The following is a 57,112-nucleotide window of genomic DNA, read 5'->3' as shown; positions in this document are numbered from 1 at the left end:
GCGAGGTGCCGTAGGCGATGCCGTCGTCGGTCACGGAGGCGAAGGTGAGCGGCTTGCTGTCGTCGGTCTCCTCGAAGCAGTACCCCTTGTGCTCCTGGAGGTCGAAGGCGAGGTGCTCCGAGACGAGGTAGCGGCCGTTCGGGGAGAGCGCGTACTCAGGAGCCTTCCCCGACCCGATGAACGGCTTGGCGCACAGCACCGACGCCTCGACCTTGGCGGTGCTGCTGTCGAGCGCGGCCCACACGTTGTGGCCGCCGTCGTTCTTCTCGTCCCAACGGGCGATGAGGTGCCCGTCACCGCCCGGCCATACCGCACCGGTCTCGCTCTCGGCCTGGGACGGCACGCTGTTCTTGCTGCTCCAGGCGCCGGGAACGCCGAACATGCCCGCGCCCTCGTTGGCCACCACCGGGCCCCGCTCCGTCACGGCGGCGATCTCGTTGCCGTAGTTGCACGAGGAGCAGCCGTTCACCTTGAGGGAACCGGTGTCGTACTCGGTGGTCCGGCCCGTGGCCACGTCGACGACCACCTTGTGGTCGTTCTCCTTGGGCACGAGGAGCTTCGCCCCCGCATCGATGATGGTGCCCGTGCCGTAGTCACTCACCGGGATATCGACGTGGTGCGTGGGCGCGACGGCGTCGCCCGAGCCGTCCGCGGCGAAGATGTCCACGGAGTACACCTTCTTCGCCTTGGCCACCGCGTCCCCGCCCTTCTCACCCCGGGACCAGGCCACCAGGTATTCCCTGCCTCCGGCGGGCACGACGAACATGTGGGGCGTCTGCCCCTCGAACAAGTTCTCGAACGACTTGCCCGTCCAGCGCACCTTGCCGGACACCGCGTCCCGCACGGTCATCCGGTAGGCGGACCCCGTCACGGTCATCGTGGCTATCGCGGCGGACTTCGGCAGCATGCCGTACGTACCGACCTCCTGCCCCGAGAGCTGCCAGCCCCGTGACGTGTCGTACCCGGCCGGAACCTCGACCTTGAGCAAGGGGTCCGCTGTCGACGCCTGCGCGGAGGGCTCCTTGTCGCGGCCGAAGATGTTCTTCTTCCCCGATTCGCCCGATTTCCCCGAATCCCCCGATCCGCCACCGCACGCCGTGAGCGATCCGATGGCGACGACGGCGACGCACGCCTTGACGAGTACCGACCTCACGCGCTGCTCCTTCCGTTCCCGGAGGACAGGGCAGCCGTGCACCGAACCGCCTCCCCCGATGGCATGATCACGATGGAAGACTACCGGTGGAGCCACCACGACGGCCTTGCGGCAAGGGCCTTCCAGCGCACGGACTGAGGCACGGACGCGCCGCCGGGTCGTTCGTGACCCAATGGACACCGCACACCCCGGCCCGAATCAACTCTCCCTTTTTTACACTGAGTTGGGTACACATCACAGCAGCACATCCGACCGGACCGTCCCAGGGGGAGACGCGGTGGACAGACGGCTGCACGGCCGGGGGCCGCTGTTCGACACGGACCCGCCCGGCCTTGCCTCGCGGCTGGTCGGGCTGCGCCCGTATCAGCTTCGCTCCAGCCCGTACGAGCATGCCGTGGACGTCCCGTTCGTGGTGTTCACCGGTGGGCGCGGGCGCGGCAAGAGCGCGCTGCTCGCCCAGGTGCGCGCCGCCTATCAGGGGCATACGCCGGTCGCGCTGGTCGACGGCGAGGAGCCGCAGTTCGCTGTCGCTCCGCCGGAGCGGCCCGTCGCGGCCTGGTCGCCGGTCGCCCAGGCGCTCACCACGATCGCCGAGCAGCTCGCCGGGCCGGTGAAGGGCGCCCGGCGGATCGGGTTCCCGCGGCTCGCCTCCGGGCTGCTCGCCGTCGCCGCGGGCGGCTGGAGCGACCGGGACATGCCCCGGATGCGGCAGGAGGCCGAGCGGATCCTGCTGCTCAACGACTCGCGGTCCTTCCTCGACGGCTTCGCGGGCCGCTGGGCGGCCAAGGTCGTCGCCCAGCTCGTCTCGACCATGTCCCACACCGGGCCCGTCGTGGAGCCGATCATCGAGGCGACCCTGGAGTCCTTCAGCGAGGGCGTCTCGCCGACCCATCGGCGGCTGCGCCGGGCCGTCGGCTGGTACCGGGACTATCCGAACGCGGGCGGCAACCCCAAGCTCGGCCTGATCCTGCTGTCGGGGCACTTCCGGGCCGACGGCGACTCCCGCGCCCACGCCGAGCGCCACCTCGTCCGCGCCCTGCTGGCCGACCTGGACGACGCCTACACGGGCGTCATGCAGCGCTCGCACCGCCTGGGCCGCCCGGTCGTACTGCTCGACAACGTGCAGGCGCCCGCCGGGCGCGCCTTCATGGAGTACGTGCTGCGCGACCGCGCGGACGGCATCCGCGACCAGGTCGTCTTCTTCGCCGCCCTGCGCGGGCAGACGCTCCCGGGCGGCGGCACCTTCCGGGCGCTGCCCCACGCCGCCCGGCGCTCCCTGACCGAGGTCACCCGCGCCAGCCACTGGGAGCCCGGCGCCTCCCCGTCCTCCCGGGCCCTGCTCGTCTCACTGCCGCCGCTGACCCCGGACGACACCCTGCACCTCATGGGCGCCGCCTGCCGGGGCCTCACCATGCCGCCCCAACTCCCGCACGCCACGCACCGGTTGACCGGCGGCAGCCCGCTCGGCAGCACCCTGCTCGCCGCCTCCGCCCGGCAGAACCTGCCGCGCGGCGCCGACTCCCTCGGCGCGCTGCTCACCGGCGATGTCGCCGTCCACGAGGACCACACCGGCCGCCCCGCCTACCGGGAGCTGCTCGACCGGCTCGTACCGGGCGGCCGGCTGGACGAGCTGACCGTGCTCGCCGCCGCCCACGACCGCGCCTCCGCGCTGGCGCTCGCCGAGGCCCGGCTGCCGGACGACTTCGGCGCGGCCGGGGTGCTCGGCCTGGAGGAGCGGCTCGCCGAGGAGGGGTGGCCCACCACCGCCGGGCAGTTCGTCGGCGACCCGTTCCTGCGGGCACTGCTCCTGCTGCGGCTGCACCATCTCGGCACGGACCACGCCGAGTGGCAGGCGACCCACCGCGCGCTCATCGACCACTACGGCGGGGACGGCGCGGACGCGGCCCGCTACCGGCTGCACCACGAACTGGCCCTCGGCAGTGCCGACTTCGCGGTGGCCCATCTGCGGGACTGGTTCCCCGGCGCCGACGTCGGGGCCTGGCTGTCCGCGCTGCTGTTCATCGCCTCCGCGCCCTACTTCCACGCCCATGACTCCGAGGGCCGCGACTTCGCCGACCGCGACCATCGCGCGGCGATCGCGCTCGGCCGCATGGACGCGGCGCATCCGGTGCCGGAGGGCGTGGACGCCGTACTGCACTTGCGCGTACGGCGTCTGCTGCACGCGGTCTGGCAGCTCACCGATCCGCTGGTGCTGCCCGACCCGCAGGTGGCCGAGCGACTGCGCTTCGAGCTGGAGCAGTTGTCGAACCTGCGGCCCGGGGGCACCGCCCTGCTGTGGCGGGCCTCGCGGGACTGGCCCGCGCACGCGACGGCCGGACGGCCACTGCACGTCCCACGAGACGACCAGGACGGGGGCCGGTGATGGCGGCACGGCTGTGGAGATGGCTGCGCGAGGACGTCTGGGAGATCCGGTTCCGCCGGTATGTGGCGCTGGTGCTCGCCGCCGTGCTGGTGGCCGCCGGGGTATGGGGCGGGCTCCGGCTCACCCGGGAGGACCGGTCCTGCGCCACGGGCGTGGCCCGGCCGCAGGGCAGCGGCGACTGCGTGGGCGTGTCCACGACGGCGTACGACTTCGGGCAGCCCCGGTTCACCGACGCCGCGAAGGCGATCGACCGGGAGAACCGCCGCCTCAAGCCCGGCAGTTATGTGACGGTCGCGGTGCTCCTGCCGTTCACCACCTCCGCCCCGGCGAGCCTGAACGACACCCTGCATGAACTCCAGGGCGCCTATCTGGCCCAGTACCAGGTCAATCACGAACCGACCGGCGAGTACCCGCAGGTCCGGCTCGCCCTGGCCAACACCGGGGCGGACGGGTCCCAATGGGGGCAGGTGGTCGACCGGCTGGAGGAGATGGCCAAGGGCCCGGAGCGGCTGCGCGCGGTGACCGGGATAGGGCAGAGCACCGACAACAACAAGAAGGCCGTCCGGGAGCTGACCCACCGCGGTATCCCCGTGGTCGGCTCCTCGATCACCGCCGACGACCTCGCCAACGGGCAGGGCGGCAAGGACCCGTTCCCGGGGCTCGCCCGCGTCGCCCCCACCAACACCGACGAGGCCCGCGCCCTGGCCGCGTTCGCCCAGGTGACGGCCCGCAAGGCCCTGCTGGTGTACGACAAGCCGGGCGACCCCTACACCCGTACGCTAGAGACCTCCCTGAAGAAGCTGCTGCCCGGCACGCTGCACCAGCCGCAGCCCTTCACCCCGCCCGCGGACCGCACCCAGGACGGCACGACCGCGAACCAGTTCCGGCAGATCACCCAGCTCCTGTGCGACACCCCGAAGTCCACGGACACGATCCTGTTCGCCGGACGCCACACCCAACTGCGCCAGTTCATCAACGCGTTGGGGCAACGCGGCTGCACGGACCACAAGTTCACCGTGCTCACCGGGGACGAGGGCTCGTATCTCGCCGGGGACACGAAGCTCGACCGCGCGGCCCTGACCGACACACTCTCCGTGCGGTACACCGCGCTGGCCCATCCGGACGCCTGGAAGGGGAAGACGGCGGCGACCGGCGGCAGCGCGGCCGACGCCGCCGCCCTCGACGAGCTGGTCCGCCGCGCCGGGAAGGCGCCGGTCGGCCCGATCGGACCGACCGCCCTCGACGACGGGCAGCTCATCATCGCGCACGACGCCCTGCAGCTCGCGGTGAAGGGACTGCGCGAGGCCACGCTGAACGGCAGGACCGCGCCGTCGCTCGCGGACGTGGTCAACGAGTGGGCGCTCATCAAGGGCAAGCAGCGGGTGAACGGCGCGAGCGGATGGATCTGCCTCGATGTGCATGGCAATCCGTACGACAAGGCGGTGCCGATCGTGGAACTGAAGCCGTCGGGCGGCACCCGCTTCGTGCGGACCGCCTGGCCGGAACGCGAGCCCCCGGCCGGCAACTGCCTGCCGTCCGCGTGAGGAGGCGGTGAGGGGGCTGGGAGGGGGCTCACCCGCCGCCGCGCGCCGCACGGGCGAGCAGTCGCTCGAACCGCTCCCGCCAGCCCGGGTCCCGCTCCTGCTCGCTCTCGTGGGTGAAACGCACCGTCGTCCCCGTCGGGCGCCCCGGCTCCAGATGGAAGCGGATCCGGCCCCGCCCCTCCACCGTGTACTCCGCGACCCGCTCCACGTCCCACGCGGTGATATGGCCCTCGGCGGTCCCGTCGGGCAGGTGGAGCGCCACCGCGCCGCCGAGCCGTGGTTCGAACGGCTCGGCCGCGGCCAGCCACTCCCCCAGGCCCTCGGGGGTGGCGAGGACGGGCCAGGTCTCCTCCACGGTGCCGGGCAGCCGCAGCAGGTAGTGCCGTACCCACAGCTCGCCCCGGCACTCGGGAGTGCCTTCCTCGATCGGTTCGACGGGCTCGAGGGGACTGCTGGAACTGCTCATACCACCAGCCTCGCGCGCGGGCGAGGGATCCGCACACGGTCCGGGCGGCACCCCGGCGATCACGGCGGGGTACCCGCGTACGACGAAGGCCGGCCCGGTGCCGTGCAGCACCGAACCGGCCTTCGTCCTACGGGAGTTACTTCGCGTACGAGTGCATACCGCCGACGAAGAGGTTCACGCCGTAGTAGTTGAACAGGTAGCAGGCGAAGGCGACGAGCGCGATGTACGCCGCCTTGCGGCCCTTCCAGCCCGCGGTGGAGCGGGCGTGCAGATAGCAGGCGTAGGCGACCCAGGTGATGAAGGCCCAGGTCTCCTTCGGGTCCCAGCCCCAGTAGCGGCCCCAGGCGTCACCGGCCCAGATGGCGCCCGCGATGATCGTGAACGTCCACAGCGGGAAGACGGCGGCGTTGACGCGGTAGGCGAACTTGTCGAGCGAGGCCGAGGAGGGCAGCCGCTCCATGACCGAGGTGGCGAAGCGGCCGGGCGTGCCCCCGCCGGCCAGCTTGTTCTCGTAGGAGTCCTTGAAGAGATAGGCGAGCGTGGCGACCGCGCCGACGTAGAGGACCGCGCCGCAGAAGATCGCGGTGGAGACGTGGATGATCAGCCAGTACGAGTGCAGGGCCGGGACGAGCTGGTCGCTGGCCGTGTACAGGACCGTGACGGCGAGGCCCAGGTCGAGCAGGACCGTGGTGATGAGGAACAGGCCGATCCAGCGCACGTTCTTCTTCAGCGCCAGCAGCGTGAGGTACACACCGACCGCGACCGTGGAGAAGGTGATGCTGAACTCGTACATGTTGCCCCACGGCGCCCGCTGCACCGAGGCCGCGCGGGCGATGACACCGGCCAGCTCGACGAGGAAGGACAGCACGGTGAGCGACACGGCGATCCGGCCGTAGAGGTCACCCTGCTCGTCGCCGCCGTGGGCGCCCGGACCGTCCGGCACGTCCCGGGCACCGGCCGCGGCGCGGGTGACGACCTTCGGCCGCTCCAGCACCGCGGTGCCCCCGGCCTGCTTGACGGCGACGGCGGGCGCCTCGGCCGTGCGCGGCGCCTCGGCGGTGAGGGCGCTGGCCGTACGGGCGACCTTGCTGCGGCTGCCGAAGATCCATTCGGCGATGTACGCGAAGAAGGCCAGGGTGTAGACGGCCATCGAGGAGTAGATCAGCGTGTTGCTGAGATTCGCGAGATGTTCGTTGGTGGCGAGGGCGAGGGTCACTTCGTCTGAACCCCTTCAGCGGCAGGTACGTGAGATGCGGCGTCCGGCTCCCGATCGGGGTCGGCGTCTGGGTCGGCGGTCTTCGTGGGGGCCTGGTCGTGCACGAGCGCGGCCAGGTCGCCGAGTTCCTCGGGCAGCTTCGCCGACTCGCTGCGGCCGAGGCCCGCCATCTCCACCACGGTGGCACCGTCGGCGCCGGTCGTGGCGCGCACCCAGACCCGGCGGCGCGGGATGAACAGGGAACCGGCCAGACCGAGGATCGCGGCGAGCGCACCGCCGAGCGCCCAGCCAGTGCCGGGCTGCTGCACGATCTGGAAGCCGGCCCATTCCTTGACCTGCTTCTCGAAGGTGATCGAGCCGTTGCCGCCCGGCAGCTTCATGGTCTGGCCGGGCGCCAGCCGTTCCTTGAGGATCTGGCCGTCGGCGTCCTTGAACGTCTTCAGGTTCTTGGTGTTGAGCTGGTAGACGTTCTGCGGCACGCCCGCGTTGACGCCGAGGTCGCCGTGGTACGCGTTCACCGCGAGCACCGGGTTGTCGGCCGCGGGGAACTGGGAGAACATCGACCCCTTGCCGGCACCGGCGAAGGTCGGTACGAAGATCGCGCCGAAGCCGAGCTGCTCCTGCTCGCCCTTGGCGTTGCGATAGCCGTCGCGCACCTGGATCGCGCCCTGCGAGGTGATGTTGGCGTCAAGGTTCAGCATCGGCACGGCGTCATGGAAGACGACCTTGCCCTTGCCGTCGCGGACGGTGATCACGGGTGCGTACCCGTGGCTGACGAGATAGACCTTGGAGTCACCGATGTGCAGCGGCTGGTTGACCTTGACGGTGGTCTTCTTCGCCTTGCCGTAGGCGCCCTCGCTGTAGCTGAGGTCCGCCTCGAACGTGCGCGGGGTGCCCTTGTTCGGGCCGGTGCGCTCGTAGGTGGCGGTGAAGTCGCGCAGGGTGAAGCTGTACGGCACCAGGTCGTCGGCGGTGAAGAGGTTGCCGGACTTGAAGTCGTCGTACTGGGTGAGGGTGTTGGCGAAGCCGTCGCCCTCGATGATCAGCTTGTTGCCCTCGGACTTGTACAACTGGCCCCAGCCGAAGGCGATCAGCATCACCACCAGGGCGACATGGAAAAGCAGGTTGCCCGCCTCGCGCAGATAGCCCTTCTCGGCGGCGATGGCGTCCCCCGCGACATGCGCCCGGAAGCGCCGCTTCCGGAGCGCCTTCAGCGCGGCCTCGCGGACCTCCTCCGGTGCGGCGTCGGTCCGCCAGGTCGCGTACGCGGGCAGTCGCTCCAGGCGCTTGGGCGCGCCCGGCGGGCGGCTCCTGAGCTGGCCGACGAACTGCCAGGCGCGCGGCACGATACAGCCGATGAGCGAGACGAACAGCAGGATGTAGATCGCGGAGAACCACACCGAGCTGTACACATGGAACAGCCCGAGCCGGTCGTAGAGCGGGCCGAGGACGTCATGCGCGTCCTTGAACGCCTGGACGTCCATCGCGCTGGTGCCGGACTGCGGGATCAGCGAGCCGGGGATCGCGCCGAGCGAGAGCAGGAAGAGCAGGAGCAGCGCGACCCGCATGGAGGTGAGCTGCCGCCAGAACCAGCGGGTCCAGCCGATGACCTCGCGCGCGGTCCAGGTGATCCAGCCCAGCGCGCCGGGCGCCCGGGAGCCGCCGAAGGAGCCGGGCATGGCGGTCTCGACGGGGGCGGTGGAGAGCTGTGATCCGGCCTCGGTGAGGTCCTTGTCGGCGGGGGTGTCCGTATCGGCGGGGGTGTCCGTCGTCTCGCTGTGCACGTCGGTGCTCCGTGTGTCGCTCATGGATCAGATCCCCACCGTGAAGCCGTCGGACCAGCTCTGCATCTGCTGCACGATGCCGTCCCAGGCGCCGGTCAGCAGCAGCAGGCCCGTACCGATCATCATGACCCCCCCGATCCGCATCACCCAGGCGTAGTGCCGTTTGACCCAGCCGAACGCGCCGAGCGCCTTGCGGAAGGCGATCGCGGCGAGCACGAAGGGGATACCGAGGCCGAGGCAGTAGGCGACGGTCAGGAGGGCGCCGCGGCCGGCGCTGCCCTGGTCGGAGGAGAGCATCAGGACGGAGGAGAGGGTCGGGCCGATGCAGGGCGTCCAGCCGATACCGAAGAGCGCGCCGAGCAGGGGCGCGCCCACGAGGCCGGTGGTGGGCCGCTGGTGGAACCGGAACTCGCGCTGGGTCAGCCAGGGCATCAGGCCCATGAAGAAGACGCCCAGCAGGATCATGAGGACGCCGAGCACCTTGGACAGGGTGTCCCGGTATTCCTGGAGCGTCGCCCCGAAGTACCCGAACAGCGCCCCGCCGGAGACGAACACGGCGGTGAAGCCGACGACGAACAGCGAGGCGCCCATGGCCATCCGGCCCCGCCGGGCCTCGGCCAGATCGGTACCGGCGACCCCCGTGACATACGAGAGATAGCCCGGGACGAGCGGCAGGACGCACGGCGAGAAGAAGGAGACGAGTCCGCCGAGGAGGGCGACGGGCAGGGCGACCAGCAGCGCCCCGTCGCGGACCGTCTCGTTGCCTTCGGCGACCGCCGCGAGCGTGACCATTGCGCTCACGTCACTTCTCCGCGACGACGGGGTCGATCATCGCGCGCAGCTTCTCCTCGGTCAGAGGCTGGAGCGTGCGCGCGGCGATCTTGCCGTCCCGGTCGATGACGAGCGTGGAGGGGATGGCCTGCGGGTTGAGCGTGCCCTTCTTGAAGCGCAGCATCAGCTTGCCGGTCGGGTCGTACAGGCTCGGGTAGGTGACCCCGTACTCCTTCTCGAAGGCGCGGGCCGGGCCGGTGCTGGTGTCGCGGGTGTTGATGCCCACGAACTGGACGCCGTTGCGCTCGTTGTCCTTGGCGACCTTGACGAAGTTCGACGCCTCGGCGCGGCACGGCGGGCACCAGGAGCCCCAGACGTTGAGGACGACGATCTTGCCCTTGTAGGAGGCGACGTCGAGCTTCTTGCCGTCGATCGTGGTGCCGGACAGGTCGGGGGCGGTGTCCCGCTCGCCCTTCTTGACGGTCGCGATGCCGTCCTTGCCGGTGATGAAGTTGGTGTTGCCCGAGCCCCCGGAGACGCCGCCGGAACCGCACGCGGTCAGCACGAGCGCCGCGACGGCGGCCCCGGCAGAGGCGAGGACGGCATGGCGGCGACTGCGGCCAGGGCCTGTGTTGAGTTGCCCGTCGTTCGCCCGGAGGGCGGGCGTCGCGGCGTCTGGTGCGGTGCCTCGCGAGGCGGAGGGTCGCCCGCGTACTGGGCGTACGCGGGCGATCCCGACAACGCGGCGAGGCTCTGTGCCAGGCGTCGCGACGCAGGCGGGCAACTCAACACAGGCCCTGAGGGTGCGGTTCAGGCGCTGCGGGGCGCGGCAGGCGGCACTCATGTGAAAAGTTTCGCATGTCCGTTCCGAGGATCTTGCGCACCCCCCTCGCGGGTGGAAACCCGCATTTCAGGCGGCCTTCGACGGGTCCCCCGAGGCCCCCGTGCCGGTGGCGGCGAGGAACTCCTTCCAGCCCCCCGTCGGCTGCTGCCCGACGTCCAGCGACTGGAGCCTTTGGACCACCTCGGGCCGCTGGGCGTCGAGCCAGTCCGCGAATTGCCGGAAGGAGACGAGCCGTATGTCGGCGCCCTTCTCCTTCTCGCGCGCGATGTGCTTGAACGCTTCTTCCACGGCGTCCATATAGATGCCGCCGTTCCACTGCTCGAAGTGGTTGCCTATGAAGAACGGCGCCCTGTTCGTCTTATATGCCCGGTCAAATCCCGCTATGTAGGAGTCCGTTGCCTGCTTGCGCCAGCCCGGGTAGTTGTGCGCGGGTGCCTTGGTCGAGTTGATCGACTGGTTGGCGAGGATGTTGTAGTCCATCGACAGCACCTCGAACCGGTGCCCGGGGAACGGGATGAGCTGGAGCGGGAGGTCCCACAGCCCCTGCTTCTTCTCCGGCCAGCGCTGCCGCCCGCCCGGCGAGGAGGCGTCGTAGCGCCAGCCCAGCTCGCGGGCCGTGGGCAGCAGGTTGTCCTGGCCGAGGAGGCAGGGCGTACGGCCGCCGACCAGCTCCTTGTCGTAGTCGAACGGGAGCGGCTCCAGGTCCTTGAACCCGGTGTTGGTGCGCCATTCCTTGACGAAGGACTTGGCCTGGTCTATCTCGTTGCGCCACTGCTTCGGCGTCCAGTTCCCGACCGTGCCGAAACCGGAACAGAAATGGCCGTTGAAATGGGTGCCTATCTCATGGCCTTCGAGCCAGGCGCGGCGGACGTTCTTCAGCGTGGCGCGAATGTGGTCGTCGGTGAGATATCCGATGTCCGAGGCGCCCGGCTGGTTGTTCGGCGGCAGATACATACGCTTCTTCGCCTCCGGGAGGACATACAGCCCGGAGAGGAAGAACGTCATGTGCGCGCCGTGATTCTTGGCGAGGTCGAGAAAGCGCGGGAAGAGGCCGTTGCCGACTTCTCCGGCGCCGTCCCAGGAGAACACCACGAACTGGGGCGGGGTCTGGCCGGGCTCCAGCGGTGCGGGCTTGTCCGGCTGGTTCGGCTGCGCGCCGGTGTCGGCGGTGGAGCCGTCACCGAGCGGACGTACGGGAGCGCTGGGGCCGGAACTTCCGGCAGCGCCCTTGCCGGGGCCGCCCGGCTTCGTACCCCCCTGCTGGGACCCGCACGCGGCCAGTCCCATCGCCGCTGCCGCGCCCGCTCCGAGCCCGATCAGTCCCCGTCGGCCGATGCCCCGCATTACGTTCCCCATTTCATCGCGCCCTCTTGGTGGTCACCCCGGCAGTCGACGTGCCGCGGCACTAGGCAAGAGGGCGCGATGAAGAGGGCGGTTCCCGAACGCGCCCCCGTCGCACCGGGCTTTACGCGGATACGCGTCCGCGGGAGCCCGGCGGCACGGCGGTGCGCTCAGGCGCCGAACGCCTTTTGCTTTCCCTTCACCGGCTTGGCGCCCGCGAGGAGATGAGCGGGCACGAGGTCCCGGGCCGGCTCGGAGTACCCCACCGACACGATCTTGTCGCCCTGGTACGTGAACGTGGTCAGGGAGGCGAGCGTGCACTGCCGCCTGCGCGGGTCGTGCCACAGCCGCCGCTTCTCCACGAAGCTGCGCACGATCCAGATCGGCAGTTGATGGCTGACGCACACGGCCTCATGGCCGCGCGCGGCGTCCTTGGCGGCGTCCAGCGCGGCCATCATCCGGACGACCTGCTCCAGATACGGCTCGCCCCAGGACGGCTTGAACGGGTTGACGAGGTGCTTCCAGTTCTCCGGCCGCCGCAGCGCGCCGTCACCCACGCCGAAGGTCTTGCCCTGGAAGACGTTGTCGGCCTCGATGAGCCGCTCGTCGGCGGCCAGGTCGAGCCCGTGCGCCTTGGCGATCGGGGTGGCCGTCTCCTGCGCCCGCTCCAGCGGGGAGGCGACGACGTGGGTGATGTCCCGGGAGGCGAGGTGGTCGGCGACCCGCTCGGCCATCTGCCGACCGAGGTCGGACAGGTGGTACCCGGGCAGCCGCCCGTAGAGGATCCCCTCGGGGTTGGCGACCTCGCCGTGCCGCATCAGATGGACGACGGTGATGTCACTCATGCCGCTGTGGCCTCCGCTGCCGCACGGGCCGCCGCCGGGAGGGCGTCGGCGATCTTCTGGACCACTCGCTCGTCATGGGCCGTGGAGACGAACCAGGACTCGAACGCCGACGGCGGCAGGTACACGCCCTGCGAGAGGAGGGAGTGGAAGAACGCCGTGAACCGGAAGGTCTCCTGGCTCTTGGCGTCCTCGTAGTTGTGCACCGGCCGGTCGGTGAAGAACACGGTGAACATGTTGGAGGCGTTCTGCACCTGGTGGGCGACGCCCTCCTTGGCGAGCGCGTCCGTGACGAGCGTACGGATCTCGGCGGAGACCGCGTTCACCTTGTCGTACGCGGCGTCGTCGAGGAGGCGGAGCTGGGCGAGGCCCGCGGCGGTCGCGATCGGGTTCCCGGAGAGGGTGCCGGCCTGGTAGACGGGCCCGGCCGGGGCGAGGTACGCCATGACGTCCGCGCGCCCGCCGAAGGCCGCGGCGGGGAAGCCGCCGCCCATGACCTTGCCGAAGGTCACCAGGTCGGGCGCGACGCCGTCGACGCCGTACCAGCCGGCCTTGCTGGTCCGGAAGCCGGTCATGACCTCGTCGGAGATGTACAGCGCGCCGTTCTCCTGGCAGAGGTCCTTCAGCCCCTGGTTGAACCCGGGCAGCGGCGGCACGACGCCCATGTTGCCGGGCGAGGCCTCCGTGATCACACAGGCGATCTCGCCGGGGTGGGCGGCGAAGGCGGCGCGGACGGCGTCGAGGTCGTTGTAGGGCAGGACGATGGTGTCCCCGGCCTGGGCACCGGTGACACCCGGGGTGTCGGGCAGCGCGAAGGTGGCCACACCACTGCCGGCCGCGGCGAGCAGCGCATCGACATGGCCGTGGTAACAACCGGCGAACTTGATCACCTTGGACCGCTGGGTGAACCCGCGGGCCAGCCGGATCGCCGACATCGTGGCCTCGGTCCCGCTGGAGACGAGACGCACCTGCTCGACCGGCTCGATCCGGGCGACGATCTCCTCGGCCAGCGCGACCTCGCCCTCACCGGGCGCACCGAAGGAGGTGCCGCGGGAGACGGCCTCCTGAACCGCCGCGATCACCTCCGGGTGGGCGTGCCCGAGGATCAGGGGTCCCCACGAACACACGAGGTCGACGTATTCACGTCCATCTGCATCGGTCAGATAGGGGCCGCTGCCGGACACCATGAACCGGGGCGTACCGCCCACGGCTCCGAAGGCGCGCACCGGAGAGTTCACGCCTCCTGGCGTGACGACCGCCGCGCGCTCGAAAAGAGTCTGCGAAACTGGGGCTTCGTACGGATAGCTCACACAAGCCATGGTGTCAGAGGCCGCGACGAACCTGCGGACAGGTGTTTCCACGCACGTTTCGGCGAGCGGCCGCGGGGGAGGTCACTGACACGATGATCAGGTTGCGCGGCGGGGGCCACGCGTCCTAGAACAGCAGTCGGGTGGAGATATGCATCGCGGTGGCGGACTGGGCGAGGGGACCGATGACCTGGGTCCTCGGCGTGCCCGGCGGGGAAGGCACCGGCGCGACGCGGAGGAGAGCGAGACACGTCGGGCACAGGGGTCGCACGAGGCGCATGAACCCTCCGGTTCCCGCGGTTCACAGCTCCCACAGAGTTCGCAGAACACTCAGGGCACGCAAAACCCTCCGGGATCCCAGGGCGGGCCTGACAGAATCGACCGGGCGGCCCGCAGGGACCGCAGGAACCACACGGCCGACCGACTGGGGGCAGGGAGCGGGAATGGTGGCCGGGTGGGGGTGACGTACAAGTACTTCGGCGCGCCGGACGGCGCCACGGCGGCGCGCGTCCCGATCTCGATGCGCCCCGAGGAACTGGGCGGTGACGAGCTCGGCATGGGCGGGATGTTCACCAAGATCAAGCCGGAGACGATGGCGGCGATGGTCCTCACCGGCATCGAGGGCGTCCCGCTGCACAAGGTCCCCCCGCTTGAACTGGTGGTCCTGCACCCCGACTACGCGGTGGTCAAACTCCCCATGACGGTCGTGGACCCGCTCCGCGGCATCGGCGAGGAGGCGGTGGGCGCGGCAGCCTTCATCTGGTCCACGGTCCCGGACCGCGGCGGCCCACGCGACGCGTTCAACGTGTACCAACTCCTGCACGAATGGCAGGACTTCAGCCACCGGCTGCATGAGGCGGGACATCAGGCTTACTGCTTGGTGTGGCCCTGAGCCGCGGTCATGGGTAGCGGACAGGCCTGCCGTTGAGGGTCTGCGTAGCAGCGAGGGCCGGCCCTGAGCCAGGGCCGGCCCTCTGATGGTGGTGCGGTTACCGCGTCAGGGCGGTTACTTGACCGTCACCGTCACCGGCTGCGAGACCACGTCACCGGCGCGGACCCTGAGCTGTTCCTGGCCCTTGTAGTCGAGCCGGGTGTCCAGGCGGTAGTTGTAGTTCTTGTCGATCGTGTAGTGGAGCTCGGTCTTGATCGGCGCCCACTTGCCGCTGTAGTAGCGCTCGATCACGACGGGGCTGCCTGTCTTCAGGCCGTCGGTGCGCCCGGTGAGGGTCACCTTCTCGCCCGCCATGACCTCGGTCCTGTCGGCCTTGGTGGTGATCGAGGCCGAGCGCTCGTTGATGTTCGGGTCCTGCTTGAGGGTCGCCTTGGGCTCCGCCATACGCGTCGCCTTGGGGTTGGGGTTCGGCTCGGCGGCGAACGCGCCGGCCGTACCGGCCGTCAGCAGTGCCGCGGACAGGGCGCCGACGGCGAGGACACGGGTGGAGCGGGTGCGAAGTGAGGATTTCACGTTGGACTCCTGTACTGAGACAGTTCCCCCGCTACGGACTCCCCCAGCGCGCGCACCATTGAGATTGGCACGTAACCAATCCGTCGGCGACCGGGATTTCACCGCTTTGCCACGAAGTCATCGGACATATCAGTGACCCCCTGTCATCGAAGCAGGTGAGAACAGCGGCCATATGACCTAGTTATTACCTTTGCCCCACCTACGCTGGTAGCCGCGAACCGTTCGCAGAGCCTCGGGCCAGGGGAGCAACGCCGATGACCGCCATGGAGCGCACCCGCGGGAACCGGCTGCGGGCCTGGATGCTGGAAGGCCTGTCCGACATGGGCAAGGGTGCCAAGCGCGCTCCCCAGGAGCCGCACGCCCCGCCCGCGCCCCCGCACGAAGGCCGGCGCTGGTGGCGGGTGATGTGCCTGACCGGTGTCGACTACTTCTCCACCCTCGGCTACCAGCCCGGCATCGCCGCCCTCGCCGCCGGACTGCTCTCCCCGCTCGCCACCATCGTCCTCGTCCTCGTCACGCTCGCCGGTGCCCTGCCCGTCTACCGCCGCGTCGCCCGCGAGAGCCCGCACGGCCAGGGCTCCATCGCCATGCTCGAACGCCTGCTCTCCTTCTGGAAGGGCAAGCTCTTCGTCCTGACCCTCCTCGGCTTCGCCGCCACCGACTTCCTGATCACCATCACCCTCTCCGCCGCCGACGCCGCCACCCACCTCATCGAGAACCCTCATCTCAGCAGCGTCCTGCGCGGCCACCAGATGCTCATCACGCTGCTGCTCATCGCCCTGCTCGGCGCGGTCTTCCTCAAGGGCTTCCTCGAAGCCATCGGCGTGGCCGTCGCCCTGGTCGGGATCTATCTCGCCCTCAACGCCGTCGTCGTGGTCGCGGGCCTGTGGCATGTGCTCACCGCGGAGCATGTGATCACCGACTGGACCGGCTCCCTGATGAGCGCCCACCACGGCAACGTCCTCGCCATGGTCGGCGTCGCCCTGATCGTCTTCCCCAAGCTCGCCCTCGGCCTGTCCGGCTTCGAGACCGGCGTGGCCGTCATGCCGCATGTGCGGGGCGACCCCGGTGACACCGAGGAGCGGCCCACGGGCCGGATCCGGGACACCCGGAAGCTGCTGACCACCGCCGCCGTCATCATGAGCGGCTTCCTGATCACCACCAGCTTCATCACCACCCTGCTCATCCCGGCACCGGCGTTCAGGGCGGGCGGCCCGGCGAACGGCCGGGCGCTGGCGTATCTGGCGCACGTCTACCTCGGCAACACCTTCGGCACGGTCTACGACGTCTCGACGATCACGATCCTCTGGTTCGCGGGCGCCTCCGCCATGGCCGGGCTGCTCAACCTGATGCCCCGCTATCTGCCCCGCTACGGCATGGCCCCGCACTGGGCCGGTGCCGTACGCCCCATGGTCATCGTCTTCATCCTGATCGCCTTCCTGGTGACCTGGATCTTCAACGCCAGCGTCGACGCCCAGGGCAGCGCCTACGCCACCGGCGTCCTCGTACTGATCAGCTCCGCCGCCATCGCGGTGACCGTCGCCGCGCGCCGGGCCCGCCAGAAGCGGTGGACGGCCGTCTTCGCCGCCATCTCCGCCGTGTTCCTCTACACCACCGTCGCCAACGTCTTCGAACGACCGGACGGGGTGAAGATCGGCGCCTGCTTCATCGCCGGGATCATCCTCGTCTCACTGCTGTCCCGGCTCGCCCGCTCCTTCGAGCTGCGGGTGACCGAGGTGATCCTGGACGACATGGCGCAGCGGTTCGTCCGTGACATCGCCAGCCGGAAGATGCGGTTCATCGCGAACGAGCCCGGCGCCCGCGACCTCGCCGAGTACCGCGGCAAGATCGAGCAGATCCGCGCCGACAACGACGTCCCGTCGCTGGAGGACTTCGTCTTCGTGGAGGTGACGGTCCGCGACCCCTCGGAGTTCGAGGCGGGGCTGACCGTACGGGGCGAGGTCCTGCACGACCGCTATCGCGTCCTCAGCCTGGAGTCGTCCTCCGTCCCCAACGCGCTCGCCGCCCTGCTGCTGCACGTCCGCGACACCACCGGCCGCACCCCGCACATCTACTTCGAGTGGACCGAGGGCAACCCGTTCGCGAACTTCCTGCGCTTCTTCCTCTTCGGGCAGGGCGAGGTGGCCCCGGTGACCAGGGAGGTCCTGCGCGAGGCGGAGCCCGACCGCACCCGGCGGCCCCGCGTCCACGTCGGCTGAGGGCACCGGCACGGGGCGACGGCTTCCGGGTGCGGTCCGCCGCGGTCCGCTGCGGTCACTCGCCGCCCGGCTGCCGTCCCCCGCCCGCCGTGAACCCGATGACCGAGCCGCCGCCCGCCCGCCGGTACGCGAACGACGCGCCCCCGTGCGAGGTCGCCACCTCGCGCACGATCGACAGGCCGAGGCCCGAGCCCGGCAGGCTCCTGGCGTCCGCGGCCCGGTAGAAGCGGTCGAAGATCCGCAGAAGGTCGCCCTCCTCGATGCCCGGCCCCCGGTCGAGGACCTCCACGCGCACACTGCCCGGCAGCGAGCCCGTTCCCGGCTCCTCGTCACCGTCCTTCAGCGCCGTGGCGGGCAGCGCCCCCCGGCCGTTCACGGCCCCGTCCACCGCCCCGTCGTCCATGACCCCTGCGATGTCTCCAGCCACGTACCGGCCGGAAGCCCGCGCGCCGAACGCCGCCTGCCGGGGCACGGACCGGGGCTCGGGCCAGGACTCCGGCCACGGCGGCTGCTCCGGCCCCGTGACGACCACCTCGATCGGCGCGGTGCCCTCGCGGTCGAACTTCGCCGCGTTCTCCAGCAGGTTGGACACCGCCCGCTGCAGAGCCGAGGCGCGCCCGTCGACCGTCGTGTCGCCGGTGACCCGGACGGCGATCTCGCGCCCCAGGCGACGGCGCGCGATCGCCGCCGCGTCCTCGGCGACATCGGCGAGCGTCAGCCGCTGCACCGGTTCCGTGTCGCACTGCCCGGCCGCCAGATCGACCAGTTCATTGACCAGGTCGGTCAACTCCCGTGATTCCTGGGCGAGATCGGCCACCAGCTCCTCACGGGCCGCGGGCGGCAGTTCGTCGATGCGGCGCAGCAGCGAGATGTTCGTCCGCAGGGACGTCAGCGGCGTACGGAGTTCGTGCCCGGCGTCCTGCACCAGTCGGCGCTGGTCCTCCTCCGACTGCGCCAGCCGCCCCAGCATGCGGTCGAAGGAGCGGCCGAGGCGGGCCACCTCGTCATTGCCGGTGACCGATACCTGGACGCCGAGCCGCCGCGTGCGCGCCACCCCCTCGGCGGCACCGGCCAGCCGCACCAGCCGCCCCGTGATCCGCCGCGCCAGCCACCAGCCGAACAGCCCGGCGGCCACCACCACCGCGCCCATCAGCAGGGCCGTACGCCGCTGCAGACTGCGCAACAGGTCCTCGGTGCCGCTGAGTTCCTGGGCGACCTGCACGGCGCCATGGCCCCGGCCGAGCCCGACCGTCGCCACCCGGTAGACAACGCCGCCGACATCGACGCTCCGGTGCTCCACCAGCTCGCCCGCCCCGACGGCGGCGGCGACACGCCGGTCCTCGGCGCGGACGGGCAGCACCGTGTTGGAGTGGCCGACGACCGCCCCGCCGGGGCCGAGCACCTGGACGACCGTACGGCTGGGCCGGATGATCTCCTCTCGCGGAGAGCCGTGGTCCCGGTCGGAGACGGCGAAGTCCTGCGGCGTCAGCGGCTTGCGGCCCACCTGGTCCCGCAGGTCGGCCACGACCTGGACGAAGACGGTCTGCTGGTCCACGCGTACGAGGCGCGCGGCGGCGTCGTAACTGAGGAAGCCGACGAGGACGGTGACCCCGGCGGCCACGGCCGCGAAGGACACGGTGAAGGTGGTCCGCAGCGACGACATCCGCCGCAGCCGGGACCGCAGCCGCAGCCGGGCGCGCAGCTCTCGCGGCAGCCGCCGCCACAGGCGCACGGCCGCAGTGGGAGGCACCGGTCAGTCCTCCCTCAGCACATACCCCACGCCGCGCACCGTGTGGATGAGTGCCGGGGCCCCCGGCCCGTCGAGCTTGCGCCGCAGGTAACCCACGTAGACGGCGAGGTTCTTGGAGCCGGGGCCGAAGTCGTAGCCCCAGATACGGTCGTAGATGGTGGCGTGGTCGAGGACGATACCGGCGTTGCGGGCGAGCAGCTCCAGCAGGTCGAACTCGGTGCGGGTCAGCTCCAGTTCGCGCGCGCCACGCCAGGCGCGGCGCGCCTGCACGTCCATGCGCAGCCCGGCGACGGACACCTGGCCGGTGGGGATCCGCTCCTCTTCCTTCTCCCTGGGCGCCTCGGGGGCGGTGCCGTTGGTGCGCCGCAGCAGGGCTCTGAGCCGGGCGAAGACCTCGTCGACGTCGAACGGCTTCACCACGTAGTCATCGGCGCCCGCGTCCAGGCCCGCGATGCGGTCGGCGGTCTCCACCAGGGCGGTGAGCATCAGGATCGGGGTGCGGTCGCCCTCGGCGCGCAGGACACGGCACACCTGGAGGCCGTCGATGCCGGGCATCATCACGTCGAGGACGAGTATGTCGGGCCTGGTGCGATGGGCCTGGGCGAGGGCCTCCACCCCGTCGGCCACGGCGGTCACCGCGTAGCCCTCCAGCGTCAGCGCGCGTTCCAGGGCATGGCGGATGGCGCGGTCGTCCTCGGCGAGCAGCACGGTCTGGGTCACCCGACCAGTCTGCCAAGGCCAGGACGGTACTCCACCGGCTCGGGGGGCCGCGAAGGGGCTTCTTACCCCCCTCTCACCGCTCGGCGCGTGGCGGCTTACCCGGTCGGGCCGGGGCCTGGGCTATGCGCGCCCGCACGCTCCGCCGCACACCCCGCCGTTGTCAGTACCCGCTCCTACGATCCGTCCATGGCCTCCCCACGGCGTGACACACGCGGGATCGTCGACGCCGCCGAACTCTTCGCGCGCGTCTCCTTCCGGCGCCACGAGCCGGCCGAGCCGCTGCGCCCGTATCTGGAGCACTACTGGCTGCTGGACTGGGACCTGCCGAAGCCGCACGCGTCGCAGGTCGTCCCGCATCCGTCGGTGAACATCGTCTTCCAGCGCTACGGCGGCCAGCCGCCCTTCGGCGAGATCTCGGGCGTCGGCCTCGGGCTGTTCACCCAGCGGCTGGAGGGCAGGGGCCGGGTGTGCGGGATCCAGTTCCGGCCGGGCGGCTTCCGTCCCTTCGCGCCCGGCCGCCCGGTGACGCACTGGACGAACCGCCGTGTCCCGCTGCCCGAGGTGTACCCGGCCGCGGACCCCGCCGCGGTCCTCACCCCCGAGGACGAACACGCGCGCGTGGCCGCCCTGGACGCCTTCCTGCTGAGCCTCGGCCCCCGCCCGGACCCGCGGGCCGACCTCGCGACAGCCCTCGTCGACCGCATCCGCACGGACCGCGCGATCCGGCGGGTCGCCGACTTCGCACGGGCGGAAGGCCTGTCCGTACGGGTCCTCCAGCGCCTGTTCGCCGCGTATGTGGGGGTGGGCCCGAAGTGGGTCATCCTGCGCTACCGCATCCACGAGGCGCTGGAGCGCGCGGAGACCGAGCGGGCCGTGGACTGGGCGGGCCTGGCGGCCGACCTCGGCTATGCCGACCAGGCCCATCTGGTACGGGACTTCACGGCGACGGTGGGGGTGCCACCGACCGCGTACGCACCTCGCGCGGGCAGTCACGGCTAGCCCGTCGTACGCCCTCCCGCGGGTGCGTCGGAAGCGGCGTGCGAGGGTGGCCGCATGCTGATCCTCCGCTCCGCCGCCCTCTTCGTCGTCGCCGCGCTGTTCGAGATCGGCGGCGCCTGGCTCGTCTGGCAGGGCGTACGCGAGCACCGCGGCTGGATGTGGATCGGCGCGGGTGTGATGGCCCTCGGCGTCTACGGCTTCGTCGCCACCCTCCAGCCGGACGCGCACTTCGGGCGCATCCTCGCCGCGTACGGCGGTGTCTTCGTGGCGGGCTCCCTGGCCTGGGGCACCGTGGCGGACGGCTACCGGCCCGACCGCTGGGATCTGACGGGCGCGCTGATCTGCCTCGCCGGGATGGCCGTGATCATGTGGGCGCCGCGCGGGCACTGACGTCGCCACGGGCTCCGCGGGGGCCACGCCTACGACACTCCGCCGGACCTCGCCCCGGGCACCTATCCTGGGCGGGAGTCGCTCGCACGGCCCGGCACCCCGGGTGAACGGCCCACCGGGACCGAGCGCGGCGCACGCGCCCCGTACCCACCGATCCGTATGCCCGTCCGCACGGGCCTGCCGTCCGAGGAGCAGCCCATGACCGCCGCCGCACCCTCCGCCGCCTCCCCCATCGCCGTCGTCACCGGCGCGAGCAGCGGAATCGGTGCCGCAACGGCCCGCCGGCTCGCCGCCGAGGGCTACCGCGTCGTCCTCACCGCCCGCCGCAAGGACCGGATCGAGGCGCTCGCGGAGGAGCTGAACGCCGCGGGGTACGCGGCGGCGGCGTACGCGCTGGACGTCACCGAGCGCGGGGCGGTCGACGCGTTCGCGACCGCCTTCAAGACCGTCGGCGTCCTGGTCAACAACGCGGGCGGCGCGCTCGGCGCGGACCCGGTCGCGACCGGTGACCCCGACGACTGGCGCCGGATGTACGAGACGAACGTCCTCGGCACCCTGAACGTCACCCAGGCCCTGCTGCCCGCGCTGACCGCGAGCGGCGACGGCACCGTGGTGGTGGTCTCCTCGACCGCGGGCCTCGCCACGTACGAGGGCGGCGCGGGCTATGTCGCCGCCAAGCACGCCGAGCACGTCCTCGCCGAGACGCTCCGCCTGGAGATCGTCGGCACCCCGGTCCGGGTGATCGAGGTCGCCCCCGGCATGGTGAAGACGGACGAGTTCGCGCTGACCCGCTTCGACGGCGACAAGGAGAAGGCGGCCAAGGTGTACGAGGGCGTCGCCGATCCGCTCACGGCCGAGGACGTGGCCGACACGATCGGCTGGGCGGTCACCCGGCCCAGCCATGTCAACATCGACCTGCTGGTGGTCCGCCCGCGCGCCCAGGCCTCGAACACCAAGGTCCACCGGGAGAAGCGATGACGGAGCCGACCCCGGAAGAGGAGCGCGAGGAGCGCGAGCGCAGCGCGGAGCAGCAGCGCCTGGCGCTGGAGAAGAAGCGCGAGCGCTATGTCTGGTACTACCTCGCGTACTTTCTCTTCGGCATCCACCTAGTGGCGTTCGTGATGATCTTCGCGGTGAAGCACGCGAAGTGACCGTCCAGGTCCTGTCCGACAGGACCTGGCGCGTCAGCCCTTCACACAGACGACCTGCTTGAGCTTCGCCACGACCTCGACCAGGTCGCGCTGCTGGTCGATGACCTGCTCGATCGGCTTGTACGCGCCCGGGATCTCGTCGACCACGCCGGAGTCCTTGCGGCACTCCACGCCCCGCGTCTGGTCCTCCAGGTCCTTCGTCGAGAAGCGGCGCTTGGCCGCGCTGCGGCTCATCCGCCGACCCGCGCCGTGCGAGGCCGAGTTGAACGCCTGCGCGTTGCCGAGGCCCTTCACGATGTACGAACCCGTGCCCATCGAGCCCGGGATGATGCCGAACTCACCGGCACCGGCCCGGATCGCGCCCTTGCGGGTCACGAGCAGGTCCATGCCGTCGTACCGCTCCTCCGCCACGTAGTTGTGGTGGCAGGAGATCTCGGGCTCGAAGGTCGGCTTCGCCTTCTTGAACTCCTTGCGGACCGTGTCCTTCAGGAGCGCCATCATCAGCGTGCGGTTGTGCTTGGCGTACTCCTGCGCCCAGTACAGGTCGTTGCGGTACGCCGCCATCTGCGGGGTCTGCGCGACGAAGACGGCGAGGTCGCGGTCGACCAGGTCCTGGTTGTGCGGGAGCTTCTGGGCCACGCCGATGTGGTGTTCGGCCAGTTCCTTGCCGATGTTGCGGGAACCGGAGTGCAGCATCAGCCAGACGGCGCCGGTCGTGTCCGTGCAGACCTCGATGAAGTGGTTGCCCGAACCGAGCGTTCCCATCTGCTTGGTGGCGCGCTCCTGCCGGAACTTCACGGCGTCCGCGATCCCGTCGAACCGCCCCCAGAAGTCGTCCCACCCGGACGTCGCCAGGCCGTGGAACCGACCGGGGTCGACGGGGCTGTCGTGCATCCCGCGCCCCACCGGGATCGCCTGCTCGATCTTCGATCGCAGCCGCGACAGGTCCCCGGGCAGGTCGTTGACCGTGAGCGACGTACGGACCGCGGACATGCCGCAGCCGATGTCCACGCCGACCGCCGCCGGGCACACCGCGTCCCGCATCGCGATGACCGAACCGACCGTCGCGCCCTTGCCGTAGTGGACGTCCGGCATGACCGCGAGGCCCTTGATCCACGGCAGCGTCGCCACGTTCTGCAACTGCCGCAGTGCGGCGCCCTCGATGGCCGCCGGATCCGTCCACATCCGGATCGGGACCTTCGCCCCCGGTATCTCCGCGTACGACATATCCCCTCAACTCCCCCTGGAAAGCAATGAAAGTCTCAAAACGCAAAACCGGTGCCAAGGTCGACGTAAGGGACAACGGACCGGCGTCCGCGGCAGCGCGTGCGATAGACATTGTCTCCAGGGGCCCGCCCCGCGCGGCAACCCAATAACCAGCGACGAACCGTCGAGAGGAGCCTGACCGTGCAGCGGAAGGCGTATGTACCGGGCGCCGTCGTGCTCCTCGCGGCCCTGCTGGCCGCCTGCACCGGCAGCGGGGACGACAACAGCGCGACGGACGGCTCCCAGTCCGGTGGCTCCGCCGCCAGCGCCGCCGAGCCCGGCAAGTACCACACCCTCGCCGACGCGTGCGCCGCCGTGAGTCACGGCACACTCGACTCGCTCCTGCCCGGCATCAAGGAGATAGCCGACCCGGAGCAGCGCGACCGCGTCTACGAGGGCGAGGCCGACCTCACCTACAACAACGACCGGCGCTCGGGCTGCCGCTGGAAGGCCGAGTCGACCGGCGTCACGGACCATCTGCGCGTCGACTTCGAGCGGGTCGTGTCGTACGACACCACGGTCAGCGACGACAGCCGCGCCGAAGAGGTCTTCGCGGGCAAGGCGAAGGCCGCGGACATCCCTCTGCCCAGCGGCAGTTCGAGCGCCTCGGCGGACCACGACTCCGCTTCCCCCACGGAGGGCAAGGAGAGCGCGAGCCCCACCCCGTCCGGCTCCTCGTCCGCCGCCGCCTCCGGCACCCCGTCCGCCACGGACACCCCGATGGACCTTCAGCCGCGCGCCCTCGACGACCTCGGGGACGAGGCGTTCCTGGACGACCGGTCGGGCACCGCCCGGCAGCGCAGTGTGACTGTGGCGTTCCGCACGTCCAACGTGATCGTGACCATCGAGTACGACGAGCAGCCGACCGCCGCGGCAGCCGCCCCGAGCAGCGAGGAGATGCAGGACAAGGCGCAGAAGTTGGCCCATCGGCTGGCCGGTTCCCTCGGCTGACGCAGCCCCGCGGAGCACCCCGTCCGAACGACCGGACCTCGCGACGCACACGTCACCACCGCGTACCGTGACCCCTCGGACCCGATCCGACCGCACGATCCACGAGCGTCATGAGTGAAGGAACCATGCACCGACCTGCACAGCGAGACCAGCACGAGCACGCCCGGAGCGAGCGGCGGCAGGGCCTGCGGGGCCCGCGCCTGCGTCGCCTCCTCGTCTGCGCGGCCGCCGTCCCGGCCGTGCTCGTCGCCGCCGGCTGCTCCTCCGACTCCGGCTCCGACTCGGGCTCGGGCTCGGGCTCGAACGGCGACGCCAAGCGGACCTCCGCGTCCAGCCCGCGCGCCGAGCGGAGCGCCTCGGCGGACACCGTCCGGCCGGCCGTGTACAAGACGCTGCCCGAGCCCTGCTCCACCCTGTCCGGCAAGACGCTGGGCGACCTCGTCCCGAAGGGCGCGAAGTCCGGCAAGGAGGGCACCTCGGACGACACCGGGCTGCGGGCGAGCTGCTCCTGGACCAGCCTGGAGAACAACGGCGTCAAGGGCTCCCAGTTCCGCTGGCTCAATGTCTCCCTGCTGCGCTTCGAGTCGGACGCCACGCGCGGCTCGGGCGAGAAGCTCGCGCAGGAGTACTACAGCAAGCAGGCGCAGGACGTGCAGGCCGTCGACGGCGCGAAGAACGTCAAGGCGCGGCCCGTCGACGGGCTGGGCGACGAGGCGACCGCGGTGCGCTACGACCAGAAGAAGAAGGAAGGCGCCTTCAAGCAGCAGACGGTCGTGGCCCGCACGGAGAACGTCGTCGTCACCGTCGACTACAACGGCGCGGGTTTCGCGGGCGACAAGACGCCGGACGCCGACGACCTGGCGAAGGCCGCCGAGAAGGCCACCAAGGAGGCCGTGGCGGCCGTCGCGACGGCGAACAAGGCGGGTGGCACGTCGGACACCGCACCGTCGAAGTCCGCGTCCTCGAGCCCCTCGAAGGGCGCGTCGAAGGACGCCGCGAAGGAAGAGTCCCCGTCGGCGTCGAAGTCCGCGAAGGACTGACCGCCCCGAACTACCCTCCCCAGCAGGCGAGTTGACGAAGCCCGGTCCCGAGCGGACCGGGCTTTCGCCCCTCCGGCCACACACGCATCGCACGTGTGTGCCACCCTGTTGCGCGCAACTACACGATCGGGAAGGGGTTTTAGGGTGGCCGCGCCACTCCAGCTCACACGGACACATCGGGTTCTGATCGGCGTGGTCGTCACCGGCGCTGTCATCATCGCCGGGATCGGCTTCGCGGGTTCGTACGCGGCCGTCCGTGAGCTGGCCATCAAGAAGGGCTTCGGGACCTTCAGTTATGTCTTCCCGATCGGCATCGACGCCGGCATCTGTGTGCTGCTGGGCCTGGACCTGCTGCTGACCTGGATCCGTATCCCCTTCCCGCTGCTGCGTCAGACGGCGTGGCTGCTGACGGTGGCGACGATCGCGTTCAACGGCGCGGCGGCCTGGCCGGACCCGTTGGGCGTGGGCATGCACGCGGTGATCCCGGTCCTGTTCGTGGTCGCGGTCGAGGCGGCCCGCCACGCGGTCGGCCGGATCGCGGACATCACGGCGGACAAGCACATGGAGGGCGTCCGGGTGACCCGCTGGCTGCTCTCCCCGGTCCCCACCTTCCTGCTCTGGCGCCGGATGAAGCTGTGGGAGCTGCGCTCCTACGAAGAGGTCATCAAGCTGGAGCAGGAACGTCTCGTCTACCAGGCGCGGATGCGTTCCCGCTTCGGCCGGGCCTGGCGGCGCAAGGCCCCGGTGGAGTCACTGATGCCGCTGCGGCTCGCGCGGTACGGCGTTCCGCTGGCGGAGACCGCCCCGGCGGGCCTCGCGGCGGCGGGGATCGAACCCGCGATGCTCCCGCCGGCGCCCCGCGTGGAGGTGGCCGTGGACGCTCCGGCGGCACCCGCCCCGCAGCAGGCGGCGCCTCCCGCCGAGCAGCGCCCGCAGTTGGAGGGCGCCGCGCACCCCGGGCGCGCCCAGGCCCCCGATGGCGCACCGGCCCCTGACGCCGCGCCGGATCCCGCGCAGAACCCGTGGTTCAAGCCGCCGCAGGACGTCGAGTACCAGGGCGGCTACGACCCGACGTACGAGCCGGAGCCTCCTCACGACCTCGACGAGGAGCACTGGCAGTGGTACGAGGAGCAGCAGTACCTGCAAGAACAGCAGTACGTACAGGAACAGCGGTTCTTGCGGGAGCGCGAGGTCCAGGGCGGGCAGGCGTTCCCGGAGGAGCAGCCGCAGGAGCCGCAGCGGCCCCATGGCGAGGAGACCGGCGACCCGGAGACCGGCGACTTCCCCATCCCAGCGGGCCCGAACCGTACGCGCCAGCTCGGTGAGGGCGGTGGCGCGGAGCCGGGCGAGGAGGACTACTACCAGGTCTTCCGTCAGTCGATCAACGGCAGTCTGCCCACGCCGCGCGAGTTCGGCGACAGCGTCGAGGCGACGTACGGCATCTCCCTCGGCGATGCCGCCGCCAAGCGCATGGTGCTGCGCTTCTCCGAGCGCTTCAACGCGGAGCTGGAGGAGGACCACATCGCCTGACCGGCACACGGCAGGACGGACGAGAAGGGGCGCCCGGTGGTCACCGGGCGCCCCTTCGTCGTTCAGATCCTCAGGCGGTCCTACTCGCCGAGCAGGGCCCGCACCCGGTCCTGGCCCACCGCGAGCAGCAGGGTGGGCAGGCGCGGGCCGGTGTCACGGCCGACGAGCAGGTGGTAGAGGAGCGCGAAGAACGACCGCTGGGCGGTCTTGATCTCCGGCGGCAGCTCCTTGGGCGTGGCGTCCGCGGAGAAGCCGGCCTGGACCTTGGGCACCCCGTACACCAGGTGGGAGAGGCCGTCCAGGGACCAGCTCTTCTCCAGGCCGTCGAGCAGCAGCCGCAGCGACTGTCGGCCCTGCTCGTCGAGGGACTTCAGCAGCTCGGCGTCGGGCTCGTCGCGGACGATCGTGCGCTGGTCGGCCGGGACGTAGGTGTTGATCCAGGCCTCGGCCTTGTCGTAGCGCGGCCGTGCCTCGTCGAGCGCGGCGAGCGGGTTCGCCGGGTCGAGGTCGGACAGGATGCGCAGGGCCTGGTCCTGGTGGCCCGCGGTGATGTCGGCGACGGACGCGAGCGTGCGGTACGGCAGCGGGCGCGGCGTCTTCGGCAGGTCACCGGCGGCGGTGCCGACGGCGCGGGTGTACGCCGCGACGTCGCCCGGCAGAGCGGACCCGTCGGCCACCTTCGCGGCCAGCTTGTCCCACTCGTCGTAGAGCCGCTGGATCTCCTGGTCGAAGGCGATCTTGAAGGACTGGTTGGGCCTGCGGCGCGCGTACAGCCAGCGCAGGAGCTGCGGCTCCATGATCTTCAGCGCGTCGGCCGGGGTCGGGACCCCGCCCTTGCTGCTGGACATCTTGGCCATGCCGCTGATGCCCACGAACGCGTACATCGGCCCGATGGGCTGCTTGCCGCCGAAGATCCCGACGATCTGGCCGCCGACCTGGAACGAGGAGCCCGGCGAGGAGTGGTCGACACCGGAGGGCTCGAAGACGACGCCCTCGTAGGCCCAGCGCATGGGCCAGTCGACCTTCCACACCAGCTTGCCGCGGTTGAACTCGCTCAGCCGGACGGTCTCGGAGAAGCCGCAGGCCGTGCAGGAGTACGTCAGCTCGGTGGTGTCGTCGTCGTACGACGTGACGGTCGTCAGGTCCTTCTCGCACCCGCCGCAGTAGGGCTTGTACGGGAAGTACCCGGCCGACCCGGCGCTGCCGTCGTCCTCGGCGGCGGCGCCCGAGCCCTCGGCGGCCTCCAGCTCGGCCTCGTCGACGGGCTTCTGCTGCTTCTTGCCGGCGGCCTTGGGCTTGGTCCGGTACTGCGCGAGGACCGCGTCGATGTCACCGCGGTGCTTCATCGCGAACAGGATCTGCTCGCGGTAGGCGCCGGAGGTGTACTGCGCGGTCTGGCTGATGCCGTCGAACTCCACGCCCAGTTCGGCGAGCGAGTCGATCATCGCGGCCTTGAAGTGCTCGGCCCAGTTGGCGTGGGCGGAGCCCTTCGGGGCGGGCACGGACGTCAGCGGCTTGCCGATGTGCTCGGCCCAGGACTCGTCGACCCCGACGACGCCCGCGGGCACCTTGCGGTACCGGTCGTAGTCGTCCCAGGAGATCACGTGCCGGACCTCGTGCCCGCGCCGCCGGATCTCGTCGGCGACGAGGTGGGGCGTCATGACCTCGCGCAGGTTGCCGAGGTGGATGGGCCCGGAAGGAGAGAGTCCGGACGCGACGACGACCGGTTTGCCCGGGGCCCGGCGCTCCGACTCCTCGATGACCTCATCCGCGAAACGGGAGACCCAGTCGGTGGTCTCGGTGCTCTGAGCCACGATCGGCACGTCCTCTTTGTCTGGAAGTTCCTCACACCCAGCCGGCATGGTCACACGGCTGACCGCTCCATTGTCCCCGCCACAGCCGCATCCGCGAAAACCCCTTTTCGACCGTCCCACCCGGGCATACGCGCGACAGCCTCGGCACACGGGCGCGGCGGACCTCCCCGGGCCGTTGTCCACAGGCGTTGTCCACAGCCGGGAAATCCGCTGGACCCACCGTGGGATACTGGCCGGGTCCGTCTGTACATACGAGGAGAACGGCACCCACCCCATGGCCTCGGTCACGTCCCTCACCGCTTCCGTCCACCAGCATCTCGCGACCGCTCTCACGGCGACCCTGCCGGAGGCCGCCGCGGACCCGCTGCTGCGACGAAGCGACCGGGCCGACTTCCAGGCCAACGGGATCCTGGCGCTCGCGAAGAAGGCGAAGGCGAACCCCCGCGAGCTGGCGACCCAGGTCGTGGAGAAGGTCGTCCTCGGCGACGTGATCAAGGACATCGAGGTCTCAGGACCCGGCTTCCTCAACATCACGGTCACCGACCGGGCGATCACCGAGAACCTCGCCGCGCGCGCCGCCGACCCCGAGGGCCGCCTCGGCGTGCCGTACGCGGAGACCCCCGGCACCACGGTCATCGACTACGCCCAGCCGAACGTGGCGAAGGAGATGCACGTCGGGCATCTGCGCTCCGCGGTGATCGGCGACTCGGTCATGCGGCTCCTGGAGTTCACCGGCGAGACGGTGGTCCGCCGCCACCACATCGGCGACTGGGGCACCCAGTTCGGCATGCTCATCCAGTACCTGGACGAGCACCCGCACGAGCTGGACCACAAGGCCGGCAAGGTCACCGGCGAGCAGGCGATGTCCAACCTCGACCGCCTCTACAAGGCCGCGCGCCGGAAGTTCGACTCCGACGAGGAGTTCAAGACGCGCGCCCGGCGCCGGGTGGTCGACCTCCAGGCCGGTGACCCGCGCACGCTCGCCATGTGGCAGAAGTTCGTCGACGAGTCGAAGATCTACTTCTTCTCCGTCTTCGAGAAGCTCGACATGGAGATCCGGGATGCCGACATCGTCGGCGAGTCGGGCTACAACGACATGCTCGCCGAGACCTGCCGCCTGCTGGAGGAGTCCGGCGTGGCGGTCCGCTCGGAGGGCGCGCTGTGCGTGTTCTTCGACGACATCAAGGGCCCCGACGGCAACCCTGTCCCGCTGATCGTGCAGAAGTCGGACGGCGGCTACGGCTACGCGGCCACGGACCTCTCCGCGATCCGCGACCGCGTCTTCCACCACAAGGCGAACTCCCTCCTGTATGTCGTGGACGCCCGCCAGTCGCTGCACTTCAAGATGGTCTTCGAGACCGCGCGGCGGGCAGGCTGGCTGAACGCCGACGTGAAGGCGGTCCAGCTCGCCTTCGGCACGGTCCTCGGCAAGGACGGCAAGCCGTTCAAGACGCGTGAGGGCGAGACGGTCCGGCTGGTCGACCTCCTCGACGAGGCCATCGACCGCGCCTCCGCCGTCGTGCGCGAGAAGGCGCGGGACCTGTCCGAAGCGGAGATCGCCGAGCGCGGCGCCCAGGTCGGCATCGGCGCGGTGAAGTACGCGGACCTGTCGACGTCGGCGAGCCGCGACTACAAGTTCGACCTGGACCAGATGGTCTCGCTGAACGGCGACACGAGCGTGTACCTCCAGTACGCGTACGCCCGTATCCAGTCCATCCTCCGCAAGGCGGGCGACATCCGCCCGGCCGCGCACCCGGAGCTGGCGCTGAGCGAGGCGGAGCGCGCGCTGGGCCTGCACGCGGACCAGTTCGCGGAGACGGTCGCGGAGTCCGCCGCGGAGTACGCGCCGCACAAGATGGCCGGGTATCTCTACCAGTTGGCGTCCCTGTACACCACGTTCTACGACAAGTGCCCGGTCCTGAAGGCCGAGACGCCCGAACAGATCGAGAACCGCCTCTTCCAGTGCGACATCACGGCCCGCATCCTGCACCAGGGCATGGCCCTGCTGGGCATCAGAACGCCCGAGCGCCTCTGACGCCAACGGCACCGTAAGGCCGTCCGGACCACCACCCGGACGGCCTTCGCGCTGCCGGAGACGTCAGAGCGAGACTCCGCCGCGAGAGGGTCCGTCCGCAGGAGGATTCCTGAGTGCAGGGGGGCGCTCCTGCGGGATCTGGACCGGCTGCCTCGCAGCAGACGGCTTCGCCTGCTCGGCCTGTCGCTGCTGCGGGGTGAGACCGGCACGACGCTCGGTCTCCCAGAAGGCTTGCTCGATACGGCGGTTGATCTCCCGCACCTGCTTGTGCGCAGCCCGTGCCACCTCGTGGGCATGGGTGACGTCCTCCACGGCCGCGGTCCTGGCCCGCTCGACGAGTTCCTGCGGTACGGCCGATGCCCCCGATTTCCTGGCGTTTCGCTCACGGAGTTCGGCCTAGCCTGTACGGGCTCGGAGCCCATACCTGCGAGACACGCATACACCTCCTGGGTCGCTTGTGTGTAGTTCTCCGGTTGGGAAAGCAGCGGTAGCGGTTGAGGTCGTTCGTGCTGCGCAGAAGCACGCCCAGGCTTCGTCTTGCGGCGAGCCCTGCCGCAACCTGGCACCGAAAGGAGTCAAGGCCCTTCAGTGAGAAGGCGACTTCCTGCGCCCTTTCAGCCTGCGCGTCTCCCACCAGCACGCCGCCGTGCCCTGCTACCGCGCCGCGCAGAGCACGCATGGTTTCATCGAGTTCTCCACGTGCCTGGGCGGCCCGGTTCCAGGCAGACTGGACGGTCTCGTACTGGGCCTGAGTGAGTGTGAGGCTCTCCGGCCCCTCACCCTCGCCAGGCGCCATCCGCATTCACAGTTCAGTCGCCCCCGAAACCCCACTGATCTCTTGAACGATCGCCTCCGCCTCCGCAGCCGAAACTTCAGCAAGGTCGACGGTGTCCGAAGACCGGCCATGCATGAACTCATAGACGGTCGCGGTGGGTTCCCACGTGCCCCTGGCCGAAAAGACCTCATCTGCCACACGCTCAGGGCTCCGTCGCCGACGCATCACCGTGGACGGCTTCTCTCCTTCGAGGCGATCACACTCGGTCTCGTAGACCGCCCAGTAGGTGACCCACCCCTGCCGGTCGGCTTCCAGCTCCGCCGCGCGTTCGTCTGACACCGGCTCAAGGGCGCTTGCCGGTGGATGCGGCACCCGGCCCGCCTCGCCGACCGGGTGCCACTCCCAGTCGAGGAGCGAGAGGTACTCCCACCCGCCCTCGCCTTGCCTACGCCACAGACCATCCACACGCGCCGGTGTGTAGCCCCGGTGCATTTCAACGAAGTACGCGTATTCGCGCGCCTGCTCGTTCATATCTGTTTCCTCCTGGTGCAGATACATATGATGAATATGCGAGGGGGTCAGCAGGGGCGGCGCAGGTGGTTCCTGACGGCCGCCGACGCAGGCCGAAAGATTCAGATACGGGCGGAACGCGTGCACTGCGTTGCTCCAGTCCGCCTCAGCCAGTTCACGCCCTGAGTCTTTGTCTCCCTCATACGTGCGCAGCCAGCCCAGGAACAGCGCGGGAAGCATCTCGCGTACCCATCGATGCCGTGTACCGCAGCCATTCCACCCAGGTGCGCAACTCCCGTAGTCGGGCGCGGCGCGGCGATCGCAGGCGCGGGTGTGATCAGCCTGCCACCTCCGGACATCAGCAAGGCCAGAAGCACCAGTAGTGGGCTGCTGATCCGGCGGCAGTCAGTCCGCATGCCGCACCTGCCACCAGCCGTCCGCCCACGCCCATGCTGAGTCCGGCTCGTACGTGACTGGGAAGTCGTGCTGGTTCTGGTATTTGGCCTCGTTGGTGAACTTCCAGCCGCCGTTCTGCCACTTGACGATGAACTGGGTCAACTGGTTCTTGAGCGGGTCCGCGTCCGGGGCTCCGTCGGCTTTGATTGCGTAGCGGTCGTAGTTGACCCACACGGACTGCACGTCACCGCGCGCAAGGCCGGGATCCACCAGCAACCGTGCACGGACAGCGTTCACGCTGGTTCGGACGGTGATACCCGCCGGGGTACCGCCAGAGGGCGACAGGCCCGCGTTCTCTCGCAGCTTGCGAACCTGGGAGATCTGTTCGTCGATGTAGCCGTCGGCATCCGGAGACGTAACGACTCCTAGTTGCTGATGCGCCTTCTGATCGTCCAGGAAGGCGTACTCCTCCAAAAAGTACGAAACTGCGGAGATCGCGCCGTACAGCGTATGCGGGAAGCCTGTCGAGGCCCCTCCTCGTTGCCCTGTGGGCGCGATCAGGTTGACCTTGCGTCCCTTCTCAGGGGTCATATCCGGATTGAACAGCCGGATGGACTTCGACGGCGAGGGGGCAGGTGAGGAGGCCGCCGCCTTGTCCAAGCCCTTCTTGGTGTCGTCACCCCCCAGCATCACCGCCGCGGTGATACCGCCGCCGACCAGTGCACTGGCCACGAGAACACCGATCACGGCGAGCGTGAGCCGGGCCTTGTGGGTCTTGCTCTCACTCACCGCTGCCTCACTTGGTCATGTTGTAGAAGGTGTTCACGAGCGCGGCGGTGACGCCGATGCCGCCGGCACCGAACAGGCTTCAGAGGATGGCCTGCTGGCCGCGCGCGGCCAGGGCGGCTCGCTCGCTGTTGTGGCCGACGGCGACCGCGGCTGGCGTAACCATCCCCCGCGTCACCGAAGTCCGCCGTGTGGTGGGCTTGTGAATCTCGTACCGTAATCGGGGAGTTGGTCCATGTCCGAGCCGCTGTACCGCCCCTGGGGCACTCTGACACCGCAGGTCCGCGGGACCGCGTAGTGACGTGAGGGCGGGAACGGTCCGAGGGCGGAAGCGTCCTCGGACCGTTCCCGGAAGATGGGACCGTCCTCACCGCTTCCTCATGTCGTCGCTGACTTGTGTCCCAGAGCCGCGTACACGTTGATGTCGGCGTCTGTCACGTCGTTGATGTCGTGGTAGCGGACCTTCTCGATGTCCTCGAGCGTGTCCAGGTACGCCGGTTCGGGCTGTGCCGGGACCGGGGCGGCGTGGTCGGGGCGCCAGTGGTGGGCGGGGACGATGCCCGGCTCGGCGAGTTCCAGCCCGTTGTCGGTGAAGAAGCGCTCCACCTCCGCCTCGGACCGCAGTACGAAGGCGAATCCGCGTTCGGTGTACGTGCGTTGGACCGCGCGGATGTTCTCGGCGTTCAGGTCCTCGGTGAGATGGCTGAGAACCAGTCGGCTGCCCACGGGCAGGGCGTCGACCAGCTCGCGCACGAGCGGGTAGGCGTCCTCGTCCTCGACGAAGTGGAGGATCGCGACGAGGCACAGCGCGATCGGCTGGTCGAAGTCCAGGGTCTTCGCGGCCACTTCGAGGATGCGCGCCGGGTCCTTCAAGTCGGCGTCGATGTAGTCGGTACGACCCTCGGGGCTGCTCGTCAGCAGGGCACGCGCGTGCGCGAGCACGATCGGGTCGTTGTCGACGTACACCACCCGCGCGTCCGGACTGATCAGCTGCGCGATCTGGTGGACGTTCTCCGCCGTGGGCAGACCCGTGCCGATGTCCAGGAACTGGCGTATGCCGTCCTGCTCGGCCAGCGTGGTCACGGCCCGGCGCAGGAAGTCGCGGTTGTGCCGTACGTCGAGATAGCCGCGCGGGTTGGCGGCGAGTCCGGCGGCGGCTGCCGCGAGGTCGGCCGAGTAGTGGTCCTTGCCGCCGAGGAAGACGTCGTAGACCCGGGCGGGGTGGGCCTTGGTGGTGTCGATCCTCCTGCGCAGTTCGGCGGGGTCGTGGCTGAGGGCATCACCGGGCATGGGTGTCTCCGTGAGTGGGTCGGGGCTGTCGAAGCCGGGGGTCGTCGGGGCCTCGTTCGGTTCGGGGCCGGTGGGCGGTCAGGGCTTGTGGCCGATCGCCGCGTAGACGCTGATGTCTTCGTCCGTGACGTCGTTGATGTCGTGGTACTTGAGCCGGTCGACGAACTCGAGGGCGGCGAACCGCTCGGGGTCCGGGGCCGGGAGCACGGGCGCCGCGCCGTCGGGCCGCCAGCGGTGGACGGGAACCACGCCCGGCTCGGCGAGCGTCAGCCCGTTGTCGGTGCAGAACCGTTCCACCTTCTCCCGTGACCGAAGTACGAAAGTCAGCCCGCTCTTCCGGAACGACTGCGCCACCTGGGCGCTCCGCTCCGGGTTGAGGTCGTCCGCCAAGTGACTCAGGACAAGGCGGCTCCCCGGGGGCAGCGCGTCCAGCAGCTCCCGGACGACGCCGTAGGCGGTCTCGTCCTCGATGAAGTGCAGCACCGCGACGAGGCACAGCGCGATCGGCTGGTCGAAGTCCAGGGTCTTCGCGGCCACTTCGAGGATGCGCGCCGGATCCTTCAAGTCGGCGTCGATGTAGTCGGTACGACCCTCGGGGCTGCTCGTGAGCAGGGCACGCGCGTGCGCGAGCACGATCGGGTCGTTGTCGACGTACACCACCCGCGCGTCGGGGGCGATGCGCTGGGCGATCTGGTGGACGTTCTCCGCCGTGGGCAGACCGGCGCCGATGTCCAGGAACTGGCGGATGCCCTCGTCCCGGACGAGCGTGGTGACCGCGCGGCGCAGGAAGTCCCGGTTGTGCCGGGCGGTGAGATGGCCGCGGGGGTGGTCGGCGAAGGCCGCGGCCGCCGCCTGCCGGTCGACCGGGTAGTGGTCCTTGCCGCCGAGCAGGACGTCGTAGACCCGGGCCGGATGGGGTTTCGTCGTATCGATCCTCCCGCTCACCTCGGCAGGATCGTGGTGGAGGGCATCACCGGGCATAAGGCGTCTCCCTGGAAGCTACGACTGGTGGTCAACAACCTAGCCTCCAGGGCGACTTGATGCCGTCCGCAGTGACGAACCAGGGCCACTCAGCCCCCGAGCGGGACCTCCCAGGCGCTGCCGCCCAGCGGATAGACGTAGTCCGGCTTCCCGGCGCCGCTGGTGCGGAACGGTTGACCGTGGTCGTCGACGCGTACGGTGCCGCGGCGGGTGCCGCTCGACCAGTCCAGTTCGAGATACCAGCGGACGTCGTGCCCGCTGGTGTGCGCGTTGACGTAGAAGACCTCGGGGTCGGACTCGCTCACCTTGTACGGGAAGTCGCGCTGCCCGCCGATGGGGTGCGCGAGCGGGTTGCCGAGGTCGAGCGACACGTCGAAGGACTTGGTGTCGACCCCGCCGCCGCAGCCGTTGCCCATCGCGTAGCTGTTCCAGGTCAGGGGCGCGTCGCTGCTCACCACGCGTACGTGCAGCGCCTGGAGTACGACGGTGTCCGCGCCGGTGCCCTGCACGGTGAGCGCGACCAGTTGGTGGTCGGCGGCGACCGCGCCGAGCGCGGTGCTCCAGCCGACCACGTCCTGCTGCGCGGGCGGCGGCGGCACGTTCTGCGGGCTCCGGTCGACCAGGAAGCTCTGGTCGCAGGGCACGTTCCAGTAGTACGGGGTGGTGGCGACCGTGACCGGCACCGCGCCCGACCCGGCGGTGTTCGCGGTGCGCGGGCTGCGGGACGGGGTGACGGAGGGGGCGTCGGCGCTCGGAGCGGTGGTCCGCTGCCGGGTCGGCGAGGTCGACGGTGACGCACTCGCCGTGGGACTGGCCGACGACCGGCTGGTCCGCGGCGCGGACGACGTGCCGACGACGCTCGCTGCGGCGTCCCGGGACACTTCGGGCCGATCGGCATGCCCGGGAACCAGATTCACCACGAGGGCCGTCGCCGCGGCAACCGCAACGATCCCGACACCAGCGAGCAGAGCGGTGGGGCGCTTGCGAGGGGTGCGTCCGGGAGGCGTGGAGGGCGCGAGATCGAGGGCGGGGTCGTGTACGGGGTCCGGGTCCGGGTCCGAGGCCGAGGCCGGGTCTGACTCGGGGGTACGCAACGGGGCTGAGTCTGAGCCGGAGTTCTGGCCCGGGTTCTGGCCCGAACCCAGGGCCGCGTTCAGGGTCGAGTTCGAGCCCGCGCTTGGGTCCGCGCTCGGGGCGGAGTTTGGGGCGCGCGACGAGCCCGCGTCCGGGCGCACGTTTGAGGCCGAGTCCAAGGGCGAGTTCGGGGCCGTGTTAGGGACCGCGTTCGAGCCCACGCTCGGGCCTGCGCTTGGGGCGGGGTTCGGGGCACGCAACGAGCCCGAGTCCAGGCCCGAGTTCGGGGCCGAGTCCGGGCCCGCGTTCAGGGCTGCGTTCGAGCCCACGCTCGGGCCTGCGCTCGGGGCGAAGTTCGGGGCACGCAACGAGCCCGCGTCCCGGCCTACGTTCGAGGTCGAGTCCAAGCCCGAGTCCAAGGGCGAGTTCGGGCCCGCATCCAAGGCCGAGTTCGGGCCCAGGTTCGAGCTTGCGTCCAGGCCTGAGTCCGAGCCCACGTTCGGGGCCGAGCCCAAGCCCGAGTTCAAGCGCAAGTTCGGGGCCGCGCTCGGGCTCGGGGTCGTGGCTGGGTTCGGGCCCACGTTCAGGGACCCGTCCGAGCCCGCGTCCAGGCCTGAGTTCCGGCCCGAATTCGAGGCCGAGTCCGGGTCACACACGAGGCCCGCGTCCATGCCGACGTTCCGGGCCGCGTTCAAGCCCGCGTCCGGGGCCAAATCCGGGCCCGAGTCCGGCACCGCGTTCGGAGCCAAGTGCGGGCCCCCGTTCAAGGCCCCGTCCGGAGCCGCGTCCAGGCCGACGTTCCGGGCCTCGCTCGACGACGCATCCAGGCCTGAGTTCGAGGCCGAGTTCGGGGCACGCAACGGGCCCGCGTCCCGGTCCGCGCTCGGGGCCGTGTCCGAAGCCGAGCCCAAGCCGACGTCCTGGGCCGCGCTCAAGGCCGAGTTCGGGCCCACGCTCGGGGCCACATCCGAGCCCGAGTTCAAGCCCAAGTTCGAGGCCGCGTCCAGGCCCGAGCTCTGGGCAGCGTTCAGGTCCGGATTCGGGCCCGCGCTCGGGGGCGCGTCCGAAGCCGAATCCAAGCCGACGTCCTGGGCCGCGCTCGAGGCCGAGCCCTGACCCGAGTTCGGGCCCGAGCCCTGAGCCAACCCCTGATCTGAGTTCGGGCCCGAGCCCTGACCCGAGGTCGAGGTCGGGTTCGAGGCCGCGTTCGAGGCGCGCAACGGGCCTGCGTTCAGGCCCGAGTTCAGGCCCGAGTTCGGGCCCGTCCTCGCCGTGCGCTTCGGCTCCGGTGCGGACCCCTGGCCGGTGGCCGGTCCGCTCCCGCTCGTCCCCGACCCGGTCCTCGTGTTCTCCGGGCTCTTCAAACCCCGTAGCGCGTCCGCGCGGACCCAGCGGCGGTGTAGTTCGAGCAGCTCGTCCGGTCTCGCCCGGCAGACGCGGGCCAGTCGTTCGACGGGGGCGTAGTCCGTCGGTACGACCTCGCCGCTGACGTACCGATGCACGGTGGACGCGCTCATGTGCAGACGCTTGCCCAACGCCCCGTAACTGAGCCCGGACCGTTCCTTCAACTCGCGCAGCAGCTCCGCGAAGTCGTCCCCCGCCACCGTTCTCCCTCTCCCCAGATCCCTGGACAGCGTCCCAGGTGGTTGATGTTTCCCCAGGTCAGAGCCGTTCCCGGCGTTCCAGCGTCCCGCATGTTCCCGTACTGCTGGCCCCTGGGACGGATCCTCCCACAAGGTGGTGTCCAAGCAAGCACGGCGCTCCCGCCACCAGGTCGAGCAGCCGGTCCCCAGCACTCCGTACGAAAGGCACTCCCATGTCCGCACGCACCCTCCGCACCGCCCGCACCTCCCGCACCCGTCTGTTCGCGGTCACCGCGCTCTCGATCGCCGCCGCCCTGTCCCTGACCGCGTGCAACGGAAGCGACGAGGACACGAACGGAGCGGGCTCCTCCCCGTCCGTCACCGCCACCTCCACCGCGCAGGGCCAGCAGCCCTCCGACGCCCCGTCCTCGCACGAGGGCAACGGTTCCAGCGGCTCCACCAATGCCCAGGGCTCGACCGGTACCAACGGCGCCAACTCCGCTTCCCGCTCCGGCGGTTCGAAGGGCACCGGCAGCGGCAGCGGCTCGCAGAGCGGTACGGCCTCCGGGAAGATCGGGAAGTGCGGTGCCAAGAGCCTGCGCATCACCGCGGCCGAGCCGCCCCGCCCCATCAACCACCTGCTTCTGACGGCGACCAACACCGGTTCGACCACGTGCATGCTGCCGGCCTACCCCGCGGCGCGCTTCGGCGAGGCGCAGTCGGTGCCGCCGGTGGCCGAGGACACCCAGCCGCAGGCGGTGACGACGCTGGCGCCGGGCGAGTCGGGATACGCGGGGGTCATCCTGTCCAGCGGCGACGGCGAGAACGGCCACACCGTCTCCACGCTGACCATCCCGTTCGACGACGGCTCGATCTCCACGGTGTCCCTGCCCGCCAAGGGCGTCTACGTCGACGACAAGCTCACGGTCTCCTACTGGCAGAGCACCATGACCCCGGCCGTGGACTTCTGACCGGGGGCGGAGTGACCGAGGGCCGTGACCGATCCGGCCGCCCCCGCCGATCCCGCCGACCGTCCAGCCGTTCAGCACCACCGAGGGGCCCGCACCGGGCCCCTCTCCGGTCCACAGGGAGGGACCACCCATGCCCGTACGCAGCGCCCGTACCCAACTGCTCGCCGCCACGGTGCTCGTGGTCGCCGCGACCGCCGCCCTCACGACGGGCTGCCAGAACGGTCAGGGCGTACGCGACGAAGGCCCGTCCGTCGTCTCCAGGTCTCTGGTGACGACGGACGGGCCCTGCGGCGACGGTGTGTCTCAGCGCAGCTTCTGCGCGGCCTCGACGGCCCAATAGGTGAGGATGTTGTTGGCACCGGCCCGCTTGATGCCGGTCAGGGTCTCCAGGATCGCCTGGTCCCGGTCGATCCAGCCCCGCTCGGCGGCGGCCTCGACCATCGAGTACTCACCGGAGATCTGGTACGCGACGACGGGCACGTCCGACGCGTCGGCGACCCGCGCGAGGATGTCGAGGTAAGGCCCGGCGGGCTTCACCATCACCATGTCCGCGCCCTCCTCCAGGTCGAGCGCCAGCTCCCGCAGCGACTCGCGCACGTTGGCGGGGTCCTGCTGGTAGGTCTTGCGGTCACCCCGCAGCGAGGAGCCCACGGCCTCCCGGAAGGGCCCGAAGAAGGCCGAGGAGTACTTCACGGTGTAGGCGAGGATCGAGACGTCCTCGCGCCCGATCTGGTCCAGCGCGTCGCGGATGACGCCGATCTGGCCGTCCATCATCCCGCTCGGGCCCACGATGTGCGCGCCCGCGTCGGCCTGCACCTGCGCCATCTCGGCGTACCGCTCCAGCGTGGCGTCGTTGTCGACCCGGCCGTCGGCGTCGAGGACACCGCAGTGACCGTGGTCGGTGAACTCGTCCAGGCACAGGTCGGACATGACGAGCAGGTCGTCGCCGACCTCGGCCCGTACGTCGCGCAGGGCGACCTGGAGGATCCCGTCCGGGTCGGTGCCCGCCGTACCGGCGCCGTCCTTCTTCGACTCCTCGGGCACGCCGAACAGCATGATCCCGGAGATTCCGGCCTCCACGGCCTCCAGCGCGGCCTTCTTCAGGCTGTCGCGGGTGTGCTGCACGACCCCCGGCATGGCCTCGATCGGCACCGGCTCGCTGACGCCTTCCCGCACGAAGGCGGGGAGGATGAAGTCGGCCGGGTGGAGCCGGGTCTCGGCGACCATACGGCGCATGGCGGGCGTCGTGCGCAGCCGCCGGGGACGGGTACCGGGGAAGGATCCGTACTTCGTCATGCCACCTACGCTACGCCCGCCCCGGGGGTCCTTTTGCCGACGCGACGTCGGACCGGAAACCACCGGTTTCTCCCCCGTGACCTGCGCGGGACCACAGCGGGAAGGGCGCCCCCGCAGACCGGGGACGCCCTTCCTCTTCATGAGCCTCAGGTGCTGGAGCGGCGCCTGCGCGCCCCCGGCCGCCGCTCGCTCGGCCGGGTCACCGGGTCCCCGGCCTCCAGGGCGGCCGTACGCCGCTTGAGGCCGAAGTCCGCGAGCGCCTCCGTCAGCTTGTGGACCGACGGCTCGGGCGCCATGACGTCCACGCGCAGGCCGTGTTCCTCGGCCGTCTTCGCGGTCGCCGGGCCGATACAGGCGATCACCGTCACGTTGTGCGGCTTGCCCGCGATGCCCACGAGGTTCCGGACCGTCGACGACGACGTGAACAGGACCGCGTCGAAGCCACCGCCCTTGATCGCCTCACGGGTCTCGGCCGGCGGCGGCGAGGCGCGCACGGTCCGGTAGGCCGTGACGTCGTCGACCTCCCAGCCCAGCTCGATCAGACCGGCCACCAGGGTCTCCGTGGCGATGTCGGCGCGCGGCAGGAAGACACGGTCGATCGGGTCGAACACCGGGTCGTACGGCGGCCAGTCCTCCAGCAGCCCGGCGGCGGACTGCTCCCCGGAGGGGATCAGGTCCGGCTTCACGCCGAAGGCGATCAGCGCGTTCGCCGTCTGCTCGCCGACCGCGGCCACCTTGATGCCCGCGAAGGCGCGCGCGTCGAGGCCGTACTCCTCGAACTTCTCCCGGACCGCCTTCACCGCGTTGACCGAGGTGAACGCGATCCACTCGTAGCGGCCCGTCACCAGGCCCTTGACCGCCCGCTCCATCTGCTGGGGCGTACGCGGCGGCTCGACGGCGATCGTCGGCACCTCGTGCGGCACAGCCCCGTACGAGCGCAACTGCTCGGAGAGCGAGGCCGCCTGCTCCTTCGTCCGCGGGACGAGGACCTTCCAGCCGAACAGCGGCTTGCTCTCGAACCACGAGAGCTGGTCGCGCCGCGCGGCGGCGGAACGCTCACCGACCACGGCTATCACCGGTCGGCCGCCCTCGGGGGACGGCAGGACCTTCGCCTGCTTCAGCGTCTGCGCGATCGAGCCGAGCGTCGCGAACCACGTGCGCTGCCGGGTCGTCGTACCGGCGACCGTCACCGTCAACGGGGTGTCCGGCTTGCGGCCCGCGGCCACCAGTTCCCCGGCGGCGGCGGCCACCGAGTCCAGCGTCGTGGAGACCACGACCGTGCAGTCGGAGGCGCCGACCTCGGTCCAGCAGCGGTCCGAAGCGGTCCGGGCGTCCAGGAACCGGACGTCCGTGCCGCCCTCGCCCCGCAGCGGCACACCCGCGTACGCGGGCACACCCACGGCGGTGGCGACGCCCGGGACGACCTCGAACGGAATACCCGCCGCGGCGCACGCGAGCATCTCCTCGGCCGCGTACGCGTCGAGGCCGGGGTCCCCGGTCACCGCACGGACGACCCGCCTGCCACCCCGCGCTGCCTCCATGACAAGATGTGCGGCATCCCTCGGCGCAGGGGCAGCGGGAGTCGACTCACCGCCGACAACCGCGAGTTGAGGTGCGCCCGTGCCCGTCGAGGGGGCCGTGTCCGTGTCAAGGACGGCGACGCCGACCTTGGCATGCGTACGCACCACGTCGAGCACATCGTGCTCGCCGACGACAACGTCCGCGTTCGCCAGCGCCTCCACGGCGCGCAGTGTGAGAAGTCCCGGATCCCCGGGTCCGGCACCGAGGAAGGTGACGTGCCCGTGGTCGAGGCCGGCGGGAAGGGTGGTGGGGCTCAATGTGCTCGCTCCCCCATCAGACCGGCCGCGCCCTTGGCGAGCATCTCGGCGGCGAGTTCGCTGCCGAGCGCCATCGCCTGGTCGTGCGACTCGAGCACGGGACCGGTGGTGGACATCTGCACCAGCGCGGAACCGTCGGGCCGGCCGACGACGCCGCGCAGGCGCATTTCCTTGACAGTCTGCCCGTCGGCCAGAGGGTCGGCCAGCGCGCCCACAGGGGCGCTGCAACCGGCCTCCAGGGCGGCGAGCAGGGACCGCTCGGCGGTCACGGCGACCCGGGTGATGGGGTCGTCGAGCTCGGCGAGCGCGGCGATCAGCTCCGCGTTCCGCGCAGCACACTCGATCGCCAGTGCCCCCTGGCCGGGGGCGGGCAGAACGGTGTCGACCGACAGGAAGTCGGTCACCTCCTCGAGACGCCCGAGACGGGTCAGTCCGGCCGCGGCGAGGACCACCGCGTCCAGCTCGCCGCTGCGGACGTATCCGATGCGGGTGTCGACGTTGCCCCGGATCGGGACCGTCTCGATGCTGAGGTCGTGCGTACGGGCGTACGCGTTCAACTGCGCCATGCGGCGCGGCGAGCCGGTGCCTATGCGGGCCCCGCTGGGCAGGTCGGCGAACTTCAGGCCCTCACGCGCCACGATCACGTCGCGCGGGTCCTCGCGCACAGGCACGGCGGCCAGTACGAGGCCCTCCGGCTGCGCGGTCGGCAGGTCCTTGAGGGAGTGCACGGCGAAGTCGACCTCGCCGCGCAGCAGCGCCTCGCGCAGGGCCGCCACGAACACACCGGTGCCGCCGATCTGCGCGAGGTGCTCGCGGGAGATGTCGCCGTACGTCGTGATCTCCACGAGCTCGACGGGCCGTCCGGTCACCCGGGTCACGGCGTCCGCGACCTGACCGGACTGGGCCATGGCCAGCTTGCTGCGCCTGGTCCCCAGCCTCAGTGCCTGCTCACTCATGCTCGCCCTCGGTTCTTGGCGTTCTCGGTGTTCGTGTCGTTCTCGGTGTCCTCGGCCCGGGAGACGGAGGCGACCGTCTCGGGGTCGAGGTCGAACAGGGTGCGCAGCGCGTCCGCGTACCCGGCGCCGCCGGGCTCGGCCGCGAGCTGCTTGATCCGCACGGTCGGCGCGTGCAGCAGCTTGTCCACGACGCGTCGTACGGTCTGCGTGATCTCGGCGTGGTGCTTGGTGTCGAGGTCGGGCAGCCGTCCCTCAAGGCGCGCGATCTCGCTCGCCACCACGTCGGCGGCCATCGTGCGCAGCGCGACGACGGTGGGCGTGATGTGCGCGGCGCGCAGGGCGGCGCCGAACGCGGCGACCTCGTCGGAAACGATGCGTCGTACGAGGTCCACGTCGGCGGCCATCGGCGCGTCGGCGGAGGCGTCGGCCAGCGACTCGATATCGACGAGGCGCGCGCCGGACAGCCGGTGCACGGCCGCGTCGATGTCCCGCGGCATGGCGAGGTCGAGCAGCGCGAGCGCGGGCGCGGGGCGAGGGATCTCGACCGGTTCGGGGCCGCGGCGCTCGGGGACCCGGCCGGTGGCGGCGACGGTCGCGACCAGCGCGTTGATCGCGTCGGTGTCGGCCTCGGGGTCGAGCACGGTGGACCCGGCGGCGGCGCGGTTGCCGCGCGGCTCGACGCCCTTGTCCACCCAGGCGGCGTGCTGCTCCAGCTCGGTGGCCGCCATCCCGGCGACGGCGGCCTCGCCGAGCACCGAGAAGCCGGCGGTGCGCTGCACCGCGGACAGGTCGACCGGGCACTCGTCCTGACCGGCCGGGCTCGCGGGGACGGTCTCGGGGGCACCGCCCGGCGCGGGGAGGAGCGGGGTCACCTGACCCGCCACGCGTCCCTCCAGCGCGGTGGCGACCGCGTCGGCCGTGAGAACCACGCCGGTCGCGCCCGTACAGGACACCGCTACATCGGCCTGGGCCAGCTCGTCCGCGACCCTCTCCATCGGCACGGCGCGCGCCAGCACGTCGGTGTCGTCGGCCTCCGTGAGGATCTGCGCGAGCCGCTCGGCACGCTCGAAGGTGCGGTTGGCGATCACGACCTCGGTGATACCGGCGCGCGCGAGGGTCGCCGCGGCCAGCGAGGACATGGAACCGGCGCCGATCACGAGGGCCCGCTTGCCCCGGGCCCAGGTCTCGACCGTCGTACCGGCGGAGAGCTGCTCCAGGCCGAAGGTCACCAGCGACTGTCCGGCGCGGTCGATGCCCGTCTCGGAGTGGGCGCGCTTGCCGACCCGCAGGGCCTGCTGGAACAGGTCGTTCAGCAGTCGGCCCGCGGTGTGTCGTTCCTGCGCGGCGGCCAGGGAGTTCTTGATCTGGCCGAGGATCTGTCCCTCGCCCACGACCATGGAGTCGAGCCCGCAGGCCAGGGAGAACAGGTGGTGGACGGCCCGGTCCTCGTAGTGCACATAGAGGTACGGGGTCAGCTCGTCGAGGCCGACGCCGCTGTGCTGGGCGAGGAGGGTCGACAGCTCGGCGACACCGGCGTGGAACTTGTCCACGTCGGCGTACAGCTCGATGCGGTTGCAGGTGGCGAGCAGCGCGGCCTCGGTGGCCGGCTCGGCGGCGACCGTGTCCTGGACCAGCTTGGCCTGGGCGTCCGTGGCCAGCGCGGCCCGCTCCAGGACGCTGATCGGAGCGCTGCGGTGGCTCAGCCCGACAACGAGAAGACTCATGCCGGCATCACGGCGGGAACGTCCCCGTCGGGTCCCTTGTCGGTGGACTCCCGGTCAGCGGCGGCGGAGGCCGGCAGCCCGTCGGGCAGCGCTTCCTCGCCCGCCTTGCGCTGCTCGTGGAAGGCGAGGATCTGCAGCTCGATGGAGAGGTCGACCTTGCGCACGTCGACGCCGTCCGGGACGGACAGCACGGTCGGCGCGAAGTTCAGGATGGAGGTCACACCGGCACCCACGAGCCGGTCGCAGACCTGCTGGGCGGCGCCCGCCGGGGTCGCGATGACCCCGATCGACACGCCGTTGCCCTTGATGATCTTCTCGAGGTCGTCCGTGTGCTGGACCGGAATGCCCGCGACCGGCTTCCCGGCCATCGCCGGGTCCGCGTCGATGAGCGCCGCGATCCGGAAGCCACGGGAGGCGAACCCGCCGTAATTGGCCAGCGCCGCGCCGAGGTTACCGATACCGACGATCACAACCGGCCAATCCTGGGTCAGGCCCAGTTCGCGGGAGATCTGGTACACGAGATACTCGACGTCGTAGCCCACGCCGCGGGTCCCGTAGGAACCGAGGTAGGAGAAGTCCTTGCGCAGCTTCGCTGAGTTGACCCCCGCCGCCGCGGCCAGCTCCTCGGAGGAGACCGTGGGGACCGAGCGCTCCGACAACGCGGTCAGTGCTCGGAGGTACAGCGGAAGCCTGGCGACGGTGGCCTCGGGGATTCCTCGGCTGCGGGTCGCCGGTCGGTGAGTTCGGCCAGTTGCCACGGTGCTCCTGCGGGTAGAGCGGGGCTGTAGGCGGTCATACGTCCCCAGACCGCCCCGTCGAAAGCAGGCTATGTCTTTGTGAACGCGTGCACAAAGATGGTGTCCGATTTGCCCGGCCAACGTGACCGGGGTCACGCGCGTTCGGCGCCCTGTTTCGGAACCGGCGCACGCGCACCTGCGTCCCTGTCGTTCTGGGGGCAAAACCGCACACTCTCCTCAACAATCCACGCCCCCGAGACCGATCACCATCGATCCTAAGCGACTTTCGGGCCACTTGGACTGCTCGGTCAGTTCCGCGGCGGCATCGGAACGACCGCTGGAGCGACCGCCGGAGAGGATCTCCGGGTGGCCACCGGGGCGACCCGGAGGCTAGGCGAGGGCCTTGCGCAGGCGGTCCTCGTTCACGCGCCAGAACGTGTGCTGCGCGCCGTCGATCAGGACGACCGGGATCTGCTCCCAGTACTCACGGTGCAGCTCCTCGTCCTGGGTGATGTCCTTCTGCTCCCAGGGGACGCCCAACTCGCCGCAGACCTTCTCGATGACGATCTGTGCGTCATCACACAGATGGCAGCCGGGCTTGCGGATGAGCGTGACGAGATGATCCCGGGCAGCCTGGGCGTTCCGGGCCTTCTGGGCGGGCTCCCGCCGGAAGAGGGGACTCATGTCGGCCATTCTCGCTCGACCGGGCGGAAAGACGCGGGGCCAACCGGCCGCAACCCGCACCCGTCCGGCCCTACCGGGCGACGACGCGGTACGACCCCGGCCCGAGCCCGGAAACGACACGGACACCCAGAGTTCACAGCCCGCGAACCTCTCGGCACCGGACGCGCGGAACGGACTGGCTATGCTCACGGCATGGCCGCTCTCGGATGGCTCACTCCCCGTAGGCGCTCCGCCACGGCGCGGAGCGTGTTGGCAGGCGAGGCCTCTGCGGAGGCAGCGCGCAAGTCCTCACAGGACACCACCTCCCCGGACACCACCCCCCAGGACGCCTCCGCCGAGGAGGCCCCGTTCCCGGTTCTCGGCGACGAGAAGGCCGCCGCGTTCTTCGACCTCGACAACACCGTGATGCAGGGCGCCGCGCTGTTCCACTTCGGCCGCGGCCTGTACAAGAGGCAGTTCTTCGAGACCCGCGAGCTGGCGAAGTTCGCGTGGCAGCAGGCGTGGTTCCGGCTGGCCGGGGTGGAGGACCCCGAGCACATGCAGGACGCGCGCGACTCCGCGCTGTCGATCGTGAAGGGCCATCGCGTCGCCGAGCTGATGTCGATCGGCGAGGAGATCTACGACGAGTACATGGCCGAGCGGATCTGGCCGGGTACGCGCGCGCTGGCCCAGGCGCACCTGGACGCGGGCCAGCGTGTCTGGCTGGTCACGGCCGCGCCCGTCGAGATCGCCACGGTGATCGCCCGCCGTCTGGGCCTGACCGGGGCGCTGGGCACGGTGGCGGAGTCCGTCGAGGGCGTCTACACCGGCAGGCTGGTCGGCGAACCCCTGCACGGCCCGGCCAAGGCGGAGGCCGTCCGCGCGCTGGCGGCGGCGGAGGGCCTGGACCTCGCCCGCTGCGCGGCGTACAGCGACTCCCACAACGACATCCCGATGCTGTCGCTGGTGGGCCACCCCTACGCGATCAACCCGGACGCCAAGCTCCGCAAGCACGCCCGCGCCCACGACTGGCGGCTGCGCGACTACCGCACGGCCCGCAAGGCGGCCAAGGTCGGCCTGCCGGCCGCGGCCGGTGTGGGCGCGGTCGCGGGCGGCACGGCGGCGGCGATCGCCCTGCACCGCCGCCGCCGCTGACACCGCGCCGCGACCGCCCCGGCCGCACGGGGCCACTGGGCCGTTCGGGCTGAATCCGCTGACGGGTCTTCACCCTCCGCACACAACCCCGGACCCCGAGGCCGTGCCTCTCCTGAGCCCCCGTCAACCGCGCCCCGAACACAACACACCCTGCACTCAGACGGAAGACGAACTCTTTCGGTCAACAACCGATCAGTCTGCGGCATTTGAATGGGCGTCAATCGGTTACGGAAGCGACGTAATCGATGATTTGAGCAACTGGGCGTAGTGCCCCCTGTACTAAGCGTTATTCTCCTCAGACGCATTCCGGTACCCCTCCGTCGCCACGACGGGTGAACGGTCCCGCACTGCACGTGATGGAAGCTCTGCCTCTGGGAGTCCCGTGTACCCACACGTCGGGGTTGACACCTCGGGCCTGGCTACGCTGCGCGCAACGGTCCGCGACCTGTTGCGCGGCTTCGTCCCCACCGCGTACGCCGTACCCGCCTTCGCCACCGCCGCACCCGTCGGCCCGTGCTACGCCCTGGCCGACGGCAGCACCACGGTCGGCGGCAGACGGAGCCGCTCCGCCGGTTCCACCGCCACCACGGCCCGCCGCCCGGCCGCCGACAGCGACAGCGCCCGCATGATGGAGCTGGTCGAGCGCGCCCAGGCCGGCGAGGCGGACGCCTTCGGGCGCCTGTACGACCAGTACAGCGACACCGTGTACCGCTACATCTACTACCGGGTGGGCGGCAAGGCGACCGCGGAGGATCTCACCAGCGAGACCTTCCTGCGCGCCCTGCGCCGCATCGGCACCTTCACCTGGCAGGGCCGCGACTTCGGCGCCTGGCTCGTCACCATCGCCCGCAACCTCGTCGCGGACCACTTCAAGTCCAGCCGCTTCCGGCTCGAAGTGACCACCGGGGAGATGCTCGACGCCAACGAGGTCGAGCGCTCGCCCGAGGACTCCGTCCTCGAGTCGCTCTCCAACGCCGCGCTGCTCGAGGCCGTACGACGGCTCAACCCCCAGCAGCAGGAGTGCGTGACGCTCCGCTTCCTCCAGGGTCTGTCCGTCGCCGAGACCGCGCGGGTGATGGGCAAGAACGAGGGCGCGATCAAGACGCTCCAGTACCGCGCCGTCCGCACCCTCGCCCGGCTCCTGCCCGAAGACGCCCGCTGATACCCCGCGCGCCCGCACCCCAGGCGCCCGACACCGCCGCACCGCGCGCGCTCACGCCGCGCCGCCGCGCGCACCCGCATCGAGCCGTCCCGTATCCCCTGCCCCACGCACCTGCGCCGGACCGCCCCCGGTCCGCGTCCGCAGCCACTGAGGGTTCGTCAACTCAGCGCGTATACCCAGTAGTTGATTCCTCACCCCAGCACTCCGCAGTCCGTAACCGAAGTGCCGAGCCGCTCGTTGTGCGGGATACAGGCTCCCTGTGGTCACTCCCCCGCTACCCTCGATCACTCGATCGTGTGGCAGCGATCGGGGCGTGCAACCCTCAGGATCCCCTGGGGAGTCCGACCGTCATGACGAGAGGAGGTGCCGCCAGTGATCGCGAACGTATCGGCGCACCGGCGGGCGAACGCCTTCGCCCAGGCTCTGGAGGACCAGTCCGACGACCGGGGCACGGCGGCCGAGTGGTCCGCGGGGCCGGATCCGGCCCCGGCCGCCGCGGAACGGACCGACCAGACCCCCCTGTTGGGCCTCGCGACCCGGCTCGGCGAACTGCCCAAACCGGCGCTCAGCCCCGAGGTCAAGGTCGCCCAGCGCGCGCGGCTGGTGGCCGCGATGGAGGCCATGCTCCAGGAGGGCACGGCCGCGGGCGGCGAGGCGGCAGGACCGTCGGTGCCCCAGCAGCGGCCCCACCGGGGCCGGGGCGCCCATCGGGCGAGCCCGCTCGGGAAGTTGCGGCCCCGTACCCGGCTCACCAAAGGCCTGGCCGCGGGCGGGCTCAGCGTGGGGGTGGCCGCCGCCTCCTTCGGCGGTGTGGCCGCCGCCAGCTCCGACGCCCTGCCCGGTGACACGCTCTACGGCCTCAAACGCGGCATCGAGGACGTCAAGCTCGGCATGGCCGACGGCGACAACGCGCGAGGACGGGTCTATCTGGACCAGGCGTCCACGCGGCTCAGCGAAGCCCGCAGGCTGATGGAGCGCGATCGCGGCGGTCAGCTCGACCACGAGTCCATCGGCGAGATCCGCCGCACGCTCTCCGGCATGCAGCGCGACGCCTCCGAGGGCCACCGCCTGCTGCACGACGCCTACAAGCGGGACGGCTCCCTCGCCCCCATCCAGGCCCTCTCCACGTTCTCCGCGTCCCACCGCGAGGCCTGGGGCGCCCTGCGCGACCGGCTGCCCGTCCAGCTCGGTGACGTCAGTCAGCAGGTCTCGTCGGTGTTCGACGCCATAGACCAAGAGGTCGCCCCGCTCCAGTCGCTGCTGCCGCGGCCCTCGTCGCAGCGCAGCCCCGGGCGGCAGCAGGGCTCCGACAGCAAGCCCACCGCCCCCGTCGGCTCCACCGGCGCGGACAGCCCGACGCCCAGCGCCACCGGCGGCAGCCCCACCGGCGGCCACGTCAGCGGCGAACCCGAGCCGTCCTCGTCCACCAGCGGCGACGGCGGTCTGCTCGGCGGTGGCACGGGCGGCCTGCTGGACCCGCCGAAGGACACCACCGGCGGCAGCACGCCGTCACCGAGCAAGAGCACCGCGCCCGACCCGCAGGTGACCCTGCCCCCGCTGCTCCCCGGCCTGCTGCCGGGCCTGGGCATCAACAGCGAGGACAACAGGTAGGGCTCGTACGAGGACGGGGCGCCCCCAGGCGAAAGGGGGCGCCCCGTCCTCGTACGACATCGCGGAGACCGGCTCAGAAGAAGGCCGCTCAGAAGAAGACCGATCTGCGCTGCACCAGCAGCTTGTACAGCGTGTGCTGGATCTGCTCGCGGACCTGGTCCGTCAGATTGAACATCAGCATCGGATCCTCGGCGGCCTCCGGCGGATAGCTCTCCGTGTGGATCGGCTCGCCGAACTGGATCGTCCACTTCGTCGGCAGCGGCACCGCCCCCAGCGGGCCCAGCCACGGGAACGTCGGCGTGATCGGGAAGTACGGGAAGCCCAGCACCCGGGCCACGGTCTTCGCGTTGCCGATCATCGGGTAGATCTCCTCGGCCCCGACGATCGAGCACGGCACGATCGGCGTCCCGGCGCGCAGGGCCGTGGACACGAAGCCGCCACGCCCGAACCGCTGGAGCTTGTAGCGCTCGCTGAACGGCTTGCCGATGCCCTTGAAGCCCTCCGGCATCACCCCGACCAGTTCGCCGCGCTCCAGCAGCCGCTGGGCGTCCTCCGCGCACGCCAGGGTGTGACCGGCCTTGCGGGCCAGTTCGTTGACCACCGGCAGCACGAAGACCAGGTCCGCGGCGAGCAGCCGGAGATGGCGCTCGGCCGGGTGGTGGTCGTGCACGGCGACCTGGAGCATCAGGCCGTCCAGCGGCAGCGTCCCGGAGTGGTTGGCGACGATCAGCGCCCCGCCCTTGGCCGGGATGTTCTCGACGCCCTTCACCTCGACCCGGAAGTACTTCTCGTACAACGGCCGCAGCAACGACATCAGAACGTGGTCGGTCAACTCCTCGTCGTAGCCGAAGTCGTCGACCTCGTAGTCGCCCGTGAGCCGTCGGCGCAGGAACGCCAGGCCCTCGGCGACGCGCCGCTCCACGCCCGACTCCCGCGGGCGCACCGGCGGCTTCTTCTCGCCTGTCACACCCCCATCATCCTGCGGGGCCGCCCCGCCGCGCAGCGGCTGGACCTCACGGACCGCCGCAGGCTCGCCCGAGCGCCGGCTCCCCGCGCTCCGGCGCCGCTGCGACCGCTGCGCGGCAGCCCCGCGGGACCGGTCGTCGTCGAACGGAATGACCTTGGCGTCCGCCATCGTTGCTGCGCTCCTCAGTTGGCGCTCTGCGTCGGGGGGTGGCCACCGCCCAGGGCGGGCAGCCCGGCGATCCGGTCGACGGCTGCCGCGAGGGCCTCCGGGGGCAGCAGTCCGGGGCCGCGGCTGCGCGCGAAGTCCGCGAAGGTCTCCGCGGTCGTGTAGGCCGGCTCGAAGCCGAGAGTCTCGCGCATCTGGTCCGTCGACACGACCCGGCCGTGGGTGAGCAGCCGGATCTGCTCGGGCGAGAAGTCCGTCATGCCCACGCTGCGCACCGCCGAGCCCACCCAGGTCACCGCGGGCAGCAGCAGCGGCACGGTGGGCCGCCCGAGCCGCCGCGCGCACTGCGACAGCAGCAGCACCCCCTCGCCCGCGACGTTGAACGTGCCACTGTTGAGCGTGCCCCGCCGCGGCTCGTGCGAGGCGATCCGCAGCACGTCGATGACGTCGTCCTCGTGCACGAACTGCAACCGCGGGTCGTAGCCGAAGACGGTGGGCAGGACCGGCAGCGAGAAGTACGAGGCGAGCGGCGAATCGGCGTCCGGACCAAGGATGTTGGCGAAGCGCAGCACACAGACGGCGACATCGGGCCGCCGCCGCGCGAACCCCCGTACATAGCCCTCGACCTCGACGGTGTCCTTGGCGAAGCCGCCGCTGGGCAGGGACTTGGGCGGGGTCGTCTCGGTGAACACCGCCGGGTCGCGGGGCGCGGATCCGTACACGTTCGTACTGGACTTCACGACGAGCCGTGCGACGGTCGGGGACTTCTGGCAGGCGCCCAGCAACTGCATGGTGCCGATGACGTTGGTCTCCTTGACCGTGGCCCGGCTGCCGCTGCCCAGCGGGGTGCCGGTCACGTCCATGTGGACGACCGTGTCGACGGAGTGCTCGGCGAGCACCCGGGCGATGGCGGGCCGGCGGATGTCGGCCCGGACGAACTCGGCGCCGCCCAGGCCGTGCTCGGGCTCGACCACGTCCACGCCGATGACCCGGTCGACCTCGGGGTCGTGCTGGATCCGTCGTACGAACCGGCCCCCGAGTCGACGGGCCACCCCGGTCACGAGCACGACCTGCCCCAAGATCAGCGCCTCTCTTCCCGTCCTGGCACACCGCTTCCGCACGGGCGCGGCCCTGCCGTGTACCCCGTGTGCGGCCAACTTAGCGGGTCGGTGTCGCGCGGGGACGACAGCCCGATGGCGGACGTACAGAGCAAGCCATTTGCCTCATCGGCGCGGGCCGCCGGAAACGCCCATGGCCCCCCACCGGTGGTGGGGGGCCATGGTGTGCGCTGCGCGCAACGAGCAAGGATGCCCCTCGCGGGGCAGTGCCTTACTTCTTGTTGCGACGCTGAACGCGCGTGCGCTTGAGCAGCTTGCGGTGCTTCTTCTTGGCCATCCGCTTGCGCCGCTTCTTGATAACAGAGCCCACGACTACCCTCGCTCACTTCTCATCACTCGGTGCTGGGCGCCATGGGCCCACACGACCTACGAGGGGCTAGCCTACCCGCCCGAGCGCTGAGGTTGTAATCGAGGTGATCCGGGGGGCCGAGAACGGCCCCGCCGGGCCCGCCGTCAGGCCGTCTCCACCCCCACATAGCTCTCGCGGAGGTACTCGTGAACCGCTTGCTCCGGCACCCGGAAGGACCTCCCCACCCGGATCGCCGGCAGATGACCGCTGTGCACCAACCGGTACACGGTCATCTTCGACACGCGCATCACCGAGGCGACTTCCGCCACGGTCAGGAACTGAACCTCGTTCAGAGGCCTCTCGCCAGCAGCAGCCATGACACACCTGAACCTTCCGCACTCGACGGCCACCGGCTTCCCCTTCCGGTGACTCTTCGTCGTTGCGTGCTCACTCCCCAGACTAGGGGCGGGTGATGCAAGTGGGGAAGAGGGGATGGCATCCGCGGCCTACTGTGACAGACACGCTCGATTGAGTACATAGCGAGTAAGCGGTCCGTAGTAAGCAGACCGCACAGCGTCATCAAGCGGAACGACGACGGACACCCGCCCCTCTGCCTCCCCGACGAAGAGCGCGGGATCGTCCGTATCGGCGAGACCGATCGTCTCGAACCCGAGCTGACCTGCCCCGCAGACCCATCCGTGGTCCCCGATGACCAGCCGTGGAAGCGGCCCTCCGGCCTCCGCCGCGGCGGCCAGCACACTGCGAACCGGGAGCGGTGAGTGCGTATGTGCGCCGGGCTCACAACCGGCGGCTTCACGCCCCGGTTTGCGCACGAATGCGACTCCTCGTACGTAATCGAGAGCGTAGGTACGTAGACCGAACCGGGTCGTTATGTCGATACAGCGACCATGCGCTGGGGTGAGGACAGTACATCCAGCCGTCGACAAAGCGTCCGCGAGTGCGGCGTAGAAGCCGAGCAATCGGTGCGGATGGCCGGTGCCCAGCAGGACCGGGGAGCCGTCCCGCGCGGCTCTGCCGATCCGCTCGGCGAAGGCGTCGAGGCCCTCCAGCGTACGCTCGGGGTCGATCATGTCCCGGCCGGCCGTATGCCGGGGATCGGGCGAGACCCCGCACTTGTCCGCCATCAACGCGATCACATCCCGCTGCCCCCACGTCCATTCGGGATCGAGTCCGATCAGGACCCGGGGGTCGCGGGCGGCGAAGAGCCGATAGCTGCGCAGGCTCTTCTCGCGCGAAGTGGCCACGGGCCCGGCCAGCTTGGCGGCCAGCAGATGCGCACGCAGCGCTCCGGAGCTCAACACGTCCGCGATGCTGGCCCAGTTGCCGAGGCAGGGTGGGCAAAATGCGGGAAGCGCCCCACAGTTGGCGTAATCGTGCGATCCTGCGCGGCGGCCGGGACGGCAAGCGTGGGCGGGTGATGGGGCGTTCGCGACAGGGGTCGCGACAGGGCTCAGGCCAGCAGCCCGCGCAGCGGGAACGTCGCCTTGCGGGTGGCGATCACCGCCTGGTCCAGCCGGTCCGCCGGGTCGTACCCCGCCTGCCAGTCCGCGTAGGGCACCGGCCAGCGGCCGTCCGTCATCCGCGCGGGCGCCAACTGCCGGGTCCGCGCGTACACTTCCTGCCGCCAGCTCTCGGGGATCACGGTCTCCGGGGCGACCGGCCGCCCGGCCGCGATGGCCACCAGATGCGTCCAGGAGCGCGGTACGACGTCCACGACCGCGTACCCGCCGCCGCCCAGCGCGACCCAACGGCCGTCCGCGTACGCGTGCGCGAGGTCGTGACAGGCGCTCTGCACGGCCCGCTGCGCGTCCAGCGAGACGGCGAGATGCGCGAGCGGATCCTCGACATGGGTGTCGGCGCCGTGCTGGGTGACCAGCACCTGTGGCCGGAAGTCGGCGAGCAGCTCCGGCACGACGGCGTGGAAGGCCCGCACCCACCCGGTGTCCGCGGTCCCGGCCGGCAGCGCCAGGTTCACGGCGCTGCCCTCCGCGTTCGGGGCGCCCGTCTCCTGCGGCCACCCGGTCTGCGGGAAGAGGGTGCGCGGATGTTCGTGCAGCGAGACGGTGAGGACCCGCGGGTCCTCCCAGAACGCGGCCTGCACCCCGTCCCCGTGGTGGACGTCCACATCCACGTACGCCACGCGCTGCGCGCCCAGTTCCAGCAGCCGGGCGATGGCGAGCGCGGCGTCGTTGTAGACACAGAACCCGGAGGCCGCGCCCGGCATCGCGTGGTGCAGCCCTCCGGCGAAGTTCACGGCGTGCAGGGCGTCCCCGCGCCACACCGCCTCGGCCGCCGCCACCGACTGCCCGGCGATCAGCGCCGACACCTCGTGCATCCCGGCGAAGGCGGGGTCGTCCACCGTCCCGAGTCCGTACGCCACATCGGCGCCCGCCGGGTCGGCGGAGGCGGCCTTCACGGCCTGGACGTAGTCCTCGCGGTGCACGAGCCGCAGCGTGGAGTCACCGGCGGGCTTGGCCGCGACCACCTCGATATGCCGGTCCAGGCCGAGGGCGTCGACGAGCCTCCTGGTCAGCGCGAGCCGCACCGGGTCCATGGGATGGTCCGGACCGAAGTCATATCCCGTTACCGCCTCGTCCCACATCAGTTGCGCGCGACCGCTCATGGTCGTCACCGTAGCGGTCCGCGCCCGGCGCGAACGAGCGGACGTGGACCAGAGTCACCAGGACCAGTGCCATCGGTACGAGCATGGCGCCCCGGTAGCTCCAGGCGTCCCCGAGCGCCCCGACCAGGGGCGAACCGACCAGGAACCCGACGTAGTTGAAGATGTTGAGGCGCGCGACGGCCGCGTCCGACGCCTCGGGGAACAGCCGCCCCGCCGCCGCGAAGGTCTGCGGGACGAGCACGCACAGTCCAAGACCCAGCAGGGTGAACCCGAGCATCCCGGCCCAGACCGCGGGCGCGCCGGCCACCACGGCGAACCCGGCCGCCGCCACCAGCGTCCCGAGCCGTACGACAGCCGCGGCCCCGAACCGCCGCACCCCGACGTCCCCGAGGGACCGTCCGAGCAGCGTGGTGACCATATAGATGTTGTACGGAACGGTCGCGAGCTGTTCCGAGCTCCCGAGGGTGTCCTGAAGGTACTTGGCGCTCCAGTTGGAGACGGTCGAGTCCCCGATGTACGCGAAGGTCATCACCAGGCACAGCGGCAGCAGCAGCCGGAACACCACCGGGCGGGCCGTCGCCTCCTGGGCGTCCGCCGCGGGCGTGCCTCCGTCGACGTACCAGCGGCTGCCGACGAAGGTGGCGGGCAGCAGGACGGCGACGACCGGCAGATACGAGACCCACAGCGCGAGATGCCAGTGCGCCCCCGCCCACGCGAGCGAGGCGCCCACGATCCCGCCGAGGCTGTACGCGGCGTGGAAGCCGAGCATGATGCTGCGCCCGTAGGACCGCTGGAGGCTCACCCCGAGCATGTTCATGGAGGCGTCCAGCGCCCCTACGGCCAGCCCGAACACGCCCAGCGCGAGCGCCAGTTCGGCCATCCGGCCACCGGCCCCGACGCCGAGCAGGGCGAGCAGTACGACGGGCTGCGACCAGCGCAGCAGCCGACTGGGCCGTACCCGCCGGACGAGCTGCTCGGCACCGACGCTGCCGACGCCCGCGAGGATCGGCACAGCGGCGAGGACGACGGGCAGCAGGGTGTCGGAGAGCCCGTACTGGCGCTGGACGGCCGGGATACGGGTCACCAGCAGAGCGAAGGTGGCTCCCTGGGCGAAGAAGCTGAACGCCAGGAGGGCTCTGCCACGCCGCAGCACATCTGTCATGGCGGGAGCGTAGGGCCCAGGGCTACCAGCGGGTAGACCCGCGAAGATGATTTCTGTTCAGCTTTACCTGGGCGACGACGACAGTCGGGCCCGGAAACTGGTCCGTAAACGCAGGAAACCCCGCACCAAAAGGTGCGGGGTTTCCTCAATATTAGTTCGGCGGCGTCCTACTCTCCCACAGGATCCCCCCTGCAGTACCATCGGCGCTGTAAGGCTTAGCTTCCGGGTTCGGAATGTAACCGGGCGTTTCCCTTACGCTATAACCACCGAAACACTAT

Annotated in this window: 50 protein-coding genes, 1 rRNA gene and 1 pseudogene (1 of these 52 cut by a window edge); 18 read left to right on the top strand and 34 right to left on the bottom strand. The window is 70.7% G+C overall.

Features of this window, described 5'->3' with window-relative positions:
- Positions 1-1,153, bottom strand: the 5' portion of a protein-coding gene (locus tag ACZ60T_RS30595) for a hypothetical protein (RefSeq protein WP_469668872.1). 176 nt of this gene lie to the left of the window's left edge; 1,153 of the gene's 1,329 nt are visible here — the first part of the coding sequence; its start codon is at positions 1,151-1,153; its stop codon lies off the left edge, out of view.
- 277 nt (positions 1,154-1,430) lie between these two features.
- Between ACZ60T_RS30595 and ACZ60T_RS30590 the strand changes: the two genes are divergently transcribed.
- Together ACZ60T_RS30590 and ACZ60T_RS30585 are read left to right on the top strand one after the other, a co-directional pair.
- The gene (locus ACZ60T_RS30590) at positions 1,431-3,536 is read left to right on the top strand and encodes a hypothetical protein (RefSeq protein WP_469668870.1); all 2,106 of its coding nucleotides are present in this window, start codon (positions 1,431-1,433) and stop codon (positions 3,534-3,536) included.
- On the top strand, positions 3,536-5,080 hold the full coding sequence (locus ACZ60T_RS30585) for an ABC transporter substrate-binding protein (RefSeq protein ID WP_469668868.1): 1,545 nt from the start codon (positions 3,536-3,538) through the stop codon (positions 5,078-5,080). Before ACZ60T_RS30590 ends, ACZ60T_RS30585 begins: the two co-directional genes overlap by 1 nt.
- A gap of 28 nt (positions 5,081-5,108) precedes the next feature.
- Here ACZ60T_RS30585 and ACZ60T_RS30580 read toward each other — a convergent pair whose 3' ends face one another.
- From ACZ60T_RS30580 to hemL, 8 genes are all read right to left on the bottom strand, one after another.
- Positions 5,109-5,546 carry an SRPBCC family protein gene (locus ACZ60T_RS30580; RefSeq protein ID WP_469668867.1) on the bottom strand — a complete coding sequence of 146 codons (438 nt, stop codon included), beginning with the start codon at positions 5,544-5,546 and terminating at the stop codon, positions 5,109-5,111.
- 136 nt (positions 5,547-5,682) lie between these two features.
- Entirely contained in the window at positions 5,683-6,762 is a 1,080-nt protein-coding gene (ccsB, locus tag ACZ60T_RS30575; protein WP_365633652.1) for a c-type cytochrome biogenesis protein CcsB, read from the bottom strand.
- Complete coding sequence (gene resB / locus ACZ60T_RS30570; RefSeq protein ID WP_469668866.1) at positions 6,759-8,570, bottom strand: cytochrome c biogenesis protein ResB; 1,812 nt, start codon at positions 8,568-8,570, stop codon at positions 6,759-6,761. The genes ccsB and resB overlap by 4 nt, the downstream gene beginning before the upstream one ends.
- Before the next feature lie 3 nt (positions 8,571-8,573).
- On the bottom strand, positions 8,574-9,347 hold the full coding sequence (locus tag ACZ60T_RS30565; protein ID WP_469668865.1) for a cytochrome c biogenesis CcdA family protein: 774 nt from the start codon (positions 9,345-9,347) through the stop codon (positions 8,574-8,576).
- A gap of 1 nt (position 9,348) precedes the next feature.
- The gene (locus ACZ60T_RS30560; protein ID WP_469668959.1) at positions 9,349-10,050 is read right to left on the bottom strand and encodes a TlpA family protein disulfide reductase; all 702 of its coding nucleotides are present in this window, start codon (positions 10,048-10,050) and stop codon (positions 9,349-9,351) included.
- A gap of 177 nt (positions 10,051-10,227) precedes the next feature.
- Positions 10,228-11,505 carry a polysaccharide deacetylase family protein gene (locus tag ACZ60T_RS30555; protein WP_469668958.1) on the bottom strand — a complete coding sequence of 426 codons (1,278 nt, stop codon included), beginning with the start codon at positions 11,503-11,505 and terminating at the stop codon, positions 10,228-10,230.
- A 167-nt stretch (positions 11,506-11,672) separates the two neighbouring features.
- Positions 11,673-12,347 carry a histidine phosphatase family protein gene (locus tag ACZ60T_RS30550; RefSeq protein ID WP_365633657.1) on the bottom strand — a complete coding sequence of 225 codons (675 nt, stop codon included), beginning with the start codon at positions 12,345-12,347 and terminating at the stop codon, positions 11,673-11,675.
- On the bottom strand, positions 12,344-13,663 hold the full coding sequence (gene hemL / locus ACZ60T_RS30545; protein ID WP_365633789.1) for a glutamate-1-semialdehyde 2,1-aminomutase: 1,320 nt from the start codon (positions 13,661-13,663) through the stop codon (positions 12,344-12,346). Before hemL ends, ACZ60T_RS30550 begins: the two co-directional genes overlap by 4 nt.
- Before the next feature lie 442 nt (positions 13,664-14,105).
- Here hemL and ACZ60T_RS30540 point away from each other — a divergent pair, with 442 nt between their 5' ends.
- Entirely contained in the window at positions 14,106-14,543 is a 438-nt protein-coding gene (locus tag ACZ60T_RS30540; protein WP_030860612.1) for a hypothetical protein, read from the top strand.
- 114 nt (positions 14,544-14,657) lie between these two features.
- Here ACZ60T_RS30540 and ACZ60T_RS30535 read toward each other — a convergent pair whose 3' ends face one another.
- The gene (locus ACZ60T_RS30535) at positions 14,658-15,116 is read right to left on the bottom strand and encodes a hypothetical protein (RefSeq protein ID WP_469668863.1); all 459 of its coding nucleotides are present in this window, start codon (positions 15,114-15,116) and stop codon (positions 14,658-14,660) included.
- 254 nt (positions 15,117-15,370) lie between these two features.
- Here ACZ60T_RS30535 and ACZ60T_RS30530 point away from each other — a divergent pair, with 254 nt between their 5' ends.
- Complete coding sequence (locus ACZ60T_RS30530; RefSeq protein ID WP_469668861.1) at positions 15,371-17,335, top strand: APC family permease; 1,965 nt, start codon at positions 15,371-15,373, stop codon at positions 17,333-17,335.
- 55 nt (positions 17,336-17,390) lie between these two features.
- On the opposite strand, the gene ACZ60T_RS30525 is transcribed toward ACZ60T_RS30530, so the two are convergent.
- Both ACZ60T_RS30525 and ACZ60T_RS30520 read right to left on the bottom strand, forming a co-directional pair.
- Positions 17,391-18,998, bottom strand: a complete 1,608-nt coding sequence (locus ACZ60T_RS30525) for a sensor histidine kinase (RefSeq protein WP_365633792.1) — start codon at positions 18,996-18,998, stop codon at positions 17,391-17,393.
- Positions 18,999-19,088: 90 nt separating this feature from the next.
- Positions 19,089-19,805: a response regulator transcription factor gene (locus ACZ60T_RS30520; protein ID WP_469668860.1), complete on the bottom strand. Its 717-nt coding sequence runs from the start codon at positions 19,803-19,805 to the stop codon at positions 19,089-19,091.
- A 186-nt stretch (positions 19,806-19,991) separates the two neighbouring features.
- Between ACZ60T_RS30520 and ACZ60T_RS30515 the strand changes: the two genes are divergently transcribed.
- The 4 genes from ACZ60T_RS30515 (at position 19,992) to ACZ60T_RS30500 (ending at position 22,345) form a co-directional block, all read left to right on the top strand.
- A complete protein-coding gene (locus tag ACZ60T_RS30515; protein ID WP_469668859.1) occupies positions 19,992-20,804 on the top strand; it encodes a DUF6597 domain-containing transcriptional factor in 813 nt (270 codons plus the stop codon).
- Positions 20,805-20,858: 54 nt separating this feature from the next.
- Complete coding sequence (locus ACZ60T_RS30510; RefSeq protein ID WP_365633679.1) at positions 20,859-21,194, top strand: YnfA family protein; 336 nt, start codon at positions 20,859-20,861, stop codon at positions 21,192-21,194.
- Between the two features lie 198 nt (positions 21,195-21,392).
- The gene (locus tag ACZ60T_RS30505; protein WP_469668857.1) at positions 21,393-22,172 is read left to right on the top strand and encodes an SDR family NAD(P)-dependent oxidoreductase; all 780 of its coding nucleotides are present in this window, start codon (positions 21,393-21,395) and stop codon (positions 22,170-22,172) included.
- Positions 22,169-22,345, top strand: coding sequence for a hypothetical protein (locus tag ACZ60T_RS30500; protein WP_469668856.1), 177 nt, complete (start codon positions 22,169-22,171; stop codon positions 22,343-22,345). The genes ACZ60T_RS30505 and ACZ60T_RS30500 overlap by 4 nt, the downstream gene beginning before the upstream one ends.
- 33 nt (positions 22,346-22,378) lie before the next feature.
- On the opposite strand, the gene ACZ60T_RS30495 is transcribed toward ACZ60T_RS30500, so the two are convergent.
- Complete coding sequence (locus ACZ60T_RS30495) at positions 22,379-23,572, bottom strand: RtcB family protein (protein ID WP_469668854.1); 1,194 nt, start codon at positions 23,570-23,572, stop codon at positions 22,379-22,381.
- 180 nt (positions 23,573-23,752) lie between these two features.
- Here ACZ60T_RS30495 and ACZ60T_RS30490 point away from each other — a divergent pair, with 180 nt between their 5' ends.
- The 3 genes from ACZ60T_RS30490 (at position 23,753) to ACZ60T_RS30480 (ending at position 27,132) form a co-directional block, all read left to right on the top strand.
- Entirely contained in the window at positions 23,753-24,562 is an 810-nt protein-coding gene (locus ACZ60T_RS30490; RefSeq protein ID WP_469668853.1) for a DUF3558 domain-containing protein, read from the top strand.
- A 125-nt stretch (positions 24,563-24,687) separates the two neighbouring features.
- Entirely contained in the window at positions 24,688-25,602 is a 915-nt protein-coding gene (locus tag ACZ60T_RS30485) for a DUF3558 domain-containing protein (protein ID WP_469668852.1), read from the top strand.
- A 144-nt stretch (positions 25,603-25,746) separates the two neighbouring features.
- Entirely contained in the window at positions 25,747-27,132 is a 1,386-nt protein-coding gene (locus ACZ60T_RS30480) for a DUF2637 domain-containing protein (RefSeq protein ID WP_469668850.1), read from the top strand.
- 80 nt (positions 27,133-27,212) lie between these two features.
- Here ACZ60T_RS30480 and lysS read toward each other — a convergent pair whose 3' ends face one another.
- Positions 27,213-28,955 (bottom strand): lysine--tRNA ligase, encoded by a 1,743-nt coding sequence (lysS, locus tag ACZ60T_RS30475; RefSeq protein ID WP_469668849.1) that lies wholly within the window; start codon positions 28,953-28,955, stop codon positions 27,213-27,215.
- A gap of 265 nt (positions 28,956-29,220) precedes the next feature.
- Between lysS and argS the strand changes: the two genes are divergently transcribed.
- Positions 29,221-30,981 (top strand): arginine--tRNA ligase, encoded by a 1,761-nt coding sequence (gene argS, locus ACZ60T_RS30470; RefSeq protein ID WP_469668848.1) that lies wholly within the window; start codon positions 29,221-29,223, stop codon positions 30,979-30,981.
- Positions 30,982-31,783: 802 nt separating this feature from the next.
- On the opposite strand, the gene ACZ60T_RS30465 is transcribed toward argS, so the two are convergent.
- The 5 genes from ACZ60T_RS30465 to ACZ60T_RS30445 all read right to left on the bottom strand — a co-directional run bounded on the left by ACZ60T_RS30465 (position 31,784) and on the right by ACZ60T_RS30445 (position 36,402).
- The gene (locus ACZ60T_RS30465; protein WP_469668847.1) at positions 31,784-32,506 is read right to left on the bottom strand and encodes a hypothetical protein; all 723 of its coding nucleotides are present in this window, start codon (positions 32,504-32,506) and stop codon (positions 31,784-31,786) included.
- Positions 32,507-32,671: 165 nt separating this feature from the next.
- Entirely contained in the window at positions 32,672-33,451 is a 780-nt protein-coding gene (locus ACZ60T_RS30460; protein ID WP_469668845.1) for a hypothetical protein, read from the bottom strand.
- 375 nt (positions 33,452-33,826) lie between these two features.
- The gene (locus tag ACZ60T_RS30455; RefSeq protein ID WP_469668843.1) at positions 33,827-34,738 is read right to left on the bottom strand and encodes an SAM-dependent methyltransferase; all 912 of its coding nucleotides are present in this window, start codon (positions 34,736-34,738) and stop codon (positions 33,827-33,829) included.
- Positions 34,739-34,816: 78 nt separating this feature from the next.
- Positions 34,817-35,719, bottom strand: coding sequence for an SAM-dependent methyltransferase (locus ACZ60T_RS30450; protein WP_469668841.1), 903 nt, complete (start codon positions 35,717-35,719; stop codon positions 34,817-34,819).
- 89 nt (positions 35,720-35,808) lie between these two features.
- Positions 35,809-36,402 (bottom strand): hypothetical protein, encoded by a 594-nt coding sequence (locus tag ACZ60T_RS30445; protein ID WP_365633797.1) that lies wholly within the window; start codon positions 36,400-36,402, stop codon positions 35,809-35,811.
- Between ACZ60T_RS30445 and ACZ60T_RS30440 the strand changes: the two genes are divergently transcribed.
- Entirely contained in the window at positions 36,392-37,909 is a 1,518-nt protein-coding gene (locus ACZ60T_RS30440) for a hypothetical protein (protein WP_469668966.1), read from the top strand. The genes ACZ60T_RS30445 and ACZ60T_RS30440 overlap by 11 nt on opposite strands.
- Before the next feature lie 242 nt (positions 37,910-38,151).
- Here ACZ60T_RS30440 and ACZ60T_RS30435 read toward each other — a convergent pair.
- Positions 38,152-38,397, bottom strand: a pseudogene (locus ACZ60T_RS30435) (helix-turn-helix domain-containing protein); the annotation flags it as partial.
- 212 nt (positions 38,398-38,609) lie between these two features.
- Here ACZ60T_RS30435 and ACZ60T_RS30430 point away from each other — a divergent pair.
- Together ACZ60T_RS30430 and ACZ60T_RS30425 are read left to right on the top strand one after the other, a co-directional pair.
- Positions 38,610-39,347 (top strand): DUF4232 domain-containing protein, encoded by a 738-nt coding sequence (locus ACZ60T_RS30430; RefSeq protein ID WP_469668839.1) that lies wholly within the window; start codon positions 38,610-38,612, stop codon positions 39,345-39,347.
- A gap of 130 nt (positions 39,348-39,477) precedes the next feature.
- Entirely contained in the window at positions 39,478-39,687 is a 210-nt protein-coding gene (locus ACZ60T_RS30425) for a hypothetical protein (protein WP_469668838.1), read from the top strand.
- Here the strand turns inward: ACZ60T_RS30425 and hemB are convergent.
- The 6 genes from hemB to ACZ60T_RS30395 all read right to left on the bottom strand — a co-directional run bounded on the left by hemB (position 39,651) and on the right by ACZ60T_RS30395 (position 46,591).
- Positions 39,651-40,643 carry a porphobilinogen synthase gene (hemB, locus tag ACZ60T_RS30420; protein WP_365633737.1) on the bottom strand — a complete coding sequence of 331 codons (993 nt, stop codon included), beginning with the start codon at positions 40,641-40,643 and terminating at the stop codon, positions 39,651-39,653. The genes ACZ60T_RS30425 and hemB overlap by 37 nt on opposite strands.
- A 146-nt stretch (positions 40,644-40,789) precedes the next feature.
- Positions 40,790-42,481 carry a bifunctional uroporphyrinogen-III C-methyltransferase/uroporphyrinogen-III synthase gene (locus tag ACZ60T_RS30415; protein WP_365633740.1) on the bottom strand — a complete coding sequence of 564 codons (1,692 nt, stop codon included), beginning with the start codon at positions 42,479-42,481 and terminating at the stop codon, positions 40,790-40,792.
- Positions 42,478-43,437: a hydroxymethylbilane synthase gene (hemC, locus tag ACZ60T_RS30410; protein WP_469668836.1), complete on the bottom strand. Its 960-nt coding sequence runs from the start codon at positions 43,435-43,437 to the stop codon at positions 42,478-42,480. Before hemC ends, ACZ60T_RS30415 begins: the two co-directional genes overlap by 4 nt.
- A complete protein-coding gene (locus ACZ60T_RS30405) occupies positions 43,434-45,161 on the bottom strand; it encodes a glutamyl-tRNA reductase (RefSeq protein ID WP_469668834.1) in 1,728 nt (575 codons plus the stop codon). The genes hemC and ACZ60T_RS30405 overlap by 4 nt, the downstream gene beginning before the upstream one ends.
- Entirely contained in the window at positions 45,158-45,919 is a 762-nt protein-coding gene (locus ACZ60T_RS30400; protein WP_469668833.1) for a redox-sensing transcriptional repressor Rex, read from the bottom strand. The genes ACZ60T_RS30405 and ACZ60T_RS30400 overlap by 4 nt, the downstream gene beginning before the upstream one ends.
- Positions 45,920-46,288: 369 nt before the next feature.
- Positions 46,289-46,591 carry a glutaredoxin family protein gene (locus tag ACZ60T_RS30395; protein WP_365633753.1) on the bottom strand — a complete coding sequence of 101 codons (303 nt, stop codon included), beginning with the start codon at positions 46,589-46,591 and terminating at the stop codon, positions 46,289-46,291.
- A gap of 183 nt (positions 46,592-46,774) precedes the next feature.
- Between ACZ60T_RS30395 and ACZ60T_RS30390 the strand changes: the two genes are divergently transcribed.
- From ACZ60T_RS30390 to ACZ60T_RS30380, 3 genes are all read left to right on the top strand, one after another.
- Entirely contained in the window at positions 46,775-47,716 is a 942-nt protein-coding gene (locus tag ACZ60T_RS30390; RefSeq protein WP_365633756.1) for an HAD family hydrolase, read from the top strand.
- Between the two features lie 382 nt (positions 47,717-48,098).
- Positions 48,099-48,878 carry an ECF subfamily RNA polymerase sigma factor, BldN family gene (locus ACZ60T_RS30385; protein WP_252424358.1) on the top strand — a complete coding sequence of 260 codons (780 nt, stop codon included), beginning with the start codon at positions 48,099-48,101 and terminating at the stop codon, positions 48,876-48,878.
- A 372-nt stretch (positions 48,879-49,250) separates the two neighbouring features.
- Positions 49,251-50,489, top strand: coding sequence for a DUF5667 domain-containing protein (locus ACZ60T_RS30380; protein ID WP_469668831.1), 1,239 nt, complete (start codon positions 49,251-49,253; stop codon positions 50,487-50,489).
- Positions 50,490-50,577: 88 nt separating this feature from the next.
- Here the strand turns inward: ACZ60T_RS30380 and ACZ60T_RS30375 are convergent, their stop codons facing one another.
- The 8 genes from ACZ60T_RS30375 to rrf all read right to left on the bottom strand — a co-directional run bounded on the left by ACZ60T_RS30375 (position 50,578) and on the right by rrf (position 57,105).
- Positions 50,578-51,624: a lysophospholipid acyltransferase family protein gene (locus tag ACZ60T_RS30375; protein ID WP_469668829.1), complete on the bottom strand. Its 1,047-nt coding sequence runs from the start codon at positions 51,622-51,624 to the stop codon at positions 50,578-50,580.
- Between the two features lie 14 nt (positions 51,625-51,638).
- Positions 51,639-52,700, bottom strand: coding sequence for an NAD-dependent epimerase/dehydratase family protein (locus tag ACZ60T_RS30370; protein WP_365633765.1), 1,062 nt, complete (start codon positions 52,698-52,700; stop codon positions 51,639-51,641).
- Between the two features lie 250 nt (positions 52,701-52,950).
- Positions 52,951-53,049: a 30S ribosomal protein bS22 gene (locus tag ACZ60T_RS30365; RefSeq protein WP_003948845.1), complete on the bottom strand. Its 99-nt coding sequence runs from the start codon at positions 53,047-53,049 to the stop codon at positions 52,951-52,953.
- A 143-nt stretch (positions 53,050-53,192) separates the two neighbouring features.
- Positions 53,193-53,405 (bottom strand): helix-turn-helix domain-containing protein, encoded by a 213-nt coding sequence (locus tag ACZ60T_RS30360; protein WP_004984898.1) that lies wholly within the window; start codon positions 53,403-53,405, stop codon positions 53,193-53,195.
- 129 nt (positions 53,406-53,534) lie between these two features.
- A complete protein-coding gene (locus ACZ60T_RS30355) occupies positions 53,535-54,350 on the bottom strand; it encodes a phosphatase (protein ID WP_365633768.1) in 816 nt (271 codons plus the stop codon).
- Between the two features lie 149 nt (positions 54,351-54,499).
- On the bottom strand, positions 54,500-55,672 hold the full coding sequence (locus tag ACZ60T_RS30350) for an acetoin utilization protein AcuC (RefSeq protein ID WP_469668827.1): 1,173 nt from the start codon (positions 55,670-55,672) through the stop codon (positions 54,500-54,502).
- Complete coding sequence (locus ACZ60T_RS30345; RefSeq protein ID WP_469668825.1) at positions 55,623-56,834, bottom strand: MFS transporter; 1,212 nt, start codon at positions 56,832-56,834, stop codon at positions 55,623-55,625. The genes ACZ60T_RS30350 and ACZ60T_RS30345 overlap by 50 nt, the downstream gene beginning before the upstream one ends.
- A gap of 154 nt (positions 56,835-56,988) precedes the next feature.
- Positions 56,989-57,105, bottom strand: a 5S ribosomal RNA gene (gene rrf, locus ACZ60T_RS30340).
- Between the last annotated feature and the right edge of the window lie 7 nt (positions 57,106-57,112).

This window comes from Streptomyces sp. NPDC104371, assembly GCF_055583785.1.
This window is presented reverse-complemented; position numbering and strand designations above follow the sequence as displayed.

Bases quoted from the DNA above. Each gene is read 5' to 3' on its own strand.
- ACZ60T_RS30585 (WP_469668868.1), top strand. From the start codon at position 3,536: ATGGCGGCACGGCTGTGGAGATGGCTGCGCGAGGACGTCTGGGAGATC.
- ACZ60T_RS30580 (WP_469668867.1), bottom strand. From the start codon at position 5,546: ATGAGCAGTTCCAGCAGTCCCCTCGAGCCCGTCGAACCGATCGAGGAA.
- resB (WP_469668866.1), bottom strand. From the start codon at position 8,570: ATGAGCGACACACGGAGCACCGACGTGCACAGCGAGACGACGGACACC.
- ACZ60T_RS30555 (WP_469668958.1), bottom strand. From the start codon at position 11,505: ATGCGGGGCATCGGCCGACGGGGACTGATCGGGCTCGGAGCGGGCGCG.
- ACZ60T_RS30550 (WP_365633657.1), bottom strand. From the start codon at position 12,347: ATGAGTGACATCACCGTCGTCCATCTGATGCGGCACGGCGAGGTCGCC.
- hemL (WP_365633789.1), bottom strand. From the start codon at position 13,663: ATGGCTTGTGTGAGCTATCCGTACGAAGCCCCAGTTTCGCAGACTCTT.
- ACZ60T_RS30530 (WP_469668861.1), top strand. From the start codon at position 15,371: ATGACCGCCATGGAGCGCACCCGCGGGAACCGGCTGCGGGCCTGGATG.
- ACZ60T_RS30525 (WP_365633792.1), bottom strand. From the start codon at position 18,998: ATGTCGTCGCTGCGGACCACCTTCACCGTGTCCTTCGCGGCCGTGGCC.
- ACZ60T_RS30515 (WP_469668859.1), top strand. From the start codon at position 19,992: ATGGCCTCCCCACGGCGTGACACACGCGGGATCGTCGACGCCGCCGAA.
- ACZ60T_RS30510 (WP_365633679.1), top strand. From the start codon at position 20,859: ATGCTGATCCTCCGCTCCGCCGCCCTCTTCGTCGTCGCCGCGCTGTTC.
- ACZ60T_RS30505 (WP_469668857.1), top strand. From the start codon at position 21,393: ATGACCGCCGCCGCACCCTCCGCCGCCTCCCCCATCGCCGTCGTCACC.
- ACZ60T_RS30500 (WP_469668856.1), top strand. From the start codon at position 22,169: ATGACGGAGCCGACCCCGGAAGAGGAGCGCGAGGAGCGCGAGCGCAGC.
- ACZ60T_RS30495 (WP_469668854.1), bottom strand. From the start codon at position 23,572: ATGTCGTACGCGGAGATACCGGGGGCGAAGGTCCCGATCCGGATGTGG.
- ACZ60T_RS30485 (WP_469668852.1), top strand. From the start codon at position 24,688: ATGCACCGACCTGCACAGCGAGACCAGCACGAGCACGCCCGGAGCGAG.
- argS (WP_469668848.1), top strand. From the start codon at position 29,221: ATGGCCTCGGTCACGTCCCTCACCGCTTCCGTCCACCAGCATCTCGCG.
- ACZ60T_RS30465 (WP_469668847.1), bottom strand. From the start codon at position 32,506: ATGCTTCCCGCGCTGTTCCTGGGCTGGCTGCGCACGTATGAGGGAGAC.
- ACZ60T_RS30455 (WP_469668843.1), bottom strand. From the start codon at position 34,738: ATGCCCGGTGATGCCCTCAGCCACGACCCCGCCGAACTGCGCAGGAGG.
- ACZ60T_RS30450 (WP_469668841.1), bottom strand. From the start codon at position 35,719: ATGCCCGGTGATGCCCTCCACCACGATCCTGCCGAGGTGAGCGGGAGG.
- ACZ60T_RS30430 (WP_469668839.1), top strand. From the start codon at position 38,610: ATGTCCGCACGCACCCTCCGCACCGCCCGCACCTCCCGCACCCGTCTG.
- ACZ60T_RS30425 (WP_469668838.1), top strand. From the start codon at position 39,478: ATGCCCGTACGCAGCGCCCGTACCCAACTGCTCGCCGCCACGGTGCTC.
- hemB (WP_365633737.1), bottom strand. From the start codon at position 40,643: ATGACGAAGTACGGATCCTTCCCCGGTACCCGTCCCCGGCGGCTGCGC.
- hemC (WP_469668836.1), bottom strand. From the start codon at position 43,437: ATGAGTGAGCAGGCACTGAGGCTGGGGACCAGGCGCAGCAAGCTGGCC.
- ACZ60T_RS30405 (WP_469668834.1), bottom strand. From the start codon at position 45,161: ATGAGTCTTCTCGTTGTCGGGCTGAGCCACCGCAGCGCTCCGATCAGC.
- ACZ60T_RS30395 (WP_365633753.1), bottom strand. From the start codon at position 46,591: ATGGCCGACATGAGTCCCCTCTTCCGGCGGGAGCCCGCCCAGAAGGCC.
- ACZ60T_RS30390 (WP_365633756.1), top strand. From the start codon at position 46,775: ATGGCCGCTCTCGGATGGCTCACTCCCCGTAGGCGCTCCGCCACGGCG.
- ACZ60T_RS30375 (WP_469668829.1), bottom strand. From the start codon at position 51,624: ATGGCGGACGCCAAGGTCATTCCGTTCGACGACGACCGGTCCCGCGGG.
- ACZ60T_RS30360 (WP_004984898.1), bottom strand. From the start codon at position 53,405: ATGGCTGCTGCTGGCGAGAGGCCTCTGAACGAGGTTCAGTTCCTGACC.
- ACZ60T_RS30350 (WP_469668827.1), bottom strand. From the start codon at position 55,672: ATGAGCGGTCGCGCGCAACTGATGTGGGACGAGGCGGTAACGGGATAT.
- ACZ60T_RS30345 (WP_469668825.1), bottom strand. From the start codon at position 56,834: ATGACAGATGTGCTGCGGCGTGGCAGAGCCCTCCTGGCGTTCAGCTTC.